This window comes from Pseudomonas sp. GW-45 (genome assembly GCF_056896675.1).
The window spans coordinates 461,372-518,618 of record NZ_CM167674.1 but is presented as its reverse complement, the minus strand read 5'-3'; the positions used below and the strand labels follow the sequence as shown (position 1 = coordinate 518,618).

The following is a 57,247-nucleotide window of genomic DNA, read 5'->3' as shown; positions in this document are numbered from 1 at the left end:
CCAGCGTAGTGACCGTACTTTTGGCATTGGAACCGGTGATCGCAACAATCGGTGCTTTGGCCTCGCGAGCAAACAGCTCTATATCGCCGACGATGGATACGCCTGCTTTCGCAGCGACCTGCAGCGCTGGCGTGCTCAAGGCAACGCCAGGACTGACAATGAGTTCGCCAGCGGAGCACAACAGCTGCTCATCCAGCTCACCGAGATACAGATCAGCCATGGGCGCGAAGCGTTTCAGCTTATCCAGCCCTGGCGGATTCTGACGGGTATCAACCACGGCAAACGACAGGCCTCGGCCCGCCAAATAACGGGCAACCGAGAGCCCGCTACTGCCGAGCCCGACGATGATCCGTTGTTTGTCCGTGGTAATCAGTGACACCTTAATTTCCTCAGCGCAGCTTAAGAGTGGCTAAACCGATCAGCACCAGTACCACGGTGATGATCCAGAACCGTACGATCACGCGCGGCTCAGGCCAGCCTTTCAATTCAAAATGGTGGTGAATCGGCGCCATACGAAATACCCGGCGCCCGGTCAGCTTGAACGACGCTACCTGCACAATGACCGACAGCGTCTCCACTACAAAAATACCGCCCATGATGAACAACACAATTTCTTGGCGCACGATGACCGCGATCACACCCAACGCGGCGCCCAGCGCCAGAGCGCCGACATCGCCCATAAAGACTTGCGCGGGATAAGTGTTGAACCAGAGAAAACCCAAACCGGCACCCAGTAAGGCGCCACAGAAAATAATCAGCTCGCCCGCGCCTGGCACATAGGGGATCAGCAAGTATTCAGCAAACTTGGCGTTACCCGACAGGTAAGCAAAAATACCCAGCGCACCACCCACCATAACGGTGGGCATGATGGCTAAACCGTCCAGCCCATCGGTCAAGTTAACCGCGTTACTGGAGCCAACGATGACGAAGTAGGTCAGCACCACAAAGAAAGCGCCTAACTGGAACTCAATGTGCTTGAAGAAAGGAACAATCAGCGTGGTTTCGACGGGCGTTTGCGCGTGCATGTAAAGAATCACCGCAGCAGCCAAACCAAAAACTGATTGCCAAAAATATTTCCAGCGCGAAGGCAGACCGCGAGAATTTTTTTCCACCACTTTGCGATAGTCGTCCACCCAGCCCACTGCGCCGAAGCTAAAGGTGACGCCGAGCACTACCCACACGTAGATATTGCTCAAGTCAGCCCACAGCAGAGTGCTGACACCAATGGCGACGAGAATCAGCGCGCCACCCATGGTTGGCGTACCGGCCTTAGATAAATGCGATTGCGGACCGTCATTGCGTACAGATTGTCCGATCTGGCGAAAGCTGAGCGTGCGAATCATCCAGGGACCGAGAAACAGCGCCATTGCCAGTGCGGTCAGCACGCCCAAGATACCGCGCAGGGTCAAATACTGAAAAACCGAGAACCCGGAGTAGAACTGCTGTAGAAATTCGGCAAGTAAAAGCAACATATCAGCTGACCCTGTTTTTGTTATTTTGCGTGTCAGCCGAGGCCGTGAGACCGGCTACAACCTCGTCCATGCCCGCACTGCGCGAGCCTTTCACCAACACTTGCGTGCTGATATCCAGACGCCCTTTGAGCGCCTCGATCAAATCTTGCTTACTGGCAAACAATTGACCGCGCTCGCCAAATGCCTGAACCGCCAGGGCCGACAGCTTACCGACAGCGTATAACCCATCCAGCCCTTGAGCGCGGGCATATTCGCCGATTTCGGTATGACTGGATTCAGCCCAATCGCCAAGTTCACCCATGTCGCCTAGCACCAGAATGCGGGTGCCTTGCAAGCTGGCCAACAGCTCAACTGCGGCTTTAACCGAATCGGGATTGGCGTTGTAGCTGTCATCAATGATTTGCGCCCCGGCAACCCCCGCAGCAGAGTTGCCGCGACCCGGCACCGGCGCCAGCTCTGCAAGCCCCGCGCTAATGCACTCGAGCGATACGCCGGCAGCCAAGGCCGCGCCAGCAGCAGCCAGTGCATTGGCAACATTGTGCTTGCCGCGCAACTGCAGCTGCACTTTCACTGCGCCAACCGGGGTTTCCAGCTGGAATGCCGGGCAGCCCATACCATTAAGCTCAATCATTTCAGCGCGCAGCTGCGCGGTTGGATTTTTCAAGCTGAAGGAGCAGCAGCTACGTTTGCTGCCAAGTAATTGATACCACTGCTCGAACCAGGCGCTGTCCAGATTGAGGATCGCCTCTCCGCCATCTGGCAGTTCACTGACAATTTCGCCCTTGGTCTTGGCAATGCTTTCGAGACTGCCGAAGCGACCTACGTGGGCCATTTCAGCATTGGTCAGCACACTAATCTGTGGTTTGGCCAAACTCATGGTGTAAGCAATGTCACCCGCAGCGGCAGCGCCCATTTCAATGACGGCGTAGTCATGCGTTGGCAACAGGCGCAGCAGCGTCAGCGGCACACCCAGTTCGTTGTTCAGGTTACCTTCGGTTGCTAACACGCTACCCGCGTGACGCAGAATGCAGGCCAGCATCTCCTTGACGGTGGTTTTACCACTGGAACCGGTAATCGCGATTACCCGCCCCGCAAAGCCATCACGTGCCAACGCCGCCAACTGACCCAGCGCCAGCTGACAGTCGTGGACCAACAGTTGCGGCAACTCATCGTCGACCAGATACTCGACCATGGCCGCCGCCGCGCCTTGCTCACGGGCCTGAGCAACATAATCGTGCCCATTTACCCGGCTACCGGACAAAGCGACAAACAAGCCACCCGCCTGTACGTTGCGCGCATCAATACTGACGCTATCGAAATGGGTATCTACGCCGTTCATGGTGGCGGCCAGAGGCTTCAGCAGTTCAGAGAGGCGGATTGCTTCAAGCATGTGTCGCCTCCCACTGCAGCAGCGCTTGGCGCGCGTGTTCAATATCGCTGAAGGGATGACGCACGCCTTCAATCTCCTGATAGGTTTCATGCCCTTTGCCGGCAAGTAAAATCACATCGCCGACGCCTGCTGCGCTAATCGTCTCGGCGATCGCGGCAGCACGGTTGGGTATGACGGTAGCGAGGCCGCTACGTTCCATCCCTTGGCAAATTTGCTCAATAATCTGTTGTGGAGGCTCGCTGCGTGGGTTGTCGCTGGTGACGACAATGGCGTCGGCACGCTGCTCGGCAACTTGCGCCATCAACGCACGCTTGCCCTTGTCACGGTCACCACCGCAGCCAAATACACAGACGACCCGGCCGCTAGCGTGCTCATGTAATGCGGCGAGCGCTTTGTCCAATGCGTCAGGGGTATGCGCATAATCGATCACTACAAGCGGCGCCGCACCGCCACCCAGACGCTGCATGCGGCCCGCTGGGGGCTGCAATTCGGCCGCCAGCTCTACTGCTTGTGACAAGGGAACCTTTAGCGCGCTCAAACTCGCGATGACCGCCAGCAGGTTGCTAAGGTTAAAGCTGCCGAGCAGCGCACTGCGTAACTGGAACGTTTCGCCCTGACCGTGCAACGTGGTGCGCACGCCCTTGCTGTCGTATGCCGTGTCGCTGCAATAAAGGGAGGCCAGCGTATCCTCGAGGCTATAGCTGATGACGGGGGCTACACTCTCTGCGGCTAATTGGCGGCCAAACTCATCATCTATATTAATGACCGCGGCTCGCAGCGGCCGCTTGAACAGCAATGCCTTGGCAGCGCCGTATGCCGACATGTCGCCGTGATAATCGAGATGATCGCGACTCAGGTTGGTGAATATCGCAACGGCGAAACTCACGCCTTCAACGCGCCCTTGATCCAGCGCATGGGAAGACACTTCCATCGTCACATGGCTCGCACCCTGGGCATGCAGCCGAGCCAGTTGCGCCTGAACCAGCAGCGGGTCTGGCGTGGTCATGCCGTGCTCTGTCAGCTGGCCAAGCATGCCGCTGCCCAGCGTGCCAATCACACCACAAGGTTTCTGGGCTGCAGTCAGCGCCTGGGCGAGCATCAGGCTAACGCTGGTTTTGCCGTTAGTGCCCGTAACGCCAATGGCGCTAAGCTGTTGACTAGGCTGCCCATAGAACACGCCAGCCAATTTGGACAACTGCTGCTGTAAACCAGGAACAGCTATCGCCGGCACAGGCAGCGCTGTTAACTGATAGTCAGCAGGTTCATAAGCGACAGCTGCCGCGCCGGCTGCCACCGCCTGAGTAATATAATCCCGTCCATCCTGCTGCAAGCCCGGCACGGCAAAAAACAGATCGCCAACCTGCACGCGACGGCTATCCATCGTCATGCCGCCAATCTCAAGATCCGCAGTCGTCAGCTCGGGGAACAGCTGGGTAAGTTTCATCCGCGCTCCCTGCTAGCTGGGGGCGCTGGCAGCTCAACTTGCTGCATTTCACCTAAGTTATCTGGGGCAATGTTCATCAAGCGCAGCGCGTTGGACATCAAGCCACTGAACACCGGTGCCGCAACCAAACCGCCGTAGTAGCCGCCTTTGCTTGGCTCATCAATAACGATCGCAATTGCAATACGCGGATTGGTACTTGGACCATAACCGGCGAACAGCGAACGGTAGGAATCTTCTTTATAACCTTTACTGGAGGTGCTGGCCTTGCGCGCCGTACCGCTCTTGCCAGATACGTGGTAACCCGGAACCCGCGCACGGTAGGTGCCGCTATCGGCTTCAATTACGTTCTGCAACATGCCTTGCACTGTTTTGGCCGCTGCCTCGTTCAGCACCTGTTGCGCCTCTGGACGATTCTCCACGCGCAATAGTGACATCGGTACCTTGCGGCCATCGTTAGCGAGAATCGAGTAAGCCTGCGCCAGCTGTACGGCGGTAACCGACAAACCATAACCATAAGACAGTGCGGCAGTCTCAGCTGAGCGCCACTCACGATAACTAGGCAGCTTGCCAACCCGCTCGCCAGGGAACCCAAGACCGGTATATTCGCCCAGACCCACACTTTGCATCGCATCGTGAACCGCCTGTCCGCCGATATCGAGTGCAACTTTGCTCATGCCGACGTTACTGGACTTAAGCAAAATACCGCTCAGATCCAGCACACCACCCGGCGCACGAGACACGTCGCGAATGGTGTATCGACCGATGCGCAGTGTGCCGGGATACACGTTCACCGTATCGGTTGGCTTCCAACGACCACTCGCCAATGCGGCGGTCATGGAGATCGGCTTCATGGTTGAACCGGGCTCGAATACGTCGATGATGGCGCGATTGCGCATCATGCCTGGCTGCAGGTTGGAACGATTGTTTGGGTTATAACTGGGATGATTGACCATCGCCAGAACCTCACCGGTACGCACATCCAGCATCACGATCGAGCCGGCCTTGGCTTCGAACTCCTTCATACCTTCACGCAATTCGCGGTGAGCCAAATACTGCAGCCGCAAATCAATCGACAACTTAAGATCGTTGCCTGGCCGCGCATTGCTAACTACCTGCACATCTTTAATCAGACGTCCACGGCGATCTTGCAGGACCTGACGCTTTCCGGGAACGCCTTCCAGCCACTGGTCATAAGCGAGTTCCAGCCCTTCCTGACCTTTTTCATCCACGTTGGTAAAGCCAACCAGATGCGCCGCCACCTCACCTGCAGGGTAGAAGCGGCGATATTCTTCAATGCTGTAAACGCCGTGTACCTTGAGCGCCATGACTGCTTCACCATCCACCGGCGTCATCCGACGACGTAAATAGATAAACTCTTTATCGGCATTGGCTTTCAGACGGGCGCGAAAGGTAGACAGGTCGGTACCGAGCACGCGAGCCAGATCAGCCCAATGCGTCTCTTGATTGATCAACTGTGATGGGTTGGCCCAAATGGTCAGGACCGGCGTACTCACGGCCAAGGGCTCACCGTTGCGGTCGGTAATCTGTCCACGATGCGCGGGGATAGGCACGTGCCGCACACTGCGCTTGTCGCCTTGGCTTTTCAGAAAGCCTTCATCCAACACGTGCAGCTCGACAATACGCCAAGCCACAGCCACGCAGCACAAGCCCAGCAAGCCAATTACCAGACGAAAACGCCAAGGATGCAAACTGCCATTGGGCTTGAAACCGAGCTTCTTCATGGCTGCACCAAAATTACGTCAGCTGGTTCAGGCACATGCATGCCCAACTGCTCGGTCGCGATTCGTTCGATACGGCTATAAGCCGTCCAGGTGCTCTGCTCAAGCACCAACCTGCCCCATTCGGCCTGCGCCTTTTCGCGGACTTCTATTTCAGCCGCCAATTCGTTCAACAACAAACGGCTCCAATGTGCACTGTAAGACACCGCCAGAGCGCTGATCACGACCACTACGCCCACAAGCAGCAACAAGCCACTACCCGCTGGCAAGTTGCGCTGTGGTTTGATCAGTTGCTCTGACGCGCCCATTAGCGTTTCTCCGCGATACGCAGCATGGCGCTACGAGACCGAGGATTAGCAGCCACTTCGGCGGCAGACGGCTTAATCGTCTTACCAACCAAGTTGACTGAAACAGGAATATCGATATCGCGGATAGGCAGGTCACGGGGCAGCGGCGCGCCTTTGGCTTCGCGGCGCATGAACTGCTTCACCATGCGATCTTCCAGCGAGTGAAAGCTGATCACCACCAAACGCCCGCCCGGAGCCAACGATTCAACTGCCGCACGCAAACCGTCTGCCAGGTCTTCCAGTTCGCGGTTAATGAAAATACGAATACCCTGAAATGCTCTGGTGGACGGATTCTTGCCCTTCTCCCACGCCGGATTCGCTTCCTTAATCACCTCGGCCAGATCGGCTGTGCGAGTAAAGGGTTGCTGCGCGCGGCGCGTAACCACGGCTCGCGCCATGCGCTTGGAAAAACGCTCCTCGCCGTACTCTTTAAGCACGGTGGCGATGTCTGCCTCAGCGGCGCTATTGACCCAATCGGCAGCGCTCTGACCCATGCCAGGGTTCATGCGCATATCCAACGGGCCGTCATTCATGAAGCTGAAACCGCGCTCAGGATCGTCTAGCTGGGGTGAAGAAACCCCAAGATCTAACAGGATGCCATCAACCTTGCCGTGCAAACCCCGGTCCTTGAGCTCTTGCGCCATGTCAGCAAATGAACGCTGCACAACGACAAAGCGGCCGTCTATGGCCGCCAGCTCGTTACCCGTCCGGATGGCTTCCGGATCTTTATCGAAGGCGATCAAGCGCCCCCCCGGCGCCAACCCCGACAAGAGCGCGCGACTATGGCCGCCACGTCCGAAGGTGCCGTCGACATACAAACCATCTGGCTTAATGGCCAGACCTTCCAGCGCTTCATTCAGCAGTACGCTGACATGTTGGTAATCGGCGTGCGCGGTCATAGGCTTAAGGAATGCAGTTCCACCGGTAACTCACCGGCGTCCTGCGATTCTTCCAAGTAGGCGCTGGTGGTGGCCGTCCAGGCCTCTTCACTCCAGAGCTCGAATTTATTGATTTGCCCAACCAGCATGACTTTTTTATCCAGCCCGGCGTGATCGCGCAGCAACGGTGGGATGACGAAGCGGCCGTTGCTGTCCAGCTCCAGATCATTGGCATTACCAATCAACAGGCGCTGCAGGCGTTTAACCGCAGGATTCATGTTCGGCGCTGAGCGCAACTGCGCTTCAACCGCTTCCCATTCCTGCAAGGGGTAGATCCACAGGCAACGCTCTTCGAGGGCGATGGTCGCCACCAACTGACCGCCACAGGACTCCATCAAGCGATCGCGATAGCGCGCAGGCATCGCGAGTCGCCCTTTGGCGTCCAGATTGATGGCGTTGGATCCTCGAAACACGCTTTCTACCTACCCCGTTAATGAGCTGGCGCTTAACGCCAATTTTTCCCACTTTTATCCACTTCGTACCACTTTGGCACACTATAGAAACGCACTGACACAGCGTCAAGCAGACAAATGAGGGAAAAAGCCTTGCAGAGCAGGGGTTTAGCACTAAAAAAGGGAGGATTACCTAGAATCAAAGTAAAGCAAGGAGGGTAAAGCGGAGACAAAGCAAACAGATCCCCTCACAACTTAAAGTAAATTATGAAGAGTAAGATTCTTTTGATCTAAAAGAGAAGGGAGTCACAACAAGAAGAAGAAAAAATAAGAGTTGGCCTGTAAGCCGGGTTCTGTCGAGAACAGTCATTCCTCTGGGATCGCCATCACTGACAACCTCTAGCAACCTACCCGAATCCAGTGCGGGCCACACCGATGGATTCCTATTTGGTCTTGCTCCGAGTGGGGTTTACCACGCCACAGACTGTTACCAGCTGCGCGGTGCGCTCTTACCGCACCTTTTCACCCTTACCGGCGCTTGCGCGCTTAGGCGGTCTGCTCTCTGCTGCACTTTCCGTAGGCTCACGCCTCCCAGGCGTTACCTGGCACTCTGCCCTATGGAGCCCGGACTTTCCTCCCTGCCAGCGCCTTGCGGTGCCGACACAGCGACTGTCCAGCCAACTCTTGGCGGCAAGGTTAGTCGCCTTCGCCACACAGAGCAAGTAGAAAAGACGACGACAAAGCGGGGGTCAGCTGGATTCTTCGCCACGTTGCAGTGCCAACTGGTACAAATGGTTTTTACGACCGCCCGTTATTTGCGCCGCTAGGCGGGCTGCTTGCTTGACCGGCAACTCCTGCAGCAACGCATCCAACACTCGCATTGCCTCGGCCGAAACCTCATCGGCCACGGGTGCAGCGGCACCCTCAACCACCAACACACATTCACCGCGCTGCTGGTTACTATCACCCCGCACCCAGTCAGCAAGCTCTGCCACAGGCGCAGAGCGCAAAGTCTCAAAGGTTTTTGTCAGCTCGCGGGCCAAGACCACGCGTCGTTCAGGCCCGAGAATCTCACGCATATCATCCAGACACTCCAGCAAGCGATGCGGCGCCTCATAGACCATCCAGGTGCGCTGCTCTGCTGCAAGCCCTTCCAAACGTTGACGACGACCGTGCGACTTGGCTGGCAAAAAACCTTCAAAGGCGAAACGGTCTGACGGCAAGCCTGCGGCGCACAGCGCAGCAATCAAGGCACAGGCGCCCGGCAGAGGCGAAACCCGCACGCCCGCTTCGCGCGCTTGACGCACCAGGTGATAGCCAGGGTCAGAAATCAACGGCGTGCCAGCATCCGAGATCAGCGCTAGATCGTCGCCGGCCAGCAATCGGGCCACCAAACGCTCACCTTTGCCACGCTCGTTATGGTCGTGGCATGCGGTCATCGGCGTACCAATACCAAAGTGCTGCATCAGTCTGGCGCTGTGCCGTGTATCCTCGGCGGCAATCAAAGCGACAGAGCGTAATACCTCCAGCGCGCGTGGCGTAATGTCCTGCAGGTTACCTATTGGCGTGGCAACCACAAAGAGCGTGCCGGCAGTGATCGTCATATAAGCTCCCGATAGTAATCTGTGACGCATTGTACAGGAGAGATGCGCACCACAGCGATTGCCTGGAGATTGGCAGGGGCCTTGGTTACAATGCAGGTACTGTTTATCTCAAGGGGAGCGCTGTCGCTGCGACCCACCGCGTAAGGACACTCCGCATGCCCCGCAATCTACGCCTGCCCGCACTCGCCATTGCTCTTTCCTGGCTAGTGGTCGGCTGCTCCTCCCAGCCCACACAACTGGACGATCTGCCGAGAACACCGCAGGCCTCCGTCGACCAACTGTTAAAAGATGCAGAGGGCGAATCCGGACCGCAAGCAGAGTTGCTGCGCCTTTATGCAGCTCAAGCAGCCATGCAATCTGGCGACGCGGAGCGCACCCAGCTTATTTTGCAACGCATCCCTCAGAGCAAGCTGCCCAGCGATCAACAGATTCGTTTCAGCGAACTGCAAGCGCAAAGTGCACTGGCCATCGGCGATAACGCCGGCGCTCAGCGCGCCATCCAACACCCCTCGCTGCAACAGCTCGACAGCCGCCCGCTAGACGAACAACTGCGCGTCCAACAGCTGCGTGCCGATATCTACGATGCCAACGAAAAACCAGTCGAGGCCGCCCAAGAGCGGATGTTCATCGACAGCCTGCTACCCGCCAACGCCCAAGCCAGCAACCAACAAGCCATCTGGGACAGCTTGGCCAAAGCCAGCACCACTGACTTGCAGGCGGCATCGAATAAAGCGACTGGCGAATTTGCCGGCTGGGTACAACTGGCTCTGATCAATCGCCAGAACAGCAACCTTGATCTGCAAATTCAAGCCCTGCAGGCATGGCGCGAGACTTATCCAACTCACCCAGCCAACAGCAAATTGCCAAAAGCAATGGAGCAGTTGCAGGAGCTGCAAGCCAGCCGCCCAACCCATATTGGTTTATTGCTACCGTTCAGCGGCCCGCTGGCCAATGTTGCACAGGCGCTGCGCGACGGCTTCCTGGCCGCCCAATACCAGGCGCAGAGTCAGGGTATAGAGCAGCCACAAGTTACGCTGTACGACAGCACTCAATATGTTGACGCATTGCAGGCACTGAACCAGGCCAAATCAGAAGGCGTTCAATGGATCATAGGGCCGCTGGAGAAAGATAAAGTCGCTTATCTTGCCGCCCTTCCCAACTTGCCGCTGCCGGTGCTATCGCTAAATTACAGTGAGCAACAAGGCAACAACGCGCTGACGTTCTACCAGTTTGGTCTAGCACCAGAAGATGAGGCACGCTCCGCAGCCATGCGCGCTTGGGAAGACGGCCGCCGTCGTATGGCTACGTTGTCCACCAATGATGATTGGAGCCAGCGTGCCAATTATGCCTTCAAGCAGCAATGGGAAGCCCTCGGTGGCGAGCTGATTGGACAAGAAATTGTCGACCAGCCCGCTACTGTTGCGAATCAGATGGGCGAGCTGCTGAAGATTCGTCAAAGCGAGCGCCGCGCCAATACGGTTCAAGGCATTCTCGGCGATGTTAAAGCTCTACCTACGCCACGCCAGGATCTGGACGCGCTGTTCCTCGCAGCCACCCCACTGCAAGCCAGGCAGATAAAGCCCACGCTGGCATTCCAGTACGCAGCAGCGCTGCCCGTTTATGCGACATCACATTCTTATCAGGTAGACCCAAGCGGCTCCCAAAACACCGACTTGGATGGCTTGCTGGTCGCGGAAACGCCTTGGCTACTTGAGCAGGACGATCCTCTGTACCAGAGCGTCACCGCCAGCTGGCCGCAAGCGGCGGGGCCGCTTGGCCGGCTCTATGCCATGGGTATAGACGCCCAGCGCATTTTCAGTCGGCTGCCGCAAATGCGGCAGTATCCAGACACCCGCATAGAGGGCGCCACCGGTCTGCTGTCGCTAACCCAAGGCGGCCGCATTCAGCGTGACCTGGCCTGGGGCCAGATTGAAGATGGCTTGCTCAGACCTGCAGTCATCGATAACGATTTCTGATGCTACGCTTCACCGCCAAACAGCGCGTCGGCAACCAAGCCGAAGCTTTGGCTGAACAAATCATGTTGCGTGCCGGTCTAAGCTGTCTCGCGCGCAATTACCGGTGCAAGCAGGGCGAGCTTGATCTGGTCATGCGTGACGGGGATACAGTAGTATTCGTAGAAGTGCGTTACCGGCGCCAAACGTGCTGGGGTGGCGCGGCGGAAAGTGTTAACAAGCCAAAGCAACAACGCGTCATTTTGGCTGCACAGCACTTTCTTCTTCACCACCCAAGACTGGCCAACCGCCCCTGCCGCTTCGATGTTATTGCCGCCGAAGGCAATCCCGCGGATCCGGCTGCTTATAACTGGATCCGAGAGGCTTTCACTTGCTAGCGAGTTCTCCTATGGACATGCAACACAGAATTAGACAGCTGTTCACCGACAGTATCGAAACCAAGACACGCGCCATGGACATTCTTGGCCCGAGCATTGAGCAAGGCAGCCAAGTGATGGTCAATGCCCTGCTGAATGAAGGAAAAATACTGACCTGTGGCAACGGCGGCTCCGCCGGTGACGCCCAGCACTTCTCGTCTGAGCTACTTAATCGCTTCGAGCGCGAGCGTCCCAGCCTGCCGGCCATTGCGCTGACGACCGATGCATCCACCATCACCTCGATAGCCAATGATTACAGCTTTGAAGAGGTTTTTTCCAAGCAAATTCGCGCCCTCGGCCAACCCGGCGATATATTGCTGGCGATTTCCACCAGCGGCAATTCAGCCAATATCATGCAAGCCATCCAGGCAGCGCACGACCGCGAAATGCTGGTGGTGGCTCTGACCGGTCGTGATGGCGGCGCCATGGCCTCTCTACTGCTCCCTGAGGACGTAGAGATTCGGGTTCCGGCTCGTTCCACTGCTCGTATCCAGGAAGTTCACCTGCTTGCGATACACTGCCTGTGCGACCTGATTGACCGTCAACTGTTTGGGAGTGAGGAATGACACGTTTTATTGCTGTAGCACTACTGGTGACGCTATCGGGCTGCACCAGCGTATTAACCTCAGCACGCGACACCCCAATCGAAGACGACCGCGGCACTCGTTCGCTGGGTAGCAGCATTGATGATCAGTTCATCGAAACCAAAGTATCGGTAAACGTCAACAAGGCGCATCCTGACATTGAAAGCCAGGGGCGCATTTCGGTTACTAGCTACAATGGTGTGGTGCTATTGGCTGGCCAGGTACCAAGGCAGGATCTACTGCCACTGGCCGAACAGGCAGCCAAGAACACGCAAAAGGTAAAGGTGGTGCATAACGAGCTGACTGCCAGCAGTCCTTTGTCGTTAATGGCGCGTAATCAAGATGCGCTGATCACCACCAACCTTAAGACCCGCATGCTGACTTCCGGCAATATTCCAGGCAGCCGCATCAAGGTGGTCACCGTGGCAGGTGTAGTTTATCTCATGGGACTGGTAACCCAGAACGAGGCTTCGCTAGCTGTAGCTGAAGCCCAGCAAGTAGGTGGAGTTCAGCGCATTGTGAAGCTGTTCGAATACATCGACTGACAAGTACCAAGCAATAAAAAAAGCGCCACATTCAATCTGAATGTGGCGCTTTTTTTATACACTACGCTCAGCCAGAAATAACTAACTGAGCAGCGCTATTTGACCACCTTAAGTGATGGGCGACCACCCTCAGGCTTGCCAGGCGCTTTAGGCGTGGGGCTTGAGCCTTCGCTCGGTGGCGGCGTCACAGGCTCAACTTCAAACACCATGCCTTGGCCATTTTCGCGAGCATAAATCGCCATGACTGCACCCGCTGGAACCCACACCTGCTGTGCAACACCACCGAAACGACCGTCAAAACAGATACGGTCATTATCCATATCTAATTGACGAACCGCGCTCGGCGACAAATTGAGAACGATTTGCCCGTCTTCTACAAATCCCACAGGCACTGCGGTCTCGGGAAAATCAGCATTCACCAATAGATATGGCGTGCACTGATTATCCAGAATCCAATCATACAGCGCTCGAATCAGGTAGGGACGACTGGAATTCATCTCCGTCATGCCTTACTCCTCTAGTTGCGTCGAATGAGTTACTGCATTTCCTTCTCGGCAGAAGAGAGACTGGCAATGAAACCCTCGCGCTTGAACACCCGGTCCATGTAGTCCTGTAATGGCTTAGCCTGCTTGGGCAACTCGACACCCAACTCAGGCAAACGCCAAAGTATAGGAGCTATGCAGCAGTCCACCAGACTGAACTCGTCACTCATAAAGAACGGCATTTCAGCAAATACTGGAGCAACCCCAGTCAGACTTTCACGCAACTCTTTTCGCGCCTTGGTGACCGCAGCGGGCGCACTTTTGGCATCAGCAATGATATCGACCAACCGGCACCAGTCGCGCTGCACGCGATACATCAGCAAGCGGCTATTGGCACGCGCTACTGGGTAGACCGGCAGCAGTGGAGGATGCGGAAAACGCTCATCCAGATACTCCATCATGATATTTGGCTCATACAGCACCAGATCACGATCAAGCAACGTGGGAACACTGTTGTAAGGGTTGGTTTCAGCCAGCTCTTGGGGGTGATTGTCAGGCTCTACATCAACCACATCGACGGTTACACCCTTCTCTGCCAGTACTATACGTACCCGATGACAGTAGTGGTCACGTGGATCGGAGAAAAAAGCCATCGAGGAACGCTTGTTGGCGGTAACGCCCATAAATCAACCCTCATCCTTTAGCGGACTGCGGCAAGCACACTAAATGCAGCATGAAACACAAGAAAACGCGAGCTTCTGCCCACGCAAACGAAACGGCATTATACCCTAGAAACAAGTGCGCGCCCCAAAGGGCGCGCACCAATCATCAGCAAATACCGGCGATCAGTGAATGTCGCGCCAGTATTCACGTTTAAGCAGGTAAGCAAACACAAACAAGAAGGCCAGATACAACAGAACGTAGACACCAATACGCTGACGCTCTAGCTTGACCGGGTCTGCCGAGTAGGCCAGAAAGGTCACCAGATTACGCACTGTGGTATCAAACTCTTCTTCGCTCTGCGTTCCGGTGTCAGGAACGATAGTCAGCACGTCGCACTGCTCTTCCTTCATGATGTCACCGGTCAACGTATCACGCTGAACCTTGCCATCATGATCTTTCACCGGCATAGCCTTGCAGCCAACCACCTGGCGCCCCTGTAGCTCAGCCATCACGTTTGGCATACCCACATTGGCGAACACCTTGTTGTTAACACCGAGCGGGCGCTCTGGATCTTCATAGAAGGTCCGTAGATACGTATATAGCCAATCAGTACCGCGCACCCGAGCAACCAGAGTCAGGTCTGGTGGCGCAGCGCCGAACCATACCTTGGCATCATCATGACGCATACCAATTTTCATATGCTCACCGATAAGTGTGCCTTCGGTGAAAACGACATTGTCGAGCATCAGTTGATCTGGAATTCCCAGATCATTCGCTACGCGCTCATAGCGTTGATACTGAGCTGAGTGGCAACCCATGCAGTAGTTGGCGAAAGTGCGCGCACCGTCCTGCATGGCCGCTTTATCAGCCAGGTCGATATTCGCTTCATCCAAAGCGACCGAGTGACCACCAGCAGCCATAGTAACCGCTGGTACCAGCGCAAAAAACAGAGCAATTAATTGTTTTTTCATCAGCCCGTAACCCTTTCCGGAACCGGTTTGGTTTTCTCCATACGCGTATAAAACGGCATCAGGATGAAGAACGCGAAATACAACACGGTGCAAACTTGCGACAACAGGGTCAGTGCAGGAGTAGAAGGCACGGCACCCAGAATTCCCAGAATCACGAACACTACGCAGAACAGGAACAGTGCAAGCTTGCTCATCCAACCCTTGTAGCGGATCGAACGAACCGGACTACGGTCCAGCCAAGGCAGAACGAAAAGCACCGCAATAGCGCCACCCATGGCAACAACACCAGGGAACGCAGAACCGGCAATTGACGGCACCGCGCGCAAAATCGCGTAGAACGGGGTGAAGTACCAAACCGGCGCGATATGGTCAGGTGTCTTCAGCTGATTGGCCAATTCAAAGTTCGGCTTCTCAAGGAAATAACCGCCCATTTCCGGGAAGAAGAATACGATGCCGCAGAAGATAAACAGGAAGACCACCACACCCACAATATCTTTCACTGTGTAGTAGGGATGGAAAGCGATGCCGTCGAGCGGCTTGCCGTTCTCGTCCTTGAATTTCTTGATATCGACGCCGTCAGGGTTGTTTGAGCCCACTTCGTGCAGCGCGATGATGTGCAACACCACCAAGCCCAGCAACACAATCGGCAGAGCGATGACGTGCAACGCGAAGAAACGGTTGAGCGTGATACCCGAGATCAGGAAGTCACCGCGCACCCACTGGGCCAAATCAGGACCAATAAAGGGAATCGCGCCGAACAACGAGATAATGACTTGCGCACCCCAGTATGACATCTGCCCCCAAGGCAACAGGTAACCCATGAAGGCTTCACCCATCAGCACCAGGTAGATCATCATACCAAACAGCCAAATCAGCTCACGAGGCTTCTGATAAGAGCCATACATCAAGCCGCGCAGCATGTGCATGTATATGACGACGAAAAAGGCTGAAGCACCGGTTGAGTGCAAATAACGCAGCAGCCAGCCATACTCGACATCGCGCATAATGTATTCGACAGAGGCAAAGGCGCCATCAGCCGAAGGCTCATAACTCATGGTCAGCCAGATACCGGTAATCAGCTGGTTAACCAGCACCAGCATGGCCAGCGAGCCAAAGAAGTAGAAAAAGTTGAAGTTTTTGGGAGCGTAATACTTGGTCAGGTGATCTTCCACCACCTGATTGACCGACATCCGCTCATTAACCCACTGCATCAATTTATTCATCAAGCGCTCTCCTGATCCACGCCGATCACGACAATGTCATCAGTCTCGTAGTTATAAGGAGGCACTGGCAGGTTCAGCGGTGCAGGCTGCCCCTTGAACACGCGCCCGGACATATCGTAATGGGAGCCATGACAAGGGCAGAAGTAACCACCCTTCCAGTCTGCGCCCATTTCAGCAGAGGCAACTTCCGGCTTAAACAGCGGAGAACAGCCCAAGTGAGTACAAACGCCCATGACAATCAGCAGTTCAGGCTTGATAGCCCGCGTCTTGCCGTCGACATAATCAGGCTGACTGGAGGCTTCAGATTGCGGATCGGCCACCTCTGAGTCGGTGTCATCCAGCAAAGCCAGCGCTTCGGGCGTGCGGTGTGAAACAAATACCGGCTGGCCGCGCCATTCAACAACAATCTGCTGACCCAGCTCAACCTTACTGACATTCACCTTTACCGGCGCACCAGCCGCTTTGGCTCTAGCGCTCGGGAACCAAGATCCCACAAAGGGGACTGCTACCCCTGCTGCTCCGGCGGCACCTACCACACTCGTAGCGGCCACCAGGAAGCGACGCCGGCCATTGTTTACGCCGTCATTACTCATCCAGTCGTCTCCCATCAGCTAAATTCAGACCTTTTCCAAGGCCTTTTTTAAGTTTTATACAGCTTGCACAAAATGAAACCGATGGTAATGAAAAACCCCTTTTTTGACAAGGTGATATCCACTTCCAAAGCAGGTAGACACTATACCGAATACAAAGCCTTCTAACCGCTAAAGACAGCATAGTTCATTGCGGCACCTTGCCGCAGACACAAAAACGCCCGGCACCTCCAGAGGAGGGCCGGGCGCTTGGAGCGCCAAAAATAATTAACGCTTGGAGTACTGAGGACGCTTACGCGCTTTACGCAGACCCACTTTCTTACGCTCAACTTCACGTGCATCGCGAGTAACGAAGCCAGCTTTACGCAGTTCAGCACGCAATGTTTCGTCATATTGCATCAGAGCACGGGTGATACCGTGACGGATGGCACCGGCTTGACCAGAGATACCACCACCGCTGACGGTGACGTACACGTCAAACTTCGAAGTGTTCTCGGTCAGCTCAAGTGGCTGACGAACAATCATGCGAGCTGTTTCACGACCAAAAAACACGTCGATGCTGCGATTGTTGATAGAGATGTTGCCAGAACCCGGACGCAGGAATACGCGAGCGGTGGCGGTTTTACGACGGCCAGTGCCGTAGTTCTGTGTCGCCGACATAGTGAACTCCTGTTAGATCTTCAGTTCTTGGGGTTGTTGTGCAGTATGCGGATGAGCAGATCCTTTGTAGACCTTCATCTTGCGATACATGGCACGACCCAGAGGGTTCTTCGGCAACATACCTTTTACGGCACTCTCAATAACACGCTCAGGAGCACGCTGGATCAGCTTTTCGAAGTTGATCGACTTGATGCCGCCCGGAAAACCGGAGTGGCTGTAGTAGATCTTATCTTGAGCCTTATTACCGGTGACGTGCACTTTCTCTGCATTGATAACGACAATGTAATCGCCAGTATCAACGTGCGGAGTGTATTCGGGCTTGTGCTTTCCGCGCAGACGTGTAGCAATCTCGGTAGCGAGACGACCCAGGGTCAGACCACTGGCATCTACTACATACCAATCACGTTTTACGGTTTCAGTTTTTGCGCTGAAGGTTTTCATTAATCCTAGCCTCAGAGGCCGCTCTAAATAAGAAGACGGCGAATCTTACAGAATGAAATGTGTTTTTACAAGACAACAAAGCCTAGAACAGACACTCAGTGGGGGCTGCGTGGGTCTGGGTGGCATCTGCGCTGTAACAACAACAACGACAGGCTAGGCATCCTGTCGAAAGTGGCGGGCATTATGTCAAGACGTTGAAAAAATACAACCTTTATTTGAATCCGTGGTCAATAATGAGCCCACATTCCGGCAACCAAGGAGCACGCCATGCAATATCGCCCCCTCGGCCGCAGCAACCTGAAAGTAAGCGCTTTATGCCTCGGCACTATGACCTGGGGTGAACAGAACTCGCAAGCGGAAGCGTTCGCCCAGATCGACCGTGCGCGTGATGCCGGCGTCAACTTTATTGACACCGCTGAGATGTATCCCGTGCCGCCCAAGGCTGAAACCTACAGCGCCACCGAAACTATCATTGGTAATTTCTTTCAACAGCGCGGCGAACGTGAAAAGTGGATTCTCGCCAGCAAGATTGCCGGCCCCGGCAACGGCATGAGTTACTTGCGTGACGGGCGCACTCGGTTTACCCAACAACACATCGACAGCGCTATCGACGGCAGTCTCCAGCGCCTGCAAACCGACTACATTGATCTTTATCAACTGCACTGGCCTGACCGCAGGACCAATTTTTTTGGCCAGCTAGGCTACCAACACAACCCGGATGATGAACTAACGCCCTTCGAAGACACCCTCGAAGCATTGGACAAGCAAGTCAAAGCCGGCAAGATCAGACATATCGGCCTGTCAAACGAAACACCCTGGGGCGTGAGCCGCTTCCTGCAGCTGGCAGAGGAGCGCGGTTGGCCGCGCATGGCATCGATCCAGAACCCCTATAACTTGCTGAACCGCACCTATGAGATTGGCCTGGCAGAAATGTCGCTGCGCGAGCAGTGCGGCCTGCTGGCATACTCACCATTGGCTTTTGGCGCGCTGACCGGCAAGTATCTAAATGGTCTCAAGCCGGAAAAGGGACGCCTCACACTGTTCAGCCGCTTTAACCGTTACAGCAATCCTCAGGCAGAGAGAGCCTGTGCACGTTATGTTCAGCTGGCGCGCGATCACGGACTAGACCCGGCACAGATGGCACTCGCTTTCGTGACCAGGCAGCCTTTTGTTACCAGCAACATTATCGGCGCCACCAACATGGATCAGCTCAACCGAAACTTGAGCAGCGTCAATATGGGACTGACCGACAGCGTGCTGCAGGCAATTGCCGAAATCCATCAAAGCCAGCCAAACCCCGCTCCCTAAACTTCTTCGACCGTCACTGCGTGGCCGCAAACAAGCCGCCACGCAGACTTGACCGCATTGGGCAGACAAGCGAAACTCCCGGGCAAAATACGCCATTTCAGCCATCACTGGCCGATTCAGCACAATAAGATAATCACCATGCTTGCCCGCCCTTCTACTCTGCCGCCGCTTCAACAGGTCGCTGTTCTTGCGACGGACTGCACGATTGCCTCCACTGTCATGCAAGCCAAAGACTTCTTTTATATGGCCAGCCTTAACGATGGCCGCCAACGAGGTCTTGGCCTAAAACCCAGTTTTAGCACCCTGATCGTTGCCGCTGACGACCAACCGGCCACCAGTTTCAGCCAAGATGTGTTTCCGATTCAGGCGTGTATCGATCAAGTGGAACCACAACTGATCATCCTGCCCGCGTTCTGGGGTGAGTTCGACGAATTACTAAAGCGCTACCCGACCGTGCTGCCCTGGCTACGCAAATCACACGCCCGCGGCGCCGTCATCGGCGCCGTCGCCAATGGTGCCTATTGGGCTGCCGCAGCCGGCTTGCTGGACGACCGCGAAGCCACGACTTACTGGCGCTACCACGACGACTTTAGCCAGCGCTTCCCCCGCGTTGTCTTGCAGCGTGACAAGCACCTAACCGACGCAGGGCAAGTACTCTGCGCTGCCGGGATCAGTTCAGGGCGCGACCTTTTTGTACATTTGGCAGACAGGCTATGCGGGCCAGGCGTCGCCCAGACGGTGGCGCGGGACGTATTTTACGAAGTGCAGCGCAGCTATACGCCGGGTGTAATCGGGTTTGGCGGACAGAAGATGCATCAGGATCTGGCAATTTTGCAGATCCAGCAATGGCTTGAAAGCCACTTTGCTGAGAAGTTTCGCTTTGAAGATGTAGCCAGCCGGCACGGCATGAGTATTCGCAATTTTATGCGCCGCTTTCAGCAGGCCACCGGAGACAAGCCGCTGCAGTACTTGCAACGACTACGTATTGAAATGGCTAAAAACCTGCTTAGCACCAGCCGCCTTAGCATCAAAACCATCAGCTACGACATCGGCTATGACGACGCCAGCTTCTTTGCCAGGCTGTTTCGTCAGCACACCGACCAGTCACCCAATCAATACCGTCGGCAATACCAGCGCCAACCAGCCGACTAATCAGGGCTTGTGGGCGCGTGCCAGGAACTCGTGGGACTGCATCTCGAGCAACCGACTTAAGGTACGCTGAAACTCGAACTCCAGTCGGCCACCGGTATACAGATCTTTTAACGCGACCTCGGCCGAAATGATCAACTTAACGTTTCGATCATAGAACTCATCGACCAGATTAATGAAGCGTCGCGCCATGTCGTTTTTGCTGACATCCATCTGTTCAACGTTGGCAATGAGCACGGCGTGAAAAATACGCCCGAGCTCGATGTAATCGTTCTGACTACGAGGCCCATCGCAGAGCGCGCGAAACTCGAACCAGGCTACATCCTCACAGACTCGTACCGAGGGAATTACTCGGTTCTCGACCATCAATTGCTCGGCCTCGACCACCTCATCCATGTCGGGCACCAGGCTATCAAAACTGCGCTGTAAGCTCGCGTTTGCCTCGCAATCCAAAGGCCAGTGGTAAAGCTCTGCCTGTTCAAGGGCACGCAACCGGTAATCGACGCCATTATCGACATTGACCACCTCGGTTTGTGCGTTCAGCAAGGCAATCGCAGGCAGGAAGCGCGCACGCTGCAAACCATCTTTATAGAGGCCGTTTGGCACTATGTTGGAAGTCGCCACCAAGGTAACGCCTTGCGCAAACAGCTCCTCCATTAAGCTGCCGAGAATCATTGCATCCGTAATATCCGAGACAAAAAACTCATCGAAACAAATAACCCGCGCTTCTTCTGCAAATTGGGCTGCAACCAGTTTGAGCGGGTTTTTTTTACCTTTCAGGCCTCTCAGCTCTTGATGCACACGCTGCATAAAGCGATGAAAATGCGTACGCATCTTGCGCTCGAACGGCAGGGCATCAAAAAAGGTATCGACCAGATAGGTCTTGCCACGACCCACACCACCCCAGAAGTAGAGCCCTTTTACCGGTTCCGGCTTCTTGCCACGCAGGCGCCCCAACAACCCGGGCTTAGCTTGATCACTGGCGATCAGCTCATCAAACAGGCGCTGCAGATGGCGCACTGCCTTTTCCTGGGCTGGATCATGAAAGAAGTCCGGACGCTGAAGGTCCGCCTTGTATCGCTCAAGGGGAGACATACATTGTTACCAAAGGGGTTACGACGGGTGCGATACTCTACCCGCACGTCACCCCCTTGGCAATTAGCCTACTAGCCTAGCGCCTGCTCAACTGCGGCCTTGAGCGGTACCAACTGGCCATGAAAGAAGTGCCCGGTATCAGCAAAGCGAACCACCGTTGAGTTAGCCTCATCGGCGAACGCGGCATACACAGCCTCCGGCGCCACCACATCATCCGCCTCCCCCATCATTACCTCCGCAGGTCCACGCAGAGGCTTCAGGTCGGCAAAGCGTTGCTTCTCGACTGAAGGGGCGACCAGCACCAAGCGCGCGGGCCATGTCGTCAAGGCACTGGCGGCCGCGGCCGCGACATAACCGCCGAAAGAAAACCCCATCAGCCAAAGCTGTTCCATTTTTAGCTCTGTTTTCGCCCAGGCAATTACCGCCAGGCAGTCTTGCGCCTCGCCTAAACCATAATCATGTTCGCCGGCGCTACTACCCACTCCGCGAAAGTTGAACCGCAGCGTGCTCGCACCCATGTCTCGCGCTGCGCGCATCAGCGTGTGCACCACCTTATTTTGCATGGTGCCACCCTGCACTGGATTAGGATGACAAATGATCGCCACCAACCCAGCGCGCTCGCCACGCGTAATGACCGCTTCAAGTGGGCCGGCCGGCCCTCCGATAATGACCTGCTCTTCGCCTGGACGGCTCATGAGTATCTCCGTGACTACTGCTGCATGAATGGCGTCGCACTAGTGGAACTGCCCACACCGGCAGCACTCCAATAGGATATTCTGGCCTCTGCCTAGTGTGACTGGCAAGGCAGCGATCCTTGGCAGGCTCTATTCTGTTGTCACATGCTGGCGCGTTGCGCTGAATGTTAGACAGCAACATAGACACTAGCCTTGGCCATTAAATGTCGTTACCGTAAGATCATGCTCTGACAGCACCAGTGCGGTTGCCTGGCAGCACCAATCGAATGACGAGGGACCTAAGGTGGAAGCAAGCGAGAACCTGTGGATAGCAACAGCCATTGCCTTGGCAGTGGGAATCGTAGTCGGCATCGTACTGACGCAAATTTCGCGTCGCGTCGGTGGCGGCAACTCCTCTAGCTCCCAAGCCCAGCTCGAGAGCCTACAGCTGCGCTTTGAAGAGTATCAGCAAGAAGTCGCAGCGCATTTCAAGACTACCGCCAACCTGGCTGGTCGCTTGAATCGTAGCTATCAGGATATTCAGGAGCACTTGACTCATGGCGCGATCGACCTAGCGCCTGATGATATGACTCGCCAACGTCTGCTTGCCGCATTGGAACAAGATGCGCCCGTCACTCCGGGTAGTCGCAAGCAAAACGAAGGCGCCTTTGACAGCCTTGAGCCACCGCGCGACTACGCCCCAAAAGATGGCGGGGCGCCTGGCACTCTGTCGGAAAATTACGGCATCAAGCGCAAGCTTTGAAGCCCCAGCCCGCACTCATCTGAGCGCGGGTAACCCACCTAATGTCATCCATGCCATCGCCCAACCCAGCGCTGCTTACCCTGCCAACAGACTCATCGGATCAACTGCATATTGCAGGTGACTGGACACTTAACAACTACAGTGAGCTACGCAAGCTGATCGGCCGGGTGCCGCAACAGCAGCGCCAGAGTTTCACTCAAGTTGATATGAGCCAGCTAGCGCGACTCGATACCGCCGGTGGGCAAATGCTAGCCGAACTGCTTGGGCCAGAGCAGTTGCAGCGGGTAAGCGAAAACGATCCTGATCTGGCGAACGAGCGTCGTACCCTACTGCAGCGCATTGCCAGCAGTTGTACCGACCAGCCTGAGAGCCTCGCAGCCGAGCCTATGCTAGTGATTGCTCTGCTAGAGCGCATTGGCGTATCCATGCTGGGCTTTTATGCGCACGTGCTTGAGCTGCTTGGCTTTATAGGTCTGACCCTGAGCGGTCTGGTCCGCAATCTACTGCGCCCGGGCAACTGGCGGATCACCGCCGTCGTCGCGCAGATTGAGCAAACCGCGTTCAACGCCATCCCTATAGTCGCGCTGCTTACCTTCATGGTGGGAGCAGTAATCGCATTTTTGGGTGCCACCGTGCTGGAGTCCTTCGGCGCTAGCATTTATACAGTCGATTTGATTGCCTTCTCATTTCTGCGCGAATTCGGTGTGTTGCTGACCGCCATCCTTATGGCCGGTCGCACCGCGAGTGCGTTTACCGCACAGATTGGCTCAATGAAAGCCAACGAAGAAATCGATGCCATTCGCGCACTCGGGCTGAATCCGCTAGAGATACTGGTGCTACCACGGGTACTCGCGCTGCTGGTCGCTATGCCCGCCCTGACCTTTATAGCCATGGTGTCGGGTTTGTTCGGCGGCGCTATGGTTTGTGCATTGTCGCTGGATATCTCACCGACCATGTTCGTCAGCATGCTGCAGCAAAACGTAGAAGTTAAACACTTCTTGCTGGGTATCGCTAAAGCACCTGTCTTTGCCTTCCTGATCGCTGTGATCGGCTGCCTGGAAGGTTTCAAGGTCAGCGGCAGCGCTGAATCGGTCGGCGAGCACACCACCTCTAGTGTGGTGCAATGCATTTTCGTGGTGATTCTGGTCGATGCACTGGCGGCGTTGTTCTATATGGAGATGGGCTGGTGAGCGAAACTCCCGACAACCAACAGCCGCTGGTATCCGTGCGTGGGCTGGTCAACCGTTTTGGCAGCCAAACCATTCACGACAAGCTGGATTTGGATATCTATCCGCGTGAAATTATCGGCGTCGTGGGCGGCTCAGGTACCGGCAAGTCAGTCTTGCTGCGCTCCATTGTCGGCTTGCGGCGGCCCAATGCTGGCTCCGTAAAAGTCTTCGGCAAGGACCTGCAAAGCTTGTCGCCAGAAGAGCGCACTGAACAGGAGCGACGCTTTGGCGTCTTGTTTCAGGCAGGCGCCCTGTTCTCTTCAATGACAGTGCTGGAAAACATCGCGCTGCCGTTAATAGAGCATGCTGGCCTCAGCCGTGAAGATGCCGAACATCTAGCCCGCATGAAGGTGGCACTCACCGGCTTGCCTCCCGAGGCTGGCGACAAGTACCCCTCAATGCTATCCGGTGGCATGGTCAAACGTGCAGCACTAGCTCGCGCCCTGGCGCTGGATCCCGATATATTATTCCTCGACGAACCCACCGCCGGCCTCGACCCTATAGGCGCAGCTGCCTTCGATCAGTTAATTAAAACCCTGCGTGACGCCCTCGGCCTCAGCGTGTTTTTGGTCACCCATGACCTCGACACCCTCTACGCCATTTGTGACCGGGTTGCGGTACTATCGGAAAAACGCGTATTAGTGGCCGATAGCCTGCAGCGAGTCAGCGAGACAGACAACGCCTGGATTCAGGAATACTTTCATGGCCCCAGAGGCCGTGCCGCAGCGGCAAGTAAAAACGCCCTTACCCCGGAGTCCAACTAGATCATGGAAACCCGCGCCCATCACGTGCTGATCGGTTTATTCACAGTGCTATCTGCACTGGCGGCCATCAGTTTTGCCATCTGGATGAGTAGCTCCAGCGCCAGCAGTGAGTACCGTTACTACACCGTGCTATTCAAACAGGCGGTCACCGGGCTTTCACGCGGGAGCGCAGTGCAATTCAGCGGCATCCGCATCGGTGACATTACCGAGCTAACGCTCGATAAGCAGGACCCACGCAAGGTGCGTGCGCGCATTCGCATCGACCCCAGCGTGCCCATCACGGAAAGCACTGTTGCCGGCCTGTCATTTACCGGCATTACCGGGAACTCGGTGCTCGAGCTCAGTCACAAAAATCCCAACAGCCCACCATTGCAAGGCAAAGACGGCGAAGACCCCATCATCTACGCCAAGCCATCGCCTCTTTCCAGCCTGCTGGAAAACGGCGAAGACCTAATGACTAACATAAACCAACTGATCGTTAGTGCGCGCGATATCCTGTCCGAAGAGAACGTTGACCACCTCAGCAAAACGCTGGAAGGGTTACATCAGGCCACCGACAGCATCAGCAATCCGAATGGCAATTTACAGCAGCTGTTAGTCGAATTAACCGAGACCAGTCGTGCTGCCAAGAGCGCGCTGGAGCAAAGTAATCAACTAATTGCTAACGCCGACCGCTTGGTCAGCAACCAAGGCGCACAGACACTCGACAGCGCTCGAGACGCCATGGCCTCGGTAGCGAAATCCAGCGATACGTTAGAAAATATATTGACCGACAATCAGGCCGCTTTTTCGAGTGGCATGCAGGGCTTGGGGCAACTTGATCCAGCGATCAATGAGTTGCGATCCACTCTTGCTGAGCTGCGCCTGCTGACTCGCCGACTGCAAGATGATCCTGCCCGTTTCTTGCTGGGCCGTGAAAACAAACAGGAGTTTCAACCATGATCCAGCGTCGCACTCTGCAATTGGGCGCCGGCATGCTGATGCTGAGCCTCGCCAGCGCCTGCTCGGTTCTGCCTGAGGCAGAACCCATTACCTTTTACAACTTACCTAGCCCGCAACTGACACAAAACCAAGCACAGCCGCTGCCGTTATCACTGCGCATCACCACGCCAGATGCCAGTTATGCACTGCAAGCACCGCGCATCATGGTTAGCCCCGATGAGAACACCATTAATAGCTACCAAGGCGCGCGCTGGACCGACCCCAATCCAGCGCTGCTGCGTGAACACCTAATCCAGGCATTCCAGCAAGACGGTAGCTTCCGCACAGTCACCAATGAAAACCAGGCGCTAGAAACCGACGTGCATCTGTATAGCGACCTGCGCCAGTACCAGACCATCTATCGCGCCGGCACGCCGCAGATTACCGTCACCCTGGATGCCAAGCTGGTAGACCCGGTCACGCGGCGTGTCATCGCAGCCAAGCATTTCCAGCTGGAGCAGGCTATCGACGACCCACAGGTACCCGCGGTAGTGAAAGGTATGGGGGCTGCGTCAGATCAATTAGCACGTGAGCTGATCAGCTGGAGCCGCAGTTCGTTAGCCGATATGGCCGCTGTGCGCGTTCAGCAACCTGACTGAGCCGCCGCTCGGTCAGTACGCCTGAATCGATTTCAAGACTAAACCGAACCGCAGGCACCGCAATCAGGTGCCTAGCGCGTTGGACGCGGTACGCCCCGTTCCCTAAACAGCACAGTCGTGCGCACGGTTACATCGCTCTGAAACGCCTTTTCGTAGTTAACGTCCAGCACGTAGGCCTTGGCCCGCAGTCGGATCGACAGGCGCTCGGCTATCTGTACTTCCTCAATGGCAAAAGTCACCGGCTTCTTCAAGTAAGCATAACGACTGGTGACGATCACCTGCCGCGCTATGTCCTGGGCCTGTTGAATGTCGGCATCCAGAGCCAGGTGAAAATCCGTCACCACCATCATATCCATCGCGCCAAGGTTACCCGAGGAAACGATATCGGTGATGAAGCGGGAGTTGGGAATGGTGACAATGTTGTCATCCAGGGTGCGCAGACGCACGGTGCGCAGGGTGATCGCCATGATCTCGCCGTACACGCCATCAAAAGAGACGCGGTCGCCCACCTGAAAAGGTCGATCGAATAGCAGAATCAAACCGGATATCAGCGATGCTGCCACGTCCTTCAGGGCAAACCCGATTGCCACAGCGGCAGAGCCACCAATCGCGATCAGGAACTCATGCGGTGGGCGCAGCACGCCTACCACCAGTACCACTGCACCGATAATGTAGAGCACAAAACTCAGCAAGGTAGTGAGCTGCATAATGGCGAAGCGGCGTGATGGAAAACGCGTCATCACCCGGCCCATCATGGTGCGTATAAACCAGTTGATCAGCCACAGGACAAAGACGCAGAAAAACAGCAGAAAAAGCGTTCCCGCGTTGAACATGTTTACAAAGGTCGTTAGCTGATCGCCTAAATTGTCATCATTCATGCAGCAGGTTCTTCCTGGCCAGTAGCCTCATGATGGTGGGATACCAGAGCGGTGCAATGCGATAGCGCTTATTCTCCGAGCGTAAAATAAAGCCAGTGTCAGAGGCCGTTTTCAGCGCCGTACGCACTACCCTTTCTGGCAGCGCCGTAACCGCTACCAATTCATCGCTGGTCATGTTCTCGTGAGTCATCACCGCGGCATAAACAAAATGCAGATCATTATCCAGTTTCTCCAACGAGCTACCCGACACCTCATCAGGCAACCCAACCACAACGGTTTTGCCTTCCAAATGGATAGATTGCAGCCACAAACGCAGCGCTAGCATCGGATTACCCATACAGGCATCCCATAGCAGGCTGAAGTACAACTGCTCCGCGTTTCGAATGCTGCCCGCTTCAGGCCCGCGCGTGGCCAGCAGGATATCGTCGTAACGGATCTTGTAACCGCTGAGGTGGTTGCGCGACAAAATCAGCGAACGCACTTCATTCTGCGACCAGGGGCGCACTGTTCTTACATTGCGGAATTGGTAGTCCCGACCATAAATATTACTTAGATAGGCCCAACTCTGGTTATTAATTGCAACTAGCCAAAAAACGTTCTCGATGCGGGTGTTAACCAGACTCAGCAGCGCCTCCCAACCACTAAGACCACCCACCTGCCGCAAAAACAGATTTTGTGCATTATCCAGAATCAGCAAGGTGGGCTGGCGCTCTGCATCGGTACGCACCAGCGCCGACGGTCCGGCCGTCAGATCGGTCTGCAAGGCTTCGCCCACCAGGCTCAGCACCGTTTCTGCCGTACAGGTTTTACCCGGCACTTCAAGCAGATGCACTAAGACCTCTGCTTGTTCTTCGGCAACTTCCTGCTTCAGACGATAAAGTACCGCTGATTTCCCGCCGCCGCGCGGCCCGGTCAACAGCAGCGCGTTCTCACTGGACTTATCACCCAACCAATGGTCCAGCCCCTTGCGCACGCTGGTATAGAGGCCGGAATCAATAAACGGAACCTGATCATGGCCGTGCTCCAGAAACCAGTGTTCGTAAGCATCCAATGCCGCCGCGTCCGAAATAGGCTCCGGCTGTCCAGCCTCAGCCGCAGCAGCGCGCAACTTGAAGCTGCGCGCGAACAGCTTGCGATACCAGTCGTAGTCAAACAGCGCCTTGTGAAGAAATCCGCCCAATAGCGCCAACAGCAGAGGCGGCGCCGCGATAGGCGCCACCAGCAGGAAGGTACGCTCGCTCAATAAGCGCTCGATCGTGTGATCACAACGCGCCGGCAGCACGGATTTCAGCGAATCAATAAAGTCCTGTCTGCGGCTACGCAGCAGTATGCCCAAGGCCAACAAGAACCCCAGCAAGCTCAGCAGGTGGCAGATGCCCAATAGCTTGGAAGGGCCGACTCCCAGCTTGATAAAATCTTCAATCAGCAGCGGCACCACTGCCACCGCAGCGGCGACGCGGGCACGCCGTTTTACCTGAATTAATTGCTCCTGACTTAGATAGCTCCCCGCCTGCAACGCAATGCGCTGCAACAGCCATTCCCCTGCAATGCAGATCAACCCATACAGGATAAACAGACGTGCCAGAGGGATCAGCGAGTTCAACAACGCCAGATGGTAATGCGTGAAAACCATCTGCAGCAGCTGCAGACCAAGCAGACCGACGACCCAGGGCAGTAGCAGTGGCAGGCTAGCTGTAATTCTGCTGATCTGGGAGGCCAAACGCCGTTTACGGCTCCAGCGTGCAAATCGGCTTTGCACGCGAGCTGCCGGCGCCTGTGTTTTACGCGCGAGAGCAGCCAGCAATGGGAAAGTCAGCAACCCCAACAAGTACTCCAACCCTTTGGCCCAGGCTGAAATATGGCCCTGATCCGCACTGGTGTGTTGATAGCTCAAACCCGTGTCGCTGAACAGCCACTCCAGACGAGTGCCGAATGCGCGTCCCTCCTCAGCCAGCAGATGCTCGGTGTCCTCCGTATCTAACTGATTAAAAACCGCGGCGTGCTTTTTCCATAACCAACCACGCACATCATTGAGCGCATTGCGCTGCACCAGCACGTCGTGTTGCGCGAGTTCGTAATAGTCGCGACTGAGTTTTTGAAGCTCTCCCGGCAGGCCATCAATAACGGTATCTTCTGGGACTTCAGCCAAGGGTTCTATGTCATAGGCATTACGCCATAGCGCCAGTAACTCGGCGATACGTCCGGGGCTGACCTCCCGGTGCAACGCGGACAACTGTGCAAAAAAACCGCGGCGTAATTCACTAAGCCGCGCTTGTACTTTCTCCGCCGCAGCGAGGTTCGCCGAAGCAGCGGCCGTGTTGCCGTCTTGCGTCGCTGCGCGCAACGCCTCAATTTGTGCCATCAGTCGCTGGCGTGAACTCCATACGCGCGGCAACGCATCGCGAGTAGCAACGGGCTGATCCAGCCACACCGCTTCCTGTCGATGCAAGCGTTGCAGCGCTCGGGTCAGATTTTGACGCGAAGCCTGATACTTTTCCTCGAGAGAGGGGCAGTCGATCTCATCAGGCCAATGCCATTGTTCATCCAAGCTGGTGCCTGAGAGCGTCACTTCGTCAAACTGCAGGTCGGCGGGAAATTGGTCGTTATAGATGGCATCAAAAGTGCTGCGTCGCGTGTTCACCACCGCCAGCTCACGCTCCAGAGAGCGCAGCAAGGTAGTCTCATCGCGACAATCGGTAAACTCGGCAGCGGCGGCTTTGGCCTCTGCGAACAACGACGTAAAGCAGCATACTGTGAGAATGCAGAGGATTCGTGTAAACGCCATATCGCCCCTGATATGAGTTGGCCGCGCAGCTCCGATAGCTGATTATTCCGACCGTGATGATCCCTCTTCCTGATACAGCGCCGGCCGCATGACCAAGCGCTTCAGGTTATTCCTGACCCGAGCGAAATTATAGCTGCACCAGCAGCGAATGCGGATGTATTTACATCCGCTTAGTCGACGCGCGGCGGATCAATTAGAGATTAGCGGCCAGCCCCCTATGAAAAAAGCTGTCTTTGCTCAGTAGCACATCCGCTCGGTGCACCTGGGCCGGATACGCCAGGATCGCATTCATCCGCTCCAGGTCCCGAAAGATATCACCGCCACCACCCACAACATGTGCTTGGCGCGCCGCTAAATCGGGAAAGGCTTCAAAGATGGCAAAAGTTGAGAGTGCCAGACGCACGGCAAACCAAGGCCCGGTAGCGGGCTCAGATTCCACGCAGGCGCGAATATCCCACAGCATTTGCAGCACTTCCTCCTCTTTTCCAGGCAGCGCTTCAATATGAATATAAAAGGCCTTACGGCCCTCCTCGCCTTGCTCTCCCAATACCTGCGTTAACGAATCGCCTACAGCTTAACGTTGTTACGCACTCCCAGAAAAACCACTACCCATAGAGCTGCTCGTGGAGACCGCCGAGCGTTTGAGTTCGAGGGTAAGATCCAGAATGTTCGGGTGGATTTAAAATAGGGCCACAAATCAATAAAAAACCCAGCAAATTCGCTGGGTTTTTTATTGATTTTAGTTATTGCAGGGCTAGCTGAAGATACCGCAGCTCAGGCCGATCATTATTGATGATCGCCCTGCTTACCAGCTATAGCTCAGTTTCGCCGTGAGCTCGCGGCCCGGATTATAGTAATCCGCAGTACCGGAGCCAACCACATGCTGCTCGTCAAACAGGTTGTTTACGTTGACGGCCAGGTCAGTGCCTTTGACGATTTGATAGTTAAAGGCCGCATCAAACAATGTGGTCGCATCACTCTTGGCACTGTTCACAGCGTCAAAGTAATAGGCGCCGATATAGCGAGCACCAAGACCAAAGCTCATACGCTCGCTTGGCAAGGTGTAGTAGCTCCACAGTGAAGCGGAATGCTTCGGAGCCGTATCAAACTCATTCCCGGTGATGACGGTTCCGTATACCTCACCGCGAACAACTTCCGACTCCATATAGGAATAGCCCCCAATTAAGCTGATGTTGTCAGTCAATTCAGCTTTGGCTTCCATATCAAGCCCGCGTACTCGTGATTCACCAATGGTTTCCTGCGAGATGAACCCACTCGGCTGCACGACAGAGATAGAAACATCATCTTGGGTAAGATCATAAACCGCTACCGAGAACAGCGCATTCATACCGGCAGGCGCATATTTCGCACCCACTTCATACTGCTTGCCGCGCTCCGGTGTGACCCCGATCGACGGTGGCGCAACGGATTCCACCATGCTGACATAGGTAGAAATTTCGTCATTGACCATGTAGGTCAGCGCACCGCGGAAAGAGGTTTCCGAGAAATCATCAGCGGCTTTTACCCCAGTGATATCGGTACTGGAGAGATCCATTGCATCGTTTCGCACACCTGCGGTAACGATAAAACGGTTAAACGAGACGTTCTGCTGCAAGAACACCGATCTAGTGGTGTAATCCTGCTTGTTGCCACTGTAAACGTTCAGGCTGGTCGGAGCACCGCTATAGACCGGGTTAGCGAGATCAATGGGGTCGGCAGCGCCGTAAAATGAGCTGTCTTCGGTTGCAGCATCACGGTACTCGACACCCAATAGCGTACTACTGTCGACGTGCTCAAATCGGGCATCGTATTGCAGCATCAGGTTGCCGATAAGCTCCTCGGCTTCGCTATCGGTACCGAAATAGGCGCGATCTGTACCTAGCGTAGCAGCGTTATCTGCCAGATAGATGTAGCCAAAATTGTCGGTCAGCTCGCTGTAACGCAAGTTGCTGCGCAGAACCAAACCATTGTCGAAATCGTGGGTGACGTTGCCGGTAATACTGGTGCGTTCGACGTCCTGATAGTTGAAGTCGGGCTCGCCAAAGAAGTCAGTGCGGTCATACTCTTCGCCGACCGGATAACCACCACTGTTGGGGGTGCTATCACGGTTCAAGTAATCAAGAATAACGGTAGCCGAGGTATAGTTTGTTGGCTCCCAAGTCAGGCCTCCCATCACGAACTCGTTGTCATCGAGGGAATAGTCGTATTCGCGATCACTGTCCTGGATCTTGCCGGTAAGACGGTAGGCAACTGTCTCGTCCTCGTTCAGCGCATCACCCACATCAATGCCTGCTTCCTTATGGTCAAAGGAGCCGTAGGTTATATAGCCTTCACCAAACCGCTCGAACCTCGGCTGCTTGCTAACGAAGTTTACCGAGCCGCCAGGATCAGCTGGGCCAAATAACGTGGAGTTAGCGCCGCGCAGTACTTCAATGCGCTCATACGCGTAAGGCTCTTCGCGAACGCCGCGCATTGAGCCCAAGGTCAACCCATCACGGTAGGTAGTCGCCTGAAACCCACGAATTTTGAAATAATCGTTACGGTCATCGGTGCCGTAAAAGTCGGTAATGACGCCAGGGGTATATTGCAGCGCCTCTTCGGTTGTACTCACGCTCCGTTGCTCCATCTCCTTTTCAGTAATGACTGAAACCGAAGCAGGCGTGTCGAGAATGCTGGTCGCAACTTTGCCGCCTACCCAGAGCTCCTGAGCAACCACCGAGCTAGCATCATCATCCGCAGCAGCCTGAGCGTTGACGATCACGGGCGCTAGGCGGTACGCCTCTTGGTCATCTGTATTGCGTGCCTCTTGGGCGGTTGCGCTCAACGAAGCAGCAACCAAGGGTGCACAATACAAGAAAGCGGTCGTGGTGAGTTGCCAGGGTTTACGTGCCTTGAGAAGCCCGGATTTACTATCAGTCATACTCTTGCTCCTTAGTGGTTCAGCACCGTCAGCCCCCCTCGCCTTATAGTTTTTTTGACGAGGTTGGCGTGCCGCCTTGCGAATCGAGACATATTAACAACAGAAAACAATAACGCTAATCATTTTTATTTACAAAATAAAGACATCCCATCCCAATCCAATCAAAAAATCAGTGCGGGTCACTAGCTTACGGGGTTTAACTCTGCTTCCACTCCCGGATTTAAGCGCTCGGGTGATGATACAAATCTGTCTCAGACCTAAAGCAAAGCGAGGGGCCGTAGACTGGCCGAGCTAGTTTTCGAGGTTGGCTATGCAAGCGCTAGCCAGCTCAATCGTGAGTAAGCGCGTTTTTTTCGACTCAATAAAAAAGCCGCTATGGGTTACCCCGTAGCGGCTTTATCAGCGCAACTGCGCTCACTCCCACTCAATGGTCGCTGGCGGCTTGCTGGAGATATCGTAGGTTACCCGCGATACGCCGCTGATCTCATTGATGATGCGGTTGGAGACCAGTTCCAGGAAGTCGTAGGGCAGATGCGCCCAACGTGCCGTCATGAAGTCGATGGTTTCTACCGCACGCAGGGCAATCACCCACTCATAACGACGGCCATCACCGACCACGCCCACCGACTTGACCGGCAGGAAGACCGCAAAAGCCTGGCTGGTCTTCTGGTACAGATCGGCACGATGCAGCTCTTCGATGAAGATGTAGTCTGCGCGACGCAGAATCTCTGCGTACTCCTTGCGTACTTCCGCCAGAATCCGCACACCCAGCCCTGGGCCAGGGAAAGGGTGGCGGTAGACCATGTCGTAGGGCAGGCCGAGCGCCAGGCCGATCTTACGCACTTCATCCTTGAACAGCTCACGCAGCGGTTCAACCAATTCGAACTGCATATCGTCCGGCAATCCGCCGACGTTATGGTGCGACTTGATCACGTGCGCCTTACCGGTTTTAGCACCGGCCGATTCGATCACGTCTGGATAGATGGTGCCCTGCGCCAAGAACTTGATGCCCTGTAGCTTGGTAGCCTCTTCATCGAAGACTTCGATAAAGGTACGTCCGATGATCTTGCGCTTCTCTTCGGGGTCGGTAACGCCCAGCAGACGCGAGAGGAATTTGTCTTCGGCATCGGCGCGCACCACTTTAACGCCCATATTCTCGGCAAACATGGCCATAACCTGCTCACCTTCATGCAGACGCAGCAAACCATTATCGACAAACACACACGTCAGCTGATCGCCGATGGCTTCATGCAGCAACGCAGCAACCACGGATGAGTCCACACCGCCAGACAGGCCAAGCAGCACCTTGGCGTCGCCAACCTGCGCGCGCACGGTAGCAATAGCGTCGTCGACGATATTGGAAGGCGTCCACAGTGCTTCACAACCGCACAGCTCCAGAATGAAGCGCGACATAATACGCAAGCCCTGCTTGGTATGCGTCACTTCAGGATGGAACTGTACACCGTAGAAATGACGACTTTCGTCGCCCATGGCGGCAATCGGGCAACTTGGTGTGCTGGCCAGAATATGGAAACCTTCCGGCAGGCTAATCACCTTGTCGCCGTGGCTCATCCATACATCAAGAGCAAAGGTGCCGGCATCGCTGACAGCATCTTCGATGCCTTTGAGGAATTCGCCCTGGGAGACCAGATCAACGCGGGCATAACCGAACTCATGCTTGTCGGAACCCTGCACCTTGCCGCCCAGCTGCTCAGCCATGGTCTGCATGCCATAGCAGATGCCCAGCACCGGTACGCCCAGCTCGTACACCACCTGAGGTGCGCGCGGCGAGCCTGCTTGCGGCACAGACTCAGGGCCACCGGCCAGAATGATGCCCTTGGGCGCGAACTCGCGGATTTCAGCTTCGCTCATATCCCAGGCGCGAATCTCGCAGTAAACGCCAATTTCACGCACGCGACGCGCGATCAATTGAGTGTACTGGGAGCCGAAATCAAGAATCAGAATGCGGTGAGCGTGAATATCGTGGGAAGCCATATCTGTCTCTAGCCTGAGCTGAAAGGGAAATCAAAACTACAGACCCTGCATGGTGCAGGGTCTGTAGCGTCGCATAAGTACGAACTAGCCAATCCGGTAATTCGGTGCTTCCTTGGTGATCTGCACATCATGCACGTGCGACTCACTCATGCCAGCGCCGGTAATACGAACAAACTCCGGCTTGGTGCGCATTTCTTCAATGTCGCTAGCACCGGTGTAGCCCATGGAAGCACGCAGGCCGCCCATCAACTGGTGGATGATCGCCGCCAGTGAGCCTTTGTAAGGCACCCGGCCTTCAATACCTTCAGGCACCAGCTTCTCGGCACCCGCGCTGGAGTCCTGGAAGTAACGATCAGATGAACCTTGATTCTGCGCCATAGCGCCCATCGATCCCATGCCACGGTAGGCCTTATAAGAGCGACCCTGGAACAGCTCAACTTCACCTGGCGCTTCTTCGGTACCGGCAAACATAGAGCCCATCATCACAACCGATGCACCCGCCGCAATGGCCTTGGACAGGTCGCCCGAGAAACGGATGCCACCGTCAGCAATCAGCGGTACGCCGGTACCTTGCAGTGCAGCAGCAACGTCGGCAATCGCTGACATCTGTGGCACGCCCACACCGGCAACAATACGAGTGGTGCAGATAGAGCCAGGACCAATACCAACCTTGACCGCATCAGCGCCGGCTTCAACCAGCGCAGTAGCGGCAGCACCCGTGGCGATGTTGCCACCGACAACCTGAATATTCGGGAAAGTCTGCTTGACCCAGGTAACCCGGTCCAGTACGCCCTTGGAGTGTCCATGGGCGGTATCAACGATGATCACATCAACGCCTGCAGCGGCCAGAGCTTCAACCCGTGCAGCTGTTTCCGGGCCAGTACCGACGGCAGCACCAACCAGCAAGCGACCTTGGTCGTCTTTGGCGGCGTAGGGGTAGGCTTTGGCCTTCTCGATGTCTTTGACGGTCATCATGCCAGTGAGGTGGAACGCATCATCGACGATCAGCACTTTCTCGATGCGATGGCGGTGCAGCAGTTCGCGAACCTCAACGGCGCTGACGCCTTCCTTAACAGTGACCAATTTTTCTTTTGGCGTCATGACATCGCTGATCAGCGCATTCATGCGCGTTTCAAAGCGGATATCACGGGCGGTAACGATACCGACCAAATTGCCATTGGAGAGAACCGGCACACCGGAGATGTTGTTCTGATGGGTCAGCTCAACCAAGTCACCGACGGTGGCGCTGGCGTCGATGGTGATCGGATCCTTGACCACACCGGACTCAAACTTTTTGACCTTGCGCACTTCGAGAGCCTGCTGCTCGATGGTCATGTTTTTGTGAATAATGCCCATGCCACCTTCTTGCGCCATGGCAATCGCCAGACGGGCTTCGGTAACGGTGTCCATGGCAGCGGACAGCAGTGGGATATTCAACTCAATACGCCGGGTAAGCCGGGTTTTGAGGCTGACGTCTTTCGGCAATACCTCGGAATATCCGGGCACCAGCAGAACATCGTCAAAGGTAAGGGCTTCTTGGCTAATACGCAGCATAGCAGGGCTCCCGAGCGGGAAAATGGAAGCGCGCCATTATACCCATCCACTGCCCTACACTCAATTACAATGATGCTTCAATACGAATTTACTTTGCAGCCACCCCCCACTCGCAGCGAATGCACTAGAATGCCCGCATGAATGATGATGCCCTGTTTAAACAACTTGGCGCCGAGCGAGACGTGCTCAGTGTCAGCCAGCTCAACGCCCGCGCCCGCCAGCTGCTCGAGGACGTTTTCCCGCGCATCTGGGTAGAAGGCGAACTCTCGAATTTGGCCCGCCCCTCCTCTGGGCACCTGTACTTCACCCTGAAGGACGATCGTGCACAGATTCGCTGCGCGCTATTTCGCCAGCATGCAGCACGTTTGAAGGTTGCCATGAAGGACGGCCTGCAAGTGCGCGCGCGTGGTCGTGTCAGCCTGTACGAAGGCCGTGGCGACTATCAGCTGATTGTCGACAGCATCGAGCCTGCCGGTGACGGCGCTCTGCGTCAGGCCTTTGAGGCACTGAAAGCCAAACTGCAAGCGGAAGGCTTGTTCGAGCAGAGTTTGAAACGTCCGCTGCCTGCGCATCCGCAGCGCATCGGGGTTATCACCTCGCCTAGTGGTGCCGCGGTGCGCGATATCATCAGCGTATTTCAACGCCGCGCACCCTTTATTGAACTGGTTATTGCGCCTTCAGCAGTGCAAGGGCGCGAAGCCGCACCGCAGTTGGTGCGCGCTTTGCATCAAGCCGATCGGGCCGGCTTCGATGCTTTGATCATCAGCCGGGGCGGCGGATCGCTGGAAGACCTTTGGCCTTTTAATGAAGAAATGGTCGCGCGCGCCATTGCTGACTGCCAAACACCCATCATTAGCGCGGTCGGCCACGAAACTGATGTTTCCATCAGCGACTTTGTTGCTGATGTTCGCGCCCCGACCCCTTCCGCCGCAGCGGAGTTGCTCAGCCCAGATACCCAGGCACTGCTACGCCAAGTAGAACAGCTTGAACGCCGCTTACTGCAACGCCTGCGCGAACGCCTTGGGCGCGCCAAGCTGCAATTGGATAACCTGCGCCAACGTCTGCGCCATCCGGGCGAGCGCCTGGCCCAGCAAGCACAGCGACTGGACGAGCTGGAAATGCGCCTGCGACGCGCCTTTAACCAGCAGCTTGCACAGCGGCAACAACATATGACGCACCTGCGCACCCGCCTGCAAACCCAACATCCCGGCCGCCGCCTAAGCCAGCTCCGCGAGCAACTGCAACAACTTGATGTGCGCTTACCCCGCGCGATGCAGGGCCAGCTTAAGCAGCAGCGTCAACAGCTGGAACAGTTAGCCCAGACCCTGCATTTGGTCAGTCCGCTGGCAACCTTGGGGCGTGGCTACAGCATTTTGCTGGACGACCAGGGCAAACCAGTACGCAGCGCCACCAATGCCAGCGCCGGGCAGCGTCTAAAAGCGCGTCTGCACGATGGCGAGCTGACCGTGCGCGTCGAGGCTGAAAAACCCTACACCCTCTCGTTATTGGACTGATCCACATGCTACGCAATCTGCTAATCGGTGCACTGCTCGGCTTATGCAGCCTCTCTCTGCACGCCGAAGGTTTTATCACTCGTCTGCTGAATCACCCTGTGCCGGGCGGTGTGGCGGTTGTAGGCTTGCCCGAACAGGCAACAGCGCCGCGCGCGGAGTATCAGGACAAACCTGTACTGATCATTCGCGAAGAGCAGCAGCGCTGGATCGCCATTGTCGGCATTGACCTGAAAACTGCGCCCGGCCAGCAGCGCCTGCAAGTCGACGGCGGCCAGCCGGTCACATTCGACGTGCACGGCAAAAAGTACGAGGAGCAACACATCACCCTGCGCAATAAGAGCCAGGTGAACCCAGCACCCGCGCAGCTCCAACGCATTCAACGCGAGCTCGATGCGCAACTGGCGGCCTACGCACAATTCAGCAATCGCCAGCCCAGCAACCTGCTGCTAGATCGCCCGGTACCCGGCTCCCTGTCGAGCGCCTTTGGCCTGCGTCGCTTTTTCAATGGCGAAGAGCGCAACGCGCATTCGGGGCTGGATTTTGCAGCCGCTACAGGCACGCCGATCAAGGCACCCGCGGCTGGTAAAGTGATTCTCACCGGCAATTATTTTTTCAACGGCAACACGGTATTTGTCGATCATGGGCAAGGGTTGATCAGCATGTTCTGTCACCTGTCACACATCGACGTCAGCGTGGGCAATGAGGTGGAGCGCGGTGGCCTACTGGGCAAGGTGGGCTCCACTGGTCGTGCCACCGGGCCGCACCTGCACTGGAATGTGAGCTTAAACGGCAATCGGGTTGACCCGGCGATCTTCATCGGCGCCTTCAAGCCTTAAAAGCGATACCCTTGTTTTGCGCAAAACCAACGCAGATAACGGCCCTAAAGCAACAATAAATGCGCAAAAAACACAACGTGCGCACATTTCTGCCAAACTTTCATTGGCTGTTGAAATACCCATTCGCAGTGATTACCTTTACTGCAACAAACACCTAAATTAGCCACCCCCAGCCTTCACGAGAGGCTGGTGCAGCAGGGAAACCAAACCATGAGCATGCTCAGCGATCCATCCAGCAAATACCGCGCATTCAAGGCCATCGACATTCCGGACCGTCAGTGGCCGTCCAAAACCATCACAGAAGTACCCCTGTGGTGTAGCTCGGATCTGCGCGACGGTAACCAGTCGCTGATTGAGCCCATGGATCCGGTACGCAAGCTGCGCTTTTTCAAAACGCTTGTCGCCATTGGCCTCAAGCAGATTGAGGTGGCTTTTCCTTCTGCGTCGCAAACCGATTTCGATTTTGTCCGCAGTTTGATTGAAGACGGCCACATCCCGGATGACGTAACTATTCAGGTACTCACCCAGGCGCGCGCTGACCTGATCGAGCGCACCTTTGAATCAGTGCGCGGCGCCAAAAAAGCAATCATCCACGTTTACAACGCCACGGCGCCAAGCTTCCGCCGTATTGTCTTCAAACAGGACAAGCAGGGCGTCACCGATATTGCCGTAAACGCTGCCAAACTGATCAAGCAGCTGGCCGCCAAACAGCCGGATACGCAGTGGACCTTTCAGTACTCACCGGAGATTTTCACCTCCACCGAGCTGGACTTTGCCATTGAGGTTTGTGATGCCGTATTGGATGTATGGCAACCCACCCCCGACAACAAAGCCATTCTGAACCTGCCGGCTACCGTTGAAGTATCGACCCCCAACATTTACGCCGACCAGATCGAATGGTTCTGCCGCCATATCAGCCGTCGCGACAGCGTATTGATCAGCCTGCACACCCATAACGACCGCGGCACCGGCGTGGCCGCAACTGAATTGGGCCTGTTGGCGGGTGCTGACCGAGTAGAAGGCTGCCTGTTTGGCAATGGCGAACGTACCGGCAACGTCGATCTGGTCAATCTGGCGCTGAATCTCTACACCCAAGGCATTCATCCCGGCTTGGACTTCTCCGATATCGATTCTGTGCGCAGGGTCGTTGAAGAGTGCAACCAGCTGCCGGTGCACCCGCGCCATCCTTATGTCGGCGATCTGGTTCACACCGCCTTCTCCGGCTCGCATCAGGACGCTATTCGCAAAGGCTTTGCCGTGCAACAGCAAACAGGCGTATGGGAAGTACCTTATCTGCCAATCGACCCAGCCGATATTGGCCGTAGCTACGAAGCAGTTATTCGCGTCAACAGCCAGTCGGGCAAGGGCGGCATCGCCTACCTGCTGGAGCAGGAGTACGGCATCAGCCTGCCACGTCGCATGCAAATCGAGTTCAGCCAGGTGGTACAAGGCGAGACAGACCGGCTTGGCCTTGAACTGAGCGCCGCACAGATTCATGGGTTACTGGAGCGCGAGTATGTGCAGGCGACTAGCCCTTATGCGCTGATCCGTCATCGCCTGCAGGAAGAAAATGGCACCAGCGCGGTCGATGTGGAAGTACTCAACAAAGGCGACACGCTGCATTGGCGCGGGCTGGGTAAAGGACCATTGGAAGCGCTGGTAGCAGGCCTGCCGGTCAAGGTGGAAATCATGGATTACCATGAGCACGCGATTGGCTCAGGTAGCAATGCCAAGGCTGCCGCCTACATCGAGATTCGCCTCGACAATGGCCGGCCGCTGCACGGTATCGGCATTGACGAAAACCTGACCACAGCCAGTTTCCGCGCACTGTTCAGCGCATTAAACCGCGCGCTGCGCCAGGCAGATACCAAGGCGGCTTAATCGGCGCCTACCTGCTGTGCATTGAGCGGCGCGGTTGGCTTCTCAACGGTTAGTTAGGGCTTGGCGGCTAACTGCTGCCAATGCCCCCTACCCCACAGACACATTGCCTCTAGTACCGGCTGCAAGCTCGCGCCGTGCTCGGTAATGCGGTATTCCACCCTCGGTGGCACTTCAGCAAACACCGTTCGGGTGATCACTTCGTTGCGCTCTAGCTCACGCAACTGCTGCGTTAACATCTTCTCATTTATATCCGGAATCAAGCGCTTCAGCTCGGAAAAGCGCTGCGGTCCCTGGATGATGTGGTACGCGATCACCGACTTCCACTTACCGCCGATCACCTCCAAGGTGACCTCGATAGGCGTGCTATAGACCTTATCGCCCTGCACCAAGCGTTTACCCTCAGCCATCTTGGCCTGCTGTTCACTGATTGCCATTTAAGCTCCAAAAAACAAACCATACTTACATAAAAGTAAGTGACTTCCGAAATCGTACGTACTTGTTAAAAGGAATGCTACCCCCATAATAGCTGTATTGCGGAATCGGACCGATACCACGACTAGGAGCATCAACCACCATGAGTACACTACTATTACTACAGCCTGCCAAAATTGGCAGCTTAGACGTTCCAAACCGTATCGTGATGGCGCCGCTGACCCGTCAGCGCAGCAAGCAACCCGGCAACGTGCCCTATGCATTGAATGCTGAGTATTACCGCCAACGCGCGGGTGCGGGACTCATCATCAGCGAAGGCACCCAAATCACTCCAGAAGGCCAGGGTTACGCCTGGACTCCAGGCATTCACAGCGAGCAGCAGATTGAGGGCTGGCAGCAGGCTACCCAAGCCGTTCACGATGCCGGCGGACGCATTTTCGCCCAGCTGTGGCATGTAGGCCGAATCTCTCACACCTTGGTTCAGCCAAATGGAAAAGCACCCCTGGCCCCGTCCGCGATTCAAGCCAAGGCCGAAGTTTATGTGCAAGAGCCAGACGGCAGTCACCACAAAGCTGCAGTCTCTATGCCCCGCGCACTGGAAACCGCCGAGCTTGCCACCGTGGTCAAAGACTATGCACAGGCAACGTCCAACGCCATCAAAGCCGGTTTCGATGGTGTTGAAGTCCACTCAGCTAACGGTTACCTGCTTGATCAGTTCCTTTGCTCCGACAGCAATCAGCGAACAGATGCCTACGGTGGCAGTATCGAGAACCGCGCGCGATTGGTACTCGAAGTGGTGGATGCGACTATCAAGGCGATGGGTGACGCTGGCAGAGTCGGCGTGCGCTTCTCTCCGCTAGGCACCTTTAACGGTGTAGATGACGCCAATCCATTGGAAACCTTCAGCTACCTGCTAGGTGAGTTGAACAGCCGCAAACTGGCCTACGTGCATATCAACAAGCCGGATTGGGCTGGCGGCAGCTATGAGGGCTTTGAGGAGCTATTGCAGGCGCTGCGCGAGGTCTATCAGGGCGATATCATTCTTGCCGGCGGCTTGAACGCAGAAAGCGCTGAAGAGAATATCCAGGCTGGCTTGGCACAGTTCACTGCCTTCGGTCGCCCCTTTATCGCCAACCCCGACCTTGTCGAGCGTATTCGACAGAGCGCCGAGTGGAACAAGCTGAACCCGAACACGATCTACGGCGGCGCTGAGGAAGGCTATACCGACTACCCAACCTTGGCCGGCTGAGGCTATAGAGCCCCCGTAAGCAGCTACAAAAAAGCCAGCAGAGATGCTGGCTTTTTTGCGGAAAAAGCAGAATCAGCGACGATCCTTGCTCTTCTTCTTGGCTTTCTTATTGTGGCTCATCAAGCGGCGCTTCTTGTTGACCTGACGGTCGGTCAACTTATTCTTAAGATCCGCGTAGGGGTTTTCACCGCTCTTATACTCAACTCGAATAGGCGTACCTGCCAGCTTAAGCACCTTGCGATAGGTATTTTCCAGGTAGCGCGTATAAGAGCGCGGTACGGCATCTACCTGGTTGCCATGCACGATGATGATCGGCGGATTCGAGCCACCCAAGTGGGCATAACGCAACTTTATGCGGCGACCTCTGGACATGGGCGGCTGATGCTCGGTGACCGCATCTTCCAAAATCTCGGTCATACGACGCGTAGGGACCTTGGTCATGGCGCTTTCAAAGGCTTTATCTACAGACTTGTAGAGCAGACCCACGCCGCTACCGTGCAAGGCAGAGATGAAGTGCAGATCAGCAAATTGAGCAAAAATGAGGCGACGTTGCAGTTCGGTTTTCACGAACTCCTTCTCCTCATTCTCCATGCCGTCCCACTTGTTCACCGCGATCACCAGCGCACGGCCCGCCTCAAGTACAAAGCCAAGCAAATGTAAATCCTGCTCAACAATCCCATCTCGGGCATCGACTACGAAGATCACCACGTTGGCATCTTGAATCGCTTGCAGGGTCTTGATGACCGAGAACTTTTCGATCGCCTCATACACCTTACCGCGGCGGCGCACACCGGCAGTATCAATCAACGTATAAGGTTTTTCGTAGCGTTCATAAGGGATATAGATACTGTCCCTAGTCGTGCCTGCCTGATCGAATACCACAACCCGGTCTTCGCCCAGCATGCGATTGACCAGAGTCGATTTGCCCACATTGGGGCGGCCAATCACAGCGATTTTTGTACCAATGGCTTCGACGATCAACGGTACGCCGTTCTCATCGGTCGCTACCTTGTCCCAGTTCTCGTCGTTGAGTACGGCGTCCAGCATCGGATTAATGTTGCGTCCGTGCGAAGCGGCGATACCGATCGGCGCTCCCAAACCCAGCTTGGAGAACTCACCTAGAATCGAATCCGGGTCGGCACCATCAATTTTATTGGCAATCAGATAGGTGTGCTTATTACGCTTGCGCAAATGCGCTGCAATCAGCTCATCACCTGCAGTACGACCCGCACGCGAATCCACCAGAAAGAGTACCGCATCGGCCTCTTCGATGGCCTGCAGCGACTGACCGGCCATGATCATATCAAGGCCTTCTTCTTCACCGGTGATACCACCGGTGTCTACCACAATGTAGGGTTTGCCCTGCCACACGGCTTCGCCGTACTGGCGGTCGCGGGTCAGGCCCGATACGTCGGCAACAATGGCGTCACGACTTTTGGTCAGACGATTGAACAACGTGGATTTGCCGACATTCGGCCGCCCCACGAGGGCGATAACAGGAACCATGATCACTCCGCGCACGCCTGGCGTGCCAAAAAAACAAAACGGCCGCTGCGCAATCGAGCGCAGCGGCCGAAGAAGTATAACTTGTTTCGGTTTACTGCAGCTTATAAGCCGCCAGATCACCGCTGTTGCCGAACACATACAAGGTGTCACCGAGGGCAATCGGCTGCGCACGCAGCCCATCGCCATCAACCTTAATGCGTCCAACCATGCGCCCATCGGTTTGCGCCAACAGGTGCAGATAACCTTCAAAATCGCCCACCGCAACGTAGCTACTGATAGTCACCGGCGCTGTCAGCTGGCGACGTGCCAGACTGTCGTTGCTCCATAACTCAGTAGCGCTGCCGTCATCAAAAGCATCGACGGTACCGTTGGCCTCACTAACGTAAACACTGCCAAAACCAACGCCAGGGGCTACATAGGTAGAAGCAGGGTGTTGCCACAATGGGCGCCCGGACTGTGTATCCAGCACCGCCAGATTGCCCTGAAAAGAGCCCACATACAGCTTATCGTCTGCCAGCACCAGCTGGCCGTCGATATCGACCATACGCTCCAGCTCAGAACGACCTTGCGGCTGAGCGATGCGCTGCTCCCACATAGGCACGCCGCTGTCCGCCGCTAGCGCAACCACTTTGCCACTCGCCAGGCCAGCAAATACCTGGCGCAAATTAACTATTGGTGTGCTGTGACCGCGCACTGTCAGCACCGGCAGGCTGGCTTCGTAAATCCAGCGCTGCTCGCCGCTGCTGATATCCAGCGCGACCAGTTTGTCGTCCTGAGTCTGCACCACAACCACGTCACCGTTGGTTTGCGGCGGAGCCAGCACTTCACTGGTGACCGTCTTGCGCCACTCTTCAGTGCCGTCTGCGTCCGACAAGACGATAACCTGACCGTCAAGCGTACCGACCATCACACGACCGCCACCAGCGCCTACGGCACCGGAAAGGGGCTCATCTAACTTGACCTGCCATTTGACTGAACCGTCTTCACGGTCCAACGCGACAACGCGACCTTTGGAATCAGCTGCGTAGAGAGTCAGGCCATCCATCGCCGGCGTCAGGTTATTGAACAAACTGCCCTGGCCGTTGCCGATGTTGCGCTTCCAAACCCGATCAAGCTTCACTTCAGCATCAAACTTTTGCAGCTCTGCCGGCGGCAACTCTTTCTTGCTATTGCTGCCACAGCCAGCAACCACCAACGCGGCCAGAGCAACGGCAAGATAACGAGACGTACGCTTCACTAGACTTCCTCCGCCAGATCATCAAGCTTCAATTGCAACTGCGGCCGCGCCGAGGCGTCCTCCAGTGCTTCTTGCGCAGCCTTGTAGGCTTCATGCGCTTCGTTGCCACGATCCAGACTCAACAGCAGGTCACCGCGAATCTCTTCACGGCTTGCACGCAATTCAGCACCTTCAATGGGCGCAGAAAACAGTTCGAGCGCTTCTTCCGCGCGCTGTTCTTGTGCCAGCACTCGGGCTAAACGTTGGCGGGCGACTTCCTGCAAAGTCGTGTTCTTGCTGCCATCGATGACTTCACGCAGGCTCTGCTCAGCCACTGGGAAATCCTTAGCCTCAACCGCCAGACGAGCTTGCATCAGAGCAGCGAAATCGGCGTAGCGAGTATTCGCATATTCATCACGCAATTGCGCCGCCAATTCGGCCGCGCGAGCGCGGGAGGCCTCAGAATCACTCGCCAGTACCGATTCCAGCATCGATTGATACAGGGTGGAGGCGTTGCGCGCCTGAGTGTCCTGATAGTTGTTCCAGGCGTGCCAGCCGAACACACCGGCCAGAGCGATGGCGACACCGGTCAGCAAGGGGACGCCATGCTGGCGCCACATTTCCTTGATCTTCTCTACCTGTTCATCTTCTGTCTCGTAAGCCACCCTTCACTCCTTAGCCTTCAACAAGCGATACGATTGTCGCTCAAATAATCTGTGCAAGCCGAGCTGGCAAGTCCTGCCAGCTCAGATTTTCCTGTTCTTCTTCCGTGCGCAGTGGCTTAAGGCCGATCTGCTGTTGCGCCACTTCATTTTCACCCAACACCAATGCATAAAGCGCGGTCGATTTATCCGCCTTCTTGAATTGGCTCTTGAAGCTGCCACCACCGGCGTGTACTACCAAACGCAGCCCTGGCAAAGCATCACGTACTTGCTCCGCCAACTGCAGTCCGGCGATCACCGCAGCGTCGCCTAGAGTGACGAGATAGACATCAACCTGACGGGCCAGTTCAGCCGGCACTTTGCCTAGCGCTTCAATCAATAACAGCAGTCGTTCCAGACCCATGGCAAAGCCAACTGCGGGCGCAGGCTTGCCACCCAACTGCTCAACCAAACCATCGTAACGACCACCAGCGCAAACCGTGCCCTGCGAACCGAGTTTGTCGGTTACCCATTCGAACACCGTCAGCCCGTAGTAGTCCAGCCCACGCACTAATCGAGGGTTGATCTCATAGGGAATGCCAACCGCATCCAACAAGCTACGCAATTCGGCAAAGTGCGCTTTAGCATCTTCGTTCAGGTAGTCCGCTAGCTTGGGTGCATCAACCAGCAGCGCTTGAGTCTCCAAATTCTTACTATCGAGGATGCGCAGCGGGTTGCTACCGAGACGGCGCTGGCTGTCTTCATCAAGTTGATCAAAACGGGCATTCAGATACGTCACCAGATCATCTCGATAGCGCGCGCGATCAGCTGACGTCCCCAAGCTATTCAATTCTAATTTGACAGCATCACTGATACCCAAGCGCTGCCAAAGGCGCCATGACAGTGCAATCAGTTCGGCATCAATATCTGGACCTGTCAGGTTAAACGTTTCCACACCGACCTGCTGGAACTGACGATAACGACCTTTCTGGGGCCGCTCATGCCGGAACATTGGGCCGGTATACCACACCTTTTGCCCAACACCACTGCCGAGTAAACCGTGCTGTAGCATGGCGCGCACGCAGCCAGCTGTACCTTCAGGGCGCAAAGTGAGCGAATCACCATTGCGGTCGTCAAAGGTGTACATTTCCTTCTCGACGATATCAGTCACTTCGCCTATCGAGCGTTTAAACAGCTCGGTTGGCTCTACAATCGGTAGCCGAATTTGCTGATAGCCATAGCTGGCGAGCAGCTCCGCCGTCGTACGTTCCAGATACTGCCAGAGTGCGCTGTCGGCCGGCAGAACATCGTTCATGCCGCGCACGGCTTGCAGGGTTTTCAAAGCGTATTTCCTTTCATTGCCGCATCAGCCGCGGACGATAGTATTGGCGTCCAGCGCTTGCTTTGCAGCAATCTTGTCGCGAATCATTTTTTCCAAGCGATCGACCAATTCAAGGTTATCGACCTTTTGGTCTGGCTTACCATCCTGATAAATCAAGTTGTTCGGCGATCCGCCGGTCAGACCTATATCTGCCTCTTTGGCTTCGCCCGGCCCATTGACCACACAACCGATCACCGCCACATCGAGCGGGGTCACGACATCTTCCAGCCGGCTTTCCAGCTCATTCATGGTTTTGATTACATCAAAGTTCTGGCGCGAGCAGCTGGGGCAGGCAATAAAGTTGATACCGCGCGAGCGCAGGTGCAGAGACTTGAGGATATCGAAGCCAACTTTGATCTCTTCGACTGGATCAGCCGCCAACGAGATGCGGATGGTATCACCAATCCCTTCGGCCAAGAGCATGCCCAAACCAACCGCAGATTTAACCGTACCCGAGCGCAAGCCACCGGCCTCGGTGATGCCAAGGTGAAGCGGTTGTTCGATCTGCTGTGCCAGTAGACGGTAAGCACCCACAGCCATAAATACGTCTGACGCCTTGACGCTGACTTTAAAGTCTTGAAAGTCCAGGCGATCCAGATGCTCAACGTGGCGCAGGGCCGATTCCACCAGAGCTGCGGGGGTGGGCTCGCCATACTTTTTCTGCAGGTCTTTTTCGAGCGAACCTGCGTTTACTCCGATGCGAATCGGAATACCGTTGTGCCGCGCCGCGTCAACTACCGCTCGGACGCGATCTTCACGGCCAATATTGCCGGGGTTGATGCGCAGGCAATCCACACCCAAATCAGCGACCCGCAATGCAATCTTGTAATCAAAGTGAATATCAGCCACCAGCGCCATACTGGTTAGCTTGCGGATCTCACCAAAGGCTTCGGCCGCTTCCATGCTGGGGATCGACACTCGCACGATATCGGCGCCAGCTGCCTCCAGGCGCTGAATCTGCCCAACGGTAGCAGCGACATCACAGGTTTCAGTGTTGGTCATGCTTTGCACGGAAATCGGTGCATCGCCGCCTACCAGAATCGAACCTACCTTGATCTGACGGGAGATACGGCGCTTAACCGGCGAATGATGTTGCATAGCGGAATAACCTCTTACTGACCCAGGCGCAGGCGTGCGACGCCGGACTGGCTCTGTTGCGGCAAATTTATCTGCTCACCGCGGTAGCTGATGTTCTGCACGGCACTGCGATCACCAATCACCAGGTCGATAGCACCTTCGTGACTGAGATTGATTGACTGGCCTGCTTGCATTAGGCCGCTGTGCAACAACGTACCGTTGAGCGCTTTCACCTGTACCCAGCAATTGGCGGTAAAGCTCATATTCAAAGTGGCTCCGGCAACCGATTGCTCAGCAGGCGGGGCTGCTTCAGCGTCTGCTGTGTTAGTAACGGCCGGAGAAGGAGCAACTGCTGGCGACGTTGATACCGCGGGCGCTGCAGTTTCAGCTGCAGATACAGATTCATCGATCTGCGTCTGAGCATCGGCCGCACCCTCGACGCCATCGCTCAAACCCAGCTCTTCATCCGACAGTGTCTCGGCTTGCTCGGCAATTGCAGCAGGCAACGTCAGAGCGTCCACTTCGACCTCATCCAACAGACCATCATCGGCGCCCACCTCGTCGGTCGGCGCATTCTCAGAGTCGCGATTGCTACTGTCATACCACCACACCACTGAAGCAATAACGGCAAGCAGTACCAGCAGGCTCGCCCAGCGCATCAAACCATTGCCAGTGCGACGTGGTTCAGCGACGCGACTGATGCCGCTGACCGAACGCTCGCGCACCTCAATACCACGAAAACGATCAAACTCTAATGCCAACCGGTTGGGGTCGAGCCCGACCAAACGGGCATAGCTGCGAATATACCCTCGCGCAAAGGTATCACCCGGCAAACGCTCGTAGAGGCCGTTCTCGATTCCCTCAACGGCGGCAACCGATATCTTCAGATTCTGAGCAATTTCAAGCTGGGACATCTTGCGCTCAACGCGCGCGGCCCGCAGCGTTTCGCCGGGATTACTCGTGCGCTGCTGTTCGGCCATGGTTGCCGTTGCATCATGACGTTCGGAACTCATAATTATTCAGACTCCATAAGCGCTTTCGCTTCAGGACTTGCAGGGTAGAGTCGCTTGAGCTGCAGGGCATAACTGGCCGCGCGGCTGTGATCGTCAAAACGTTTGGCTAGCTGGATGCCCAGCCCTAAGCTGGCGGCATTCTGGCCAGACATCTCAGCAAAGGCGCGGTAATGCTTCCACGCCGGAACATAATCCTGTGCATCGAATTCCAGCTGCGACAACTCAAACAAAGCTCGTGGCTGGCGGCTGTTCAAGCGGAGCGAGCGCTCAAAGCTTTCACGCGCTTCGGTAATAGCACCCATACGCTGGTGGGTAATACCCAAATTCTCAAAAACCCGAGATCGCTCACTATAAAGCGTGTCTTCGGAAGCTTTTTGGAAGTAACCAAGGGCTTCCGGATAACGCTCCCGATCTAGCAGGAAAGCGCCATAGTTGTTCAGAATTCGCGCATCATTTGGCTCAGCGCTAAGCGCAGCGCGGAAATGCTCTTCCGCCGTTTCATACTCACCTTCGTACTGAAACACCAGTGCCAATGCGATATTCGCCGACGCTGACTTGGGGTCAATTGCCAAGGCTTCACTGAGTGGCTTCTTCGCGCGCTCGGTCTCGCCCTTCTGCAAATAGCCCAGCCCAAGCTGAATATAGGAATCACGCGCCTGGATCGGGTCAACCTTACGGGCAGTGTCTCCGGTGGTAACGCAGCCGCTCAACAACAGGCTAAGCGTTAACATCAGAGCTGCAGACTTACTCATGCGGTCATCCTTCCTGGCTGGAACTATTAGGGATTGCTGTCGCGCAGCGGCAGAACGACTTCGGCCTCCACGGCCAGCTGACGTACTGCTATGTAACGCTCACTGCGGCGCGTACGATCCATCACCTGCCCGACTAGCTGGCCGCAAGCGGCGTCGATATCCTCGCCCCGTGGAGTCCGTACGGTGACGTTATAACCAGCCTGATGCAACATATCCTGAAAACGGCGAATGGCGTTATTGCTAGGCCGTTCGTAACCGGAGTGTGGGAAGGGATTGAAAGGAATCAAGTTGATCTTGCAGGGAATATCGCGCAACAACTCAATCATTTCAGCCGCGTGCTCCGGCAGATCGTTAACGTCCTTGAGCATCGTGTACTCAATCGTTAGCGAACGCTTCTCGCCCAACCCTGCGATGTATTTTTTGCAGGCGGGCAACAACACTTCCAGCGGGTACTTCTTATTCAATGGCACCAGCTGGCTACGCAGCGCGTTGTTCGGCGCGTGTAAAGAGAGCGCCAGTGCGACATCGGTAACTTCACCCAGCTTTTCAATCATTGGCACTACGCCCGAGGTAGACAACGTCACCTTGCGCTTGGATATGCCATACCCCAGGTCATCCATCATCAACAGCATTGAGTCGACGACGTTATCAAAATTCAGTAACGGCTCACCCATGCCCATCATCACCACGTTGGTCACCGCGCGATCCATCGTGCCGGGCACTGAGCCGAACGACTTGTTGGCGATCCAGACCTGACCGATGATTTCGGCCACGCTCAGATCACTGTTGAAGCCTTGCTTGCCGGTCGAGCAGAAGCTGCAATCCAGCGCACAGCCCGCTTGGGAAGACACACACAGAGTGCCCCGCCCGTTCTGCGGAATGTACACAGTCTCTACGCAACTGCCCGAGGCAACCCGCACGACCCACTTGCGTGTGCCGTCGCGGGATATATCTTCACTGACCACTTCAGGACCACGAATCTCAGCGCAGACCTTGAGCTTTTCGCGCAGGGCCTTACTGACATTGGTCATCTCATCGAAGTTGTCGACACCATAGTGATGAATCCACTTCATGATCTGGCCGGCGCGAAAACGCTTCTCTCCCAATTGCTCGAAGAAAGCTTCCAGTTTCTGCTGTGTCAAACCCAGCAGATTGGTCTTGCTGGTTGCATTGGTCATGGCGATCACATCACTTGGTTAAACAGGTGAGAATAAGCTTAGCGGGTACGCGCGCACAGCTCGGTTTCAGCGAAGAAATAGCCGATTTCGCGAGCAGCAGAATCAGCAGAGTCAGAGCCGTGTACTGCGTTGGCATCGATAGACTCGGCGAAGTCAGCGCGGATAGTACCGGCAGCAGCTTCCTTAGGGTTAGTGGCGCCCATCAGGTCACGATTCTTCAGTATCGCGCCTTCACCTTCAAGCACCTGAACAACAACTGGGCCAGAGATCATGAAGCCGACCAGATCCTTGAAGAAAGGACGCGCTTTATGCTCAGCGTAAAAGCCTTCAGCATCGGACTGAGACAGCTGAACCATCTTGGCTGCAACGACGCTCAGATTAGCCTGCTCGAAGCGGCTGATGATCTGACCAACAACGTTCTTGGCGACGGCATCGGGCTTGATGATAGACAGGGTGCGTTCAACGGCCATGTAACTCTCCAGACAGTGTTTTTGAATTGAAATGATAAAAGATGGTTAACCTGCGGATTATACGCAGGTTAAAGACAAATAGATAACCACGGAACAGATCCCGACTGGCGGCGAACTCAGCCCGCGGAACGCAGCCGATTTACTACTTGGCAGATGACCTCAGCAGCGCGCACTACATCCTCCTCGGAGGTGAAACGGCCAAGCGACAGGCGTATGGAGCCGTGTGCCAGCTCATCGCTTAGTCCTATGGCACGTAGCACGTAAGATGGCTCAACTGCGGCAGAGGTACAGGCAGAACCACTGGAGAGCGCAAGATCCTTGAGCGCGAGCAACAGCAATTCGCCGTCCACTCCCGAAAACGCCAAATTCAGGTTGTGCGGCACCCGCGCCTTAGCAGAACCATTAAGCAGCACACCGTCCAGCCCACCCAGCCCGACCATCAAAGTATCGCGTAAAGCCTTGATACTTGCCGTCTCAGACTTGATCAACTCACCAGCCAGTTCGAACGCCTCACCCATACCGACAATTTGATGGGTCGGCAAGGTGCCGGAGCGCATGCCGCGCTCATGACCACCGCCGTGGATCTGCGCATCCAACCGTAGCGGCAATCCGCGCCTTACAAAAAGCGCGCCCACGCCTTTGGGGCCATAGGTTTTGTGTGCGCTGAACGACATCAAATCGACGGGCAACGCCTTCAAGTCAATCTTCAGCTTACCGGTCGACTGCGCAGCATCTACGTGAAACAGAATATTGCGCGCATGCGCTACATCGCCAAGCGCGGCAATATCGTTAACTGTGCCAATCTCATTGTTAACGTGCATCAGCGATACCAGAACCGTATCGTCACGCAATGCTGCCTGCAGCTGATCTGGCGTGATTACGCCTTCCGCGCCTGGCTGCAGGTAAGTTACCTCGAAGCCTTCGCGCTCTAGTTGCTGGCAGCTGTCGAGCACTGCCTTGTGTTCAATTTTTGAGGTAATGATGTGCCGCCCGCGTCCGGCAAGGGCATGAGCAACGCCCTTGATGGCCAGGTTATCGGACTCGGTGGCGCCTGAAGTCCAGACAATTTCCCGAGGATCGGCACCCACAAGGTCAGATACCTGCCGGCGCGCCAACTCTACCGCCTCCTCGGCCTTCCAACCGTACACGTGCGAGCGCGACGCAGGATTGGCAAAGTTGCCGTCCAGCGTCAGGCAAGCCATCATTTTCTCTGCCACTTTGGGATCGACGGGCGTGGTGGCCGCGTAATCGAGATAGATAGGTTGCCTCATGTGATCACCTCAGCGTGCAGTGGAGTCGTTATTGCTGGCACTGGCAGCCAGCTCAGATTCATCCTTCAACAGGTCGAAACCCTCGCCACCGATTGCCGGCAAGTCTTTAGCGCAATAATCGCTCCCCAACTCACTCAACGCAGCGCACATACCCTGCAGCCGACTGTCCACTGCCTGCATATGATCGAGCATTTGACCAATCGCACGCGCCACTGGATCTGGCATGTCACGGCTAACGCCATACGCATCAAAACCCAGTTTTTCGGCCATGGCTTGACGCTTGGCCTCCTGCTGTTGATCCGCAGACTGCTCTGTATCCTTAAGAATGATTCGACCGGGGATCCCGACCGCCGTGGCACCCGCGGGCACAGCCTTGGTAACCACAGCATTGGAACCGATTTTGGCACCAGCACCGACCGTAAACGGACCAAGGACTTTGGCTCCGGCACCGACCACCACACCGTCTTCCAGCGTGGGATGGCGTTTACCATGATCCCAGCTAGTGCCGCCGAGCGTGACACCCTGATACAGGGTAACGTCATCGCCAATTTCTGCGGTTTCACCGATCACCACACCAAAACCGTGGTCGATAAAAAAGCGTCGCCCCAGTTTAGCGCCTGGGTGAATCTCGATACCGGTCAGCCAACGCGCCAGGTGCGACACCATACGCGCCAGCAGAAAAGCATTACGCACCCACAAACCGTGCGACAAACGATGCATCCAGACCGCATGCAAGCCTGGATAGCAGGTCAGTACTTCCAGCGTGTTGCGCGCAGCAGGGTCACGATGGAAAACACTGGCTACATCTTCTTTCATGCGTTCAAACATGCTTAACGTCTCCGCGCACCGGAGCCTATAGCTCCGATGGCCTTCTGGGTTTCGGTCAGGATACCGCGCAGGATGTTCACTTCCATCCGATTAACCTGAATGCGTCCGTACAAACGGCGCAAGCGCGGCATCAACTGTCTTGGTTTTTGAGGGTCAAGGAAGCCGATTTCAACCAGCACCCGCTCAAGATGCTGAAAATATTGTTCAAGCTCACCCGCCGTTGCCGGCGTTTCGTTGGGCAGTGCGGTGGTTTCAACCTTGTGCATCTTGGTCGGTGCGCCCGCGCGCTGCAGTGACTGCATACGTAATTCGTATGCCAACACTTGCACTGCGGCACCCAAATTTAGCGAGCTAAAGTCTGGCATCGAGGGAATATGCACATGATATTGGCAGCGCTGCAGCTCTTCACTGGTTAGCCCTGCATCCTCGCGACCAAACACTATCGCAACTTGCCCGCCTTCCACTGTATCCAAGCAATTCAGCACCTCGTCCGCTGCTTCGCGAGGATCTAGCACCGGCCAAGGAATGCGACGATCACGCGCACTGGTGCCCAGCACCAACACACAGTCCGCAATAGCCTCTTCCAGCGTTTCGACGATACGCGCGCCTTGCAACACGTCTTCAGCACCGGCAGCGCGAGCGTTGGCTTGCTGATCAGGGAAGCGCACTGGATCGACCAGCACCAACTCATGCAAACCCATATTTTTCATCGCGCGCGCTGCGCCGCCGATGTTTCCAGGATGACTGGTGTTGACCAACACCACACGCACATTATTCAACACTGCAGCACCTTTCCGAGCCTGAATGAACCCTGCATATTACAAAAGCTATAAGGCGATAGCCACGATGCATTCATGTTCCACGGGTTATCTGCTACAATTTCCGGCTTTTCATCTTCCCGACAGAGATACATCCTTATGCAGCCCATGCTGAACATCGCCCTCCGCGCCGCACGCAGCGCCGGAGAAATGATTTACCGTTCCATGGAACGTATCGATGTGCTCACCGTCGACGAGAAGGATGCTCGCGATTACGTCACCGAAATTGACCGCACTGCGGAGCAAACCATCATTGCTCAGCTGCGCAAGGCGTATCCGGATCACAGCATCCAAGCCGAAGAATCTGGCTTCCAGCCGGGGCAAGGCGATGGCGCCGACACGGTGTGGATCATCGATCCGTTGGACGGCACCACTAACTTCATCCACGGCATACCGCATTTTGCGATCAGCATCGCCTGCCGCGTAAAGGGCCGGACTGAGCACGCAGTGGTATTTGACCCCATCCGTCAGGAAGAATTTACCGCTAGCCGTGGCCGTGGCGCCGCATTGAATGGTCGTCGCTTGCGCGTCAGCAATCGCAAGTCATTGGACGGCGCTCTACTCGGTACCGGTTTCCCATTCCGCGATAACCAAATCGACTCACTGGACAACTACCTCGGCATGTTCCGCAGCCTGGTTGGCCAGACAGCAGGTATCCGCCGTGCAGGCGCTGCCAGCTTAGATTTGGCCTACGTCGCCGCTGGCCGTTTTGACGCCTTCTGGGAGTTCGGCCTGGCTGAGTGGGATATGGCTGCAGGCGCACTACTGATTCAGGAAGCTGGCGGTCTGGTGAGCGATTTCACTGGCGGACACCAGTTCCTCGACAAGGGCCACATAGTCGCGGGCAACCCCAAGTGCTTCAAAGCCGTACTGACCGCCATTCAGCCGCACCTGACTCCAGGCATGAAACTCTAAGGGGTTCATGCCGAGCCTTAAGCTGCAAACGGCAAGCTGGTCCTGCAGGACTTGAATATTAAGGCCCCTACCAGAATTGGTATGGGCCTTTTTTGTGGATGGGATTTAGCGCTGGCGTAGAAAGGTCCGAATCGCTGTGCTGCGGACTATAAAAAACCCCATACCGAGGCCCGGCATGGGGTTTTACTTATAGCTTGAGGCTTGGCGCTCGAAGCAGCACCAGGAAGCTAGCGCTATGGCCTATCGTCTACCGCTTCTTCAATTTGCGGTGGAATCAGGTCATCACGAGTGAGCCTCATGGTCACCAACAGGCCGCTAGCGATGTAGATGGAGGAGTAGGTACCCACTCCCACACCAATCAGCAGCGCAGTAGCAAAGCCGTGGATATTCTCACCACCGAACCAGAACAGCGCCAACAGTACTAAAACAGTTGAGAAAGACGTAGCCAAGGTACGACCCAACGTCTGCGTCGTAGACAGGTTAATGATGTCAGTCAGCTCCGTCTGACGCATCAAGCGCATATTTTCTCGCACCCGGTCAAACACCACGATGGTGTCGTTTAGCGAGTAGCCGATCACCGCGAGTAGCGCCGCCAACACCGTCAGATCAAATGACAGCCCGAACAATGAGAATATGCCAAGCGTGAAGATGACGTCGTGAAACAGCGCAGCGATAGCCGACACGGCGAACTTCATCTGGAAGCGCAGCGATACATAAAGAAGAATGCCGCCTAACGCCAACAGCATGCCCAAGCCGCCCTTGTCACGTAACTCTTCACCTACTTGTGGGCCGATAAACTCGACGCGCTTGACCAGCACTTCGTTGCCGTCCTGGCGCTTGACCAGTTCAGCGATTTCGCTACCCAGATCAGGGTTGTCGCTTGGCAGACGGATCAGCACATCGGTAGATGCACCAAAGTTCTGCACCACGGCATCATCCCAGCCATTTTCACGCAGTACGTCGCGAATCTGTTCCAGATCAGCAGCCTGACCGTAATTCAGCTCTACTAAGGCACCCCCGGTAAAATCCAGCCCGAGGTTGAGCTGCTTTACGACAAGGCTACCGATAGACGCCAGCATCAACACGATGGCGACACCAAAGAACACCTTGCGCAGGCCGAGGAAATTAATAGTTTTAATGTTAGTCATGGGTTAATCCTCACAGCCACAGCTTCTTGATGTCGCGTCCACCGACGGACAGGTTAACCATGGCACGAGTGACCATGATGGCACTGAACATCGAGGTCAGAATCCCCAGCGACAGTGTAACGGCGAAGCCTTTGATCGGGCCCGAGCCCATAGCAAAGAGAATGACACCCACCAACAGTGTGGTCAGGTTACCGTCGATAATGGCCGAAAACGCCTTATCAAAACCTTCATGTACGGCGCGCTGCGGCGTCATACCGTTAACCACTTCCTCCTTGATACGCGAGAAAATCAGTACGTTTGCGTCCACCGCCATACCCAAGGTCAGCACGATACCGGCAATACCCGGCAAGGTCAGCGTGGCACCCATAAACGACATCAGCGCCATCAACAGCACCAGGTTGAATGTCAGCGCAACGCTGGCAAACACACCGAATGCACGATAAACCACGACCATGAACAGCAACACCAAAACGAAACCAACCTGGGTCGCAGTGACACCTTTCGCGATATTCTCAGCACCAAGACTTGGCCCAATGGTGCGCTCCTCCACGAA

At 55.6% G+C, this 57,247-nt stretch carries 55 protein-coding genes and 1 other RNA gene (2 of these 56 cut by a window edge); 16 read left to right on the top strand and 40 right to left on the bottom strand.

Annotated features, from left to right (window positions below):
- The 10 genes from murD to rsmI all read right to left on the bottom strand — a co-directional run.
- Window positions 1-379, bottom strand: the start of a protein-coding gene (murD, locus tag AC1XYH_RS02340; RefSeq protein ID WP_483325061.1) for a UDP-N-acetylmuramoyl-L-alanine--D-glutamate ligase. 971 nt of this gene lie to the left of the window's left edge; only the first 379 of its 1,350 coding nucleotides appear in the window; the start codon lies at window positions 377-379; the stop codon falls past the left edge of the window.
- A 10-nt stretch (window positions 380-389) separates the two neighbouring features.
- The gene (mraY, locus tag AC1XYH_RS02335; RefSeq protein WP_483325060.1) at window positions 390-1,472 is read right to left on the bottom strand and encodes a phospho-N-acetylmuramoyl-pentapeptide-transferase; all 1,083 of its coding nucleotides are present in this window, start codon (window positions 1,470-1,472) and stop codon (window positions 390-392) included.
- A 1-nt stretch (window position 1,473) separates the two neighbouring features.
- Complete coding sequence (locus AC1XYH_RS02330) at window positions 1,474-2,862, bottom strand: UDP-N-acetylmuramoyl-tripeptide--D-alanyl-D-alanine ligase (RefSeq protein WP_483325059.1); 1,389 nt, start codon at window positions 2,860-2,862, stop codon at window positions 1,474-1,476.
- Entirely contained in the window at window positions 2,855-4,306 is a 1,452-nt protein-coding gene (locus tag AC1XYH_RS02325; protein ID WP_483325058.1) for a UDP-N-acetylmuramoyl-L-alanyl-D-glutamate--2,6-diaminopimelate ligase, read from the bottom strand. Before AC1XYH_RS02325 ends, AC1XYH_RS02330 begins: the two co-directional genes overlap by 8 nt.
- Window positions 4,303-6,048 carry a peptidoglycan D,D-transpeptidase FtsI family protein gene (locus tag AC1XYH_RS02320; RefSeq protein WP_483325057.1) on the bottom strand — a complete coding sequence of 582 codons (1,746 nt, stop codon included), beginning with the start codon at window positions 6,046-6,048 and terminating at the stop codon, window positions 4,303-4,305. Before AC1XYH_RS02320 ends, AC1XYH_RS02325 begins: the two co-directional genes overlap by 4 nt.
- Window positions 6,045-6,353: a cell division protein FtsL gene (gene ftsL, locus AC1XYH_RS02315; protein WP_483325056.1), complete on the bottom strand. Its 309-nt coding sequence runs from the start codon at window positions 6,351-6,353 to the stop codon at window positions 6,045-6,047. The genes AC1XYH_RS02320 and ftsL overlap by 4 nt, the downstream gene beginning before the upstream one ends.
- Window positions 6,353-7,291, bottom strand: a complete 939-nt coding sequence (gene rsmH / locus AC1XYH_RS02310; protein ID WP_483325055.1) for a 16S rRNA (cytosine(1402)-N(4))-methyltransferase RsmH — start codon at window positions 7,289-7,291, stop codon at window positions 6,353-6,355. The genes ftsL and rsmH overlap by 1 nt, the downstream gene beginning before the upstream one ends.
- Window positions 7,288-7,743, bottom strand: coding sequence for a division/cell wall cluster transcriptional repressor MraZ (gene mraZ, locus AC1XYH_RS02305; RefSeq protein WP_483325054.1), 456 nt, complete (start codon window positions 7,741-7,743; stop codon window positions 7,288-7,290). Before mraZ ends, rsmH begins: the two co-directional genes overlap by 4 nt.
- 305 nt (window positions 7,744-8,048) lie before the next feature.
- Window positions 8,049-8,407, bottom strand: an RNA gene (gene rnpB / locus AC1XYH_RS02300) — RNase P RNA component class A.
- Between the two features lie 64 nt (window positions 8,408-8,471).
- Window positions 8,472-9,320: a 16S rRNA (cytidine(1402)-2'-O)-methyltransferase gene (gene rsmI, locus AC1XYH_RS02295; protein WP_483326283.1), complete on the bottom strand. Its 849-nt coding sequence runs from the start codon at window positions 9,318-9,320 to the stop codon at window positions 8,472-8,474.
- Window positions 9,321-9,481: 161 nt separating this feature from the next.
- Between rsmI and AC1XYH_RS02290 the strand changes: the two genes are divergently transcribed.
- The 4 genes from AC1XYH_RS02290 to AC1XYH_RS02275 are packed head-to-tail and all read left to right on the top strand — an operon-like array spanning window position 9,482 to window position 12,844.
- A complete protein-coding gene (locus AC1XYH_RS02290; protein WP_483325053.1) occupies window positions 9,482-11,302 on the top strand; it encodes a penicillin-binding protein activator in 1,821 nt (606 codons plus the stop codon).
- Window positions 11,302-11,676: a YraN family protein gene (locus AC1XYH_RS02285; RefSeq protein WP_483325052.1), complete on the top strand. Its 375-nt coding sequence runs from the start codon at window positions 11,302-11,304 to the stop codon at window positions 11,674-11,676. Before AC1XYH_RS02290 ends, AC1XYH_RS02285 begins: the two co-directional genes overlap by 1 nt.
- A gap of 11 nt (window positions 11,677-11,687) precedes the next feature.
- Entirely contained in the window at window positions 11,688-12,281 is a 594-nt protein-coding gene (locus tag AC1XYH_RS02280; RefSeq protein ID WP_483325051.1) for a phosphoheptose isomerase, read from the top strand.
- Window positions 12,278-12,844: a BON domain-containing protein gene (locus AC1XYH_RS02275; protein WP_483325050.1), complete on the top strand. Its 567-nt coding sequence runs from the start codon at window positions 12,278-12,280 to the stop codon at window positions 12,842-12,844. Before AC1XYH_RS02280 ends, AC1XYH_RS02275 begins: the two co-directional genes overlap by 4 nt.
- Before the next feature lie 95 nt (window positions 12,845-12,939).
- Here the strand turns inward: AC1XYH_RS02275 and AC1XYH_RS02270 are convergent, their stop codons facing one another.
- From AC1XYH_RS02270 to rplM, 7 genes are all read right to left on the bottom strand, one after another.
- Window positions 12,940-13,341 (bottom strand): ClpXP protease specificity-enhancing factor, encoded by a 402-nt coding sequence (locus AC1XYH_RS02270; RefSeq protein WP_483326282.1) that lies wholly within the window; start codon window positions 13,339-13,341, stop codon window positions 12,940-12,942.
- Between the two features lie 38 nt (window positions 13,342-13,379).
- Window positions 13,380-14,009 carry a glutathione S-transferase N-terminal domain-containing protein gene (locus AC1XYH_RS02265; RefSeq protein WP_483325049.1) on the bottom strand — a complete coding sequence of 210 codons (630 nt, stop codon included), beginning with the start codon at window positions 14,007-14,009 and terminating at the stop codon, window positions 13,380-13,382.
- Between the two features lie 162 nt (window positions 14,010-14,171).
- On the bottom strand, window positions 14,172-14,960 hold the full coding sequence (locus tag AC1XYH_RS02260) for a cytochrome c1 (protein ID WP_483325048.1): 789 nt from the start codon (window positions 14,958-14,960) through the stop codon (window positions 14,172-14,174).
- Window positions 14,960-16,183: a cytochrome b gene (locus AC1XYH_RS02255; RefSeq protein ID WP_483325047.1), complete on the bottom strand. Its 1,224-nt coding sequence runs from the start codon at window positions 16,181-16,183 to the stop codon at window positions 14,960-14,962. Before AC1XYH_RS02255 ends, AC1XYH_RS02260 begins: the two co-directional genes overlap by 1 nt.
- Window positions 16,183-16,776 (bottom strand): ubiquinol-cytochrome c reductase iron-sulfur subunit, encoded by a 594-nt coding sequence (petA, locus tag AC1XYH_RS02250; protein ID WP_483325046.1) that lies wholly within the window; start codon window positions 16,774-16,776, stop codon window positions 16,183-16,185. The genes AC1XYH_RS02255 and petA overlap by 1 nt, the downstream gene beginning before the upstream one ends.
- Window positions 16,777-17,040: 264 nt before the next feature.
- Complete coding sequence (gene rpsI / locus AC1XYH_RS02245; protein ID WP_335606503.1) at window positions 17,041-17,433, bottom strand: 30S ribosomal protein S9; 393 nt, start codon at window positions 17,431-17,433, stop codon at window positions 17,041-17,043.
- Window positions 17,434-17,445: 12 nt separating this feature from the next.
- The gene (gene rplM, locus AC1XYH_RS02240) at window positions 17,446-17,874 is read right to left on the bottom strand and encodes a 50S ribosomal protein L13 (protein ID WP_335606502.1); all 429 of its coding nucleotides are present in this window, start codon (window positions 17,872-17,874) and stop codon (window positions 17,446-17,448) included.
- A gap of 267 nt (window positions 17,875-18,141) precedes the next feature.
- Between rplM and AC1XYH_RS02235 the strand changes: the two genes are divergently transcribed.
- Complete coding sequence (locus AC1XYH_RS02235) at window positions 18,142-19,182, top strand: NADP(H)-dependent aldo-keto reductase (protein ID WP_483325045.1); 1,041 nt, start codon at window positions 18,142-18,144, stop codon at window positions 19,180-19,182.
- A 138-nt stretch (window positions 19,183-19,320) separates the two neighbouring features.
- Window positions 19,321-20,334 carry a GlxA family transcriptional regulator gene (locus tag AC1XYH_RS02230; protein WP_483325044.1) on the top strand — a complete coding sequence of 338 codons (1,014 nt, stop codon included), beginning with the start codon at window positions 19,321-19,323 and terminating at the stop codon, window positions 20,332-20,334.
- Here the strand turns inward: AC1XYH_RS02230 and zapE are convergent, their stop codons facing one another.
- Window positions 20,335-21,426, bottom strand: a complete 1,092-nt coding sequence (gene zapE, locus AC1XYH_RS02225) for a cell division protein ZapE (RefSeq protein ID WP_483325043.1) — start codon at window positions 21,424-21,426, stop codon at window positions 20,335-20,337. It lies immediately after the preceding gene.
- Between the two features lie 71 nt (window positions 21,427-21,497).
- Window positions 21,498-22,121 (bottom strand): alpha/beta hydrolase, encoded by a 624-nt coding sequence (locus AC1XYH_RS02220; RefSeq protein ID WP_483325042.1) that lies wholly within the window; start codon window positions 22,119-22,121, stop codon window positions 21,498-21,500.
- A gap of 283 nt (window positions 22,122-22,404) precedes the next feature.
- On the opposite strand from AC1XYH_RS02220, the gene AC1XYH_RS02215 reads away from it, so the two are divergent.
- The 5 genes from AC1XYH_RS02215 to AC1XYH_RS02195 are packed head-to-tail and all read left to right on the top strand — an operon-like array spanning window position 22,405 to window position 26,436.
- Window positions 22,405-22,863 carry a Z-ring associated ZapG family protein gene (locus AC1XYH_RS02215; protein ID WP_483325041.1) on the top strand — a complete coding sequence of 153 codons (459 nt, stop codon included), beginning with the start codon at window positions 22,405-22,407 and terminating at the stop codon, window positions 22,861-22,863.
- Window positions 22,864-22,904: 41 nt separating this feature from the next.
- Complete coding sequence (locus tag AC1XYH_RS02210; RefSeq protein WP_483325040.1) at window positions 22,905-24,053, top strand: MlaE family ABC transporter permease; 1,149 nt, start codon at window positions 22,905-22,907, stop codon at window positions 24,051-24,053.
- The gene (locus AC1XYH_RS02205; protein ID WP_483325039.1) at window positions 24,050-24,856 is read left to right on the top strand and encodes an ABC transporter ATP-binding protein; all 807 of its coding nucleotides are present in this window, start codon (window positions 24,050-24,052) and stop codon (window positions 24,854-24,856) included. The genes AC1XYH_RS02210 and AC1XYH_RS02205 overlap by 4 nt, the downstream gene beginning before the upstream one ends.
- Before the next feature lie 3 nt (window positions 24,857-24,859).
- Window positions 24,860-25,798, top strand: coding sequence for an MlaD family protein (locus AC1XYH_RS02200; RefSeq protein ID WP_483325038.1), 939 nt, complete (start codon window positions 24,860-24,862; stop codon window positions 25,796-25,798).
- On the top strand, window positions 25,795-26,436 hold the full coding sequence (locus AC1XYH_RS02195; RefSeq protein ID WP_483325037.1) for an ABC-type transport auxiliary lipoprotein family protein: 642 nt from the start codon (window positions 25,795-25,797) through the stop codon (window positions 26,434-26,436). Before AC1XYH_RS02200 ends, AC1XYH_RS02195 begins: the two co-directional genes overlap by 4 nt.
- 71 nt (window positions 26,437-26,507) lie before the next feature.
- Here AC1XYH_RS02195 and AC1XYH_RS02190 read toward each other — a convergent pair whose 3' ends face one another.
- From AC1XYH_RS02190 to guaB, 6 genes are all read right to left on the bottom strand, one after another.
- Entirely contained in the window at window positions 26,508-27,314 is an 807-nt protein-coding gene (locus tag AC1XYH_RS02190) for a mechanosensitive ion channel family protein (RefSeq protein ID WP_483325036.1), read from the bottom strand.
- Window positions 27,307-30,099 carry an ATP-binding protein gene (locus tag AC1XYH_RS02185; RefSeq protein WP_483325035.1) on the bottom strand — a complete coding sequence of 931 codons (2,793 nt, stop codon included), beginning with the start codon at window positions 30,097-30,099 and terminating at the stop codon, window positions 27,307-27,309. The genes AC1XYH_RS02190 and AC1XYH_RS02185 overlap by 8 nt, the downstream gene beginning before the upstream one ends.
- Before the next feature lie 193 nt (window positions 30,100-30,292).
- Window positions 30,293-30,571 carry an antibiotic biosynthesis monooxygenase gene (locus AC1XYH_RS02180; RefSeq protein ID WP_483325034.1) on the bottom strand — a complete coding sequence of 93 codons (279 nt, stop codon included), beginning with the start codon at window positions 30,569-30,571 and terminating at the stop codon, window positions 30,293-30,295.
- Between the two features lie 333 nt (window positions 30,572-30,904).
- Complete coding sequence (locus AC1XYH_RS02175; RefSeq protein WP_483325033.1) at window positions 30,905-33,019, bottom strand: TonB-dependent siderophore receptor; 2,115 nt, start codon at window positions 33,017-33,019, stop codon at window positions 30,905-30,907.
- Between the two features lie 414 nt (window positions 33,020-33,433).
- Window positions 33,434-35,014: a glutamine-hydrolyzing GMP synthase gene (gene guaA / locus AC1XYH_RS02170; protein ID WP_483325032.1), complete on the bottom strand. Its 1,581-nt coding sequence runs from the start codon at window positions 35,012-35,014 to the stop codon at window positions 33,434-33,436.
- Between the two features lie 84 nt (window positions 35,015-35,098).
- The gene (gene guaB, locus AC1XYH_RS02165) at window positions 35,099-36,568 is read right to left on the bottom strand and encodes an IMP dehydrogenase (protein ID WP_483325031.1); all 1,470 of its coding nucleotides are present in this window, start codon (window positions 36,566-36,568) and stop codon (window positions 35,099-35,101) included.
- A 137-nt stretch (window positions 36,569-36,705) separates the two neighbouring features.
- On the opposite strand from guaB, the gene xseA reads away from it, so the two are divergent.
- From xseA to leuA, 3 genes are all read left to right on the top strand, one after another.
- Window positions 36,706-38,082 (top strand): exodeoxyribonuclease VII large subunit, encoded by a 1,377-nt coding sequence (xseA, locus tag AC1XYH_RS02160; RefSeq protein ID WP_483325030.1) that lies wholly within the window; start codon window positions 36,706-36,708, stop codon window positions 38,080-38,082.
- A gap of 5 nt (window positions 38,083-38,087) precedes the next feature.
- The gene (locus AC1XYH_RS02155) at window positions 38,088-38,918 is read left to right on the top strand and encodes a peptidoglycan DD-metalloendopeptidase family protein (protein WP_483325029.1); all 831 of its coding nucleotides are present in this window, start codon (window positions 38,088-38,090) and stop codon (window positions 38,916-38,918) included.
- Between the two features lie 210 nt (window positions 38,919-39,128).
- Entirely contained in the window at window positions 39,129-40,799 is a 1,671-nt protein-coding gene (gene leuA, locus AC1XYH_RS02150) for a 2-isopropylmalate synthase (RefSeq protein ID WP_483325028.1), read from the top strand.
- A 53-nt stretch (window positions 40,800-40,852) separates the two neighbouring features.
- On the opposite strand, the gene AC1XYH_RS02145 is transcribed toward leuA, so the two are convergent.
- Complete coding sequence (locus AC1XYH_RS02145; RefSeq protein ID WP_483325027.1) at window positions 40,853-41,233, bottom strand: winged helix-turn-helix transcriptional regulator; 381 nt, start codon at window positions 41,231-41,233, stop codon at window positions 40,853-40,855.
- Between the two features lie 140 nt (window positions 41,234-41,373).
- Between AC1XYH_RS02145 and AC1XYH_RS02140 the strand changes: the two genes are divergently transcribed.
- A complete protein-coding gene (locus AC1XYH_RS02140; RefSeq protein ID WP_483325026.1) occupies window positions 41,374-42,480 on the top strand; it encodes an alkene reductase in 1,107 nt (368 codons plus the stop codon).
- A gap of 72 nt (window positions 42,481-42,552) precedes the next feature.
- On the opposite strand, the gene der is transcribed toward AC1XYH_RS02140, so the two are convergent.
- The 12 genes from der to AC1XYH_RS02080 form a co-directional block, all read right to left on the bottom strand.
- Window positions 42,553-43,986 carry a ribosome biogenesis GTPase Der gene (gene der, locus AC1XYH_RS02135; protein WP_483325025.1) on the bottom strand — a complete coding sequence of 478 codons (1,434 nt, stop codon included), beginning with the start codon at window positions 43,984-43,986 and terminating at the stop codon, window positions 42,553-42,555.
- Window positions 43,987-44,077: 91 nt separating this feature from the next.
- Entirely contained in the window at window positions 44,078-45,223 is a 1,146-nt protein-coding gene (gene bamB, locus AC1XYH_RS02130) for an outer membrane protein assembly factor BamB (protein WP_483325024.1), read from the bottom strand.
- Window positions 45,223-45,867 (bottom strand): YfgM family protein, encoded by a 645-nt coding sequence (locus AC1XYH_RS02125; protein ID WP_483325023.1) that lies wholly within the window; start codon window positions 45,865-45,867, stop codon window positions 45,223-45,225. The genes bamB and AC1XYH_RS02125 overlap by 1 nt, the downstream gene beginning before the upstream one ends.
- Window positions 45,868-45,907: 40 nt before the next feature.
- On the bottom strand, window positions 45,908-47,158 hold the full coding sequence (gene hisS / locus AC1XYH_RS02120) for a histidine--tRNA ligase (protein WP_483326281.1): 1,251 nt from the start codon (window positions 47,156-47,158) through the stop codon (window positions 45,908-45,910).
- A gap of 51 nt (window positions 47,159-47,209) precedes the next feature.
- Entirely contained in the window at window positions 47,210-48,322 is a 1,113-nt protein-coding gene (gene ispG / locus AC1XYH_RS02115; protein ID WP_483325022.1) for a flavodoxin-dependent (E)-4-hydroxy-3-methylbut-2-enyl-diphosphate synthase, read from the bottom strand.
- A gap of 14 nt (window positions 48,323-48,336) precedes the next feature.
- Window positions 48,337-49,314, bottom strand: a complete 978-nt coding sequence (locus AC1XYH_RS02110; protein WP_483325021.1) for a RodZ domain-containing protein — start codon at window positions 49,312-49,314, stop codon at window positions 48,337-48,339.
- Between the two features lie 2 nt (window positions 49,315-49,316).
- Complete coding sequence (gene pilW, locus AC1XYH_RS02105; protein WP_483325020.1) at window positions 49,317-50,066, bottom strand: type IV pilus biogenesis/stability protein PilW; 750 nt, start codon at window positions 50,064-50,066, stop codon at window positions 49,317-49,319.
- A gap of 26 nt (window positions 50,067-50,092) precedes the next feature.
- Window positions 50,093-51,244 carry a dual-specificity RNA methyltransferase RlmN gene (gene rlmN, locus AC1XYH_RS02100; protein WP_483325019.1) on the bottom strand — a complete coding sequence of 384 codons (1,152 nt, stop codon included), beginning with the start codon at window positions 51,242-51,244 and terminating at the stop codon, window positions 50,093-50,095.
- Window positions 51,245-51,282: 38 nt separating this feature from the next.
- A complete protein-coding gene (gene ndk / locus AC1XYH_RS02095) occupies window positions 51,283-51,714 on the bottom strand; it encodes a nucleoside-diphosphate kinase (RefSeq protein WP_483325018.1) in 432 nt (143 codons plus the stop codon).
- A gap of 116 nt (window positions 51,715-51,830) precedes the next feature.
- Entirely contained in the window at window positions 51,831-52,985 is a 1,155-nt protein-coding gene (locus AC1XYH_RS02090) for an IscS subfamily cysteine desulfurase (RefSeq protein ID WP_483325017.1), read from the bottom strand.
- 9 nt (window positions 52,986-52,994) lie between these two features.
- Window positions 52,995-53,813, bottom strand: coding sequence for a serine O-acetyltransferase (gene cysE, locus AC1XYH_RS02085; RefSeq protein ID WP_483325016.1), 819 nt, complete (start codon window positions 53,811-53,813; stop codon window positions 52,995-52,997).
- Between the two features lie 2 nt (window positions 53,814-53,815).
- Window positions 53,816-54,595 carry an RNA methyltransferase gene (locus AC1XYH_RS02080; RefSeq protein ID WP_483325015.1) on the bottom strand — a complete coding sequence of 260 codons (780 nt, stop codon included), beginning with the start codon at window positions 54,593-54,595 and terminating at the stop codon, window positions 53,816-53,818.
- A 135-nt stretch (window positions 54,596-54,730) separates the two neighbouring features.
- Between AC1XYH_RS02080 and suhB the strand changes: the two genes are divergently transcribed.
- A complete protein-coding gene (gene suhB, locus AC1XYH_RS02075) occupies window positions 54,731-55,546 on the top strand; it encodes a type III secretion system regulator SuhB (RefSeq protein WP_483325014.1) in 816 nt (271 codons plus the stop codon).
- Window positions 55,547-55,779: 233 nt separating this feature from the next.
- Here the strand turns inward: suhB and secF are convergent, their stop codons facing one another.
- Window positions 55,780-56,694 (bottom strand): protein translocase subunit SecF, encoded by a 915-nt coding sequence (secF, locus tag AC1XYH_RS02070; protein WP_483325013.1) that lies wholly within the window; start codon window positions 56,692-56,694, stop codon window positions 55,780-55,782.
- A gap of 10 nt (window positions 56,695-56,704) precedes the next feature.
- Window positions 56,705-57,247 carry the final stretch of a protein translocase subunit SecD gene (gene secD, locus AC1XYH_RS02065; protein WP_483325012.1) on the bottom strand. Its footprint extends 1,329 nt past the window's final position, so only the last 543 of its 1,872 coding nucleotides appear in the window; its start codon lies off the right edge, out of view; the stop codon is at window positions 56,705-56,707.

What these genes read in the sequence shown, in the direction of transcription:
- AC1XYH_RS02230 (WP_483325044.1), top strand. Translation starts at nt 19,321, where the DNA reads ATGCTTGCCCGCCCTTCTACTCTGCCGCCGCTTCAACAGGTCGCTGTT.
- rpsI (WP_335606503.1), bottom strand. Translation starts at nt 17,433, where the DNA reads ATGTCGGCGACACAGAACTACGGCACTGGCCGTCGTAAAACCGCCACC.
- AC1XYH_RS02270 (WP_483326282.1), bottom strand. Translation starts at nt 13,341, where the DNA reads ATGAATTCCAGTCGTCCCTACCTGATTCGAGCGCTGTATGATTGGATT.
- AC1XYH_RS02090 (WP_483325017.1), bottom strand. Translation starts at nt 52,985, where the DNA reads ATGAGGCAACCTATCTATCTCGATTACGCGGCCACCACGCCCGTCGAT.
- cysE (WP_483325016.1), bottom strand. Translation starts at nt 53,813, where the DNA reads ATGTTTGAACGCATGAAAGAAGATGTAGCCAGTGTTTTCCATCGTGAC.
- AC1XYH_RS02110 (WP_483325021.1), bottom strand. Translation starts at nt 49,314, where the DNA reads ATGAGTTCCGAACGTCATGATGCAACGGCAACCATGGCCGAACAGCAG.
- AC1XYH_RS02280 (WP_483325051.1), top strand. Translation starts at nt 11,688, where the DNA reads ATGGACATGCAACACAGAATTAGACAGCTGTTCACCGACAGTATCGAA.
- ftsL (WP_483325056.1), bottom strand. Translation starts at nt 6,353, where the DNA reads ATGGGCGCGTCAGAGCAACTGATCAAACCACAGCGCAACTTGCCAGCG.
- AC1XYH_RS02320 (WP_483325057.1), bottom strand. Translation starts at nt 6,048, where the DNA reads ATGAAGAAGCTCGGTTTCAAGCCCAATGGCAGTTTGCATCCTTGGCGT.
- hisS (WP_483326281.1), bottom strand. Translation starts at nt 47,158, where the DNA reads ATGAACGATGTTCTGCCGGCCGACAGCGCACTCTGGCAGTATCTGGAA.
- AC1XYH_RS02185 (WP_483325035.1), bottom strand. Translation starts at nt 30,099, where the DNA reads ATGGCGTTTACACGAATCCTCTGCATTCTCACAGTATGCTGCTTTACG.
- AC1XYH_RS02145 (WP_483325027.1), bottom strand. Translation starts at nt 41,233, where the DNA reads ATGGCAATCAGTGAACAGCAGGCCAAGATGGCTGAGGGTAAACGCTTG.
- AC1XYH_RS02290 (WP_483325053.1), top strand. Translation starts at nt 9,482, where the DNA reads ATGCCCCGCAATCTACGCCTGCCCGCACTCGCCATTGCTCTTTCCTGG.
- rsmH (WP_483325055.1), bottom strand. Translation starts at nt 7,291, where the DNA reads ATGACCGCGCACGCCGATTACCAACATGTCAGCGTACTGCTGAATGAA.
- AC1XYH_RS02275 (WP_483325050.1), top strand. Translation starts at nt 12,278, where the DNA reads ATGACACGTTTTATTGCTGTAGCACTACTGGTGACGCTATCGGGCTGC.
- guaA (WP_483325032.1), bottom strand. Translation starts at nt 35,014, where the DNA reads ATGGCTTCCCACGATATTCACGCTCACCGCATTCTGATTCTTGATTTC.
- AC1XYH_RS02155 (WP_483325029.1), top strand. Translation starts at nt 38,088, where the DNA reads ATGCTACGCAATCTGCTAATCGGTGCACTGCTCGGCTTATGCAGCCTC.
- secF (WP_483325013.1), bottom strand. Translation starts at nt 56,694, where the DNA reads ATGACTAACATTAAAACTATTAATTTCCTCGGCCTGCGCAAGGTGTTC.
- mraY (WP_483325060.1), bottom strand. Translation starts at nt 1,472, where the DNA reads ATGTTGCTTTTACTTGCCGAATTTCTACAGCAGTTCTACTCCGGGTTC.
- AC1XYH_RS02220 (WP_483325042.1), bottom strand. Translation starts at nt 22,121, where the DNA reads ATGAGCCGTCCAGGCGAAGAGCAGGTCATTATCGGAGGGCCGGCCGGC.
- leuA (WP_483325028.1), top strand. Translation starts at nt 39,129, where the DNA reads ATGAGCATGCTCAGCGATCCATCCAGCAAATACCGCGCATTCAAGGCC.
- rplM (WP_335606502.1), bottom strand. Translation starts at nt 17,874, where the DNA reads ATGAAAACCTTCAGCGCAAAAACTGAAACCGTAAAACGTGATTGGTAT.
- petA (WP_483325046.1), bottom strand. Translation starts at nt 16,776, where the DNA reads ATGAGTAATGACGGCGTAAACAATGGCCGGCGTCGCTTCCTGGTGGCC.
- rlmN (WP_483325019.1), bottom strand. Translation starts at nt 51,244, where the DNA reads ATGACCAATGCAACCAGCAAGACCAATCTGCTGGGTTTGACACAGCAG.
- AC1XYH_RS02140 (WP_483325026.1), top strand. Translation starts at nt 41,374, where the DNA reads ATGAGTACACTACTATTACTACAGCCTGCCAAAATTGGCAGCTTAGAC.
- AC1XYH_RS02175 (WP_483325033.1), bottom strand. Translation starts at nt 33,019, where the DNA reads ATGACTGATAGTAAATCCGGGCTTCTCAAGGCACGTAAACCCTGGCAA.
- guaB (WP_483325031.1), bottom strand. Translation starts at nt 36,568, where the DNA reads ATGCTGCGTATTAGCCAAGAAGCCCTTACCTTTGACGATGTTCTGCTG.
- pilW (WP_483325020.1), bottom strand. Translation starts at nt 50,066, where the DNA reads ATGAGTAAGTCTGCAGCTCTGATGTTAACGCTTAGCCTGTTGTTGAGC.
- ndk (WP_483325018.1), bottom strand. Translation starts at nt 51,714, where the DNA reads ATGGCCGTTGAACGCACCCTGTCTATCATCAAGCCCGATGCCGTCGCC.
- xseA (WP_483325030.1), top strand. Translation starts at nt 36,706, where the DNA reads ATGAATGATGATGCCCTGTTTAAACAACTTGGCGCCGAGCGAGACGTG.
- zapE (WP_483325043.1), bottom strand. Translation starts at nt 21,426, where the DNA reads ATGTCTCCCCTTGAGCGATACAAGGCGGACCTTCAGCGTCCGGACTTC.
- suhB (WP_483325014.1), top strand. Translation starts at nt 54,731, where the DNA reads ATGCAGCCCATGCTGAACATCGCCCTCCGCGCCGCACGCAGCGCCGGA.
- AC1XYH_RS02235 (WP_483325045.1), top strand. Translation starts at nt 18,142, where the DNA reads ATGCAATATCGCCCCCTCGGCCGCAGCAACCTGAAAGTAAGCGCTTTA.
- AC1XYH_RS02265 (WP_483325049.1), bottom strand. Translation starts at nt 14,009, where the DNA reads ATGGGCGTTACCGCCAACAAGCGTTCCTCGATGGCTTTTTTCTCCGAT.
- AC1XYH_RS02190 (WP_483325036.1), bottom strand. Translation starts at nt 27,314, where the DNA reads ATGAATGATGACAATTTAGGCGATCAGCTAACGACCTTTGTAAACATG.
- AC1XYH_RS02325 (WP_483325058.1), bottom strand. Translation starts at nt 4,306, where the DNA reads ATGAAACTTACCCAGCTGTTCCCCGAGCTGACGACTGCGGATCTTGAG.
- AC1XYH_RS02285 (WP_483325052.1), top strand. Translation starts at nt 11,302, where the DNA reads ATGCTACGCTTCACCGCCAAACAGCGCGTCGGCAACCAAGCCGAAGCT.
- AC1XYH_RS02210 (WP_483325040.1), top strand. Translation starts at nt 22,905, where the DNA reads ATGTCATCCATGCCATCGCCCAACCCAGCGCTGCTTACCCTGCCAACA.
- der (WP_483325025.1), bottom strand. Translation starts at nt 43,986, where the DNA reads ATGGTTCCTGTTATCGCCCTCGTGGGGCGGCCGAATGTCGGCAAATCC.
- AC1XYH_RS02200 (WP_483325038.1), top strand. Translation starts at nt 24,860, where the DNA reads ATGGAAACCCGCGCCCATCACGTGCTGATCGGTTTATTCACAGTGCTA.
- AC1XYH_RS02330 (WP_483325059.1), bottom strand. Translation starts at nt 2,862, where the DNA reads ATGCTTGAAGCAATCCGCCTCTCTGAACTGCTGAAGCCTCTGGCCGCC.
- ispG (WP_483325022.1), bottom strand. Translation starts at nt 48,322, where the DNA reads ATGCAACATCATTCGCCGGTTAAGCGCCGTATCTCCCGTCAGATCAAG.
- AC1XYH_RS02195 (WP_483325037.1), top strand. Translation starts at nt 25,795, where the DNA reads ATGATCCAGCGTCGCACTCTGCAATTGGGCGCCGGCATGCTGATGCTG.
- AC1XYH_RS02255 (WP_483325047.1), bottom strand. Translation starts at nt 16,183, where the DNA reads ATGAATAAATTGATGCAGTGGGTTAATGAGCGGATGTCGGTCAATCAG.
- AC1XYH_RS02260 (WP_483325048.1), bottom strand. Translation starts at nt 14,960, where the DNA reads ATGAAAAAACAATTAATTGCTCTGTTTTTTGCGCTGGTACCAGCGGTT.